A 43065-nucleotide genomic window follows, 5' to 3' on the forward strand; every position below is an offset into this window, starting at 1 on the left:
AGGGAGCGTGAGTCCCTCGCGGGTGTGCGCCCCAGGAGCGAACCCGCGCACACCTCACCCGTGATCGGCTACACCAGTCGGCGGGACGCCATCCTCTACAGGTAACGGCGGAGGCTGTGGAGCTCTACCGCCGTCTACAACAGTTTTGACGGCAGCCGGAGAGCGGGCTGGCGGCGCGGGGAGGTCGGTGGCCGCCGGGCTGATCGGGTGCTTCCTGGACGTCACTCGATCGAGGGGTGGGGCCAGTTGAGTTCGGAACTTCTGACAGGTGCTTCACCGAGTCACCCGTACAGACCAGAAGTGAGGCCAACGGAATCCGGAAGGGTGGGGCCAACAGAACCCGGTAGAAACAGCCTCGCGACACAACAGCAGGTCACGGCGAAACGAGCGGGCCGCTGGCACCGTGGCGAAGCACCCCGTCCCGTCTCAACATGACGACAGCGAGGCACAGGTTTCTGGCAGAAAAATACCGATCATGCTTCGAGTGCGATACCGTTCTCTTGTTGCAGTCCAGTTCGGGCCGCGGCCACCCAACCTGCCCACCCAAGGAGCATCCGATGATCCCCGCCGGCCGCACCGCCGCCGACACTGCCAAGGCCGCATCCCTGCTCGGCATCAGCCCGCGCACCTTCACCAACACCCGTCGCTGGGAGAAGCTGGCCGCCAAGCCGATCAGCCGGCCCGGCGCCAAGTTCCGCTACTGGGACGAGGAGCAGCTGCTCGCCGCCGTCGAGGAGCGAGAGATCCCGCTGCTCACCCCGGCCGACCCCGACGCGCTGTACACGGTGCCGGTCGAGGACAAGGCGCTGCAGAAGCTTGTGCTCGACTACCTCACGGCCTACCTCACCGGTGCCGACACCAAGGTCGCCGTCGCCGACGACGCGAAGATCCCCGCGGTCAACGAGAAGTACCAGAAGGTGGAGCTGGTCGACCTGTATGCCGAGGACGCGCCGGTGGCCGCCGAGGACCAGGTGGTCGACGTCAACGCCAAGCTGATCGCGACCAACGCGAAGGGCGCCTGGCCGCTCGACATCCAGCTGCGCCTGGAGTTCAGCGTCAGCCGGTGGGTCGTCTGCGCGCTCGCCCGTGAGAACGACGACGACCTGCTCGACGTCGAGGAGGCCTACCTGGTGATCCCCGAGGAGCGCCGGCCCACCCCGTCGAGCTGGCGTACCTACACGGCCGACAAGTCCGACTCGAAGTACACCTCCGGTCCGCAGCCCGATGCGCTCGTCTTCGGCGTCAAGCACTACCGCCGGGGGACCATCAAGGTCTGGGACAGCCAGGAGCGGTTCCTGCAGGGCGAGAAGAAGACCGGCGGCCGGCCGGTGGGCGTGGTGGAATCGAAGCCGCGGCCGCGCCAGGCCGGGCGCAACGTCGTCGCGGAGCAGCGGCGCGAGCGGGTGCGGGAGATGCTGCGCGCGAACCCCTCCTTGACGGCGGACCAGGTTGGCGAGGACCTCGGGGTGTCCCGCGAGTGGGGCCGCAAGCTGCTCAACGAGATCAAGGGCGCGGAGAGCGCCTGATTCCTTGATGGTCGGATCGCGCAGGCCATCAAGGAATCGACCGCCCGTGAGCCGGGCCACGCCGATCGCGCAGGCCATCAAGGAATCGACCGCCCGTGAGCCGGGCCACGCCGATCGCGCAGGCCATCAAGGAATCCCCATCTCCTGCTTGACGTGCGGCGTTACGGAATCGTGTCCACTCCAGGGGTCGATCATCAACGGGTGCGTCAAGGTATCCGGGGTTGTCTCTACGCCAGTAGCAATCCGCACCGACCGCCCACGACCAGGTGTGCGGACGAGGAGGGAGACCCGGACGTGACCACCAGCGTGGCCAGCAGGACCGTGCGACAGCGCAACAGCGGGGAGAGCTTCGACCGGCAGGTCCTGGCGTTGCTCTTCCAGCACCGGCTCGTGACGGCGGACCAGCTGCGGGAAGTGCTCGGCCCCTTCGCCAATAAGAGCTGGCCGAACCGGCGCCTGCAGATCCTGCACGCCAAGGGCTTGATCGACTCCGTGACCCGCTCCTACTTCCCCGGGCGGTTGCGGACCTTCTTCCTCACCGACGCCGGACGGGAGATCGCGGGCGAGTTCCGCGAGCTGGCCGGCCTGAACAGCCCGCCGGTCAAGCTCGACCCTGACCGGGCATTGCTGAACGCCGCCCACGCCGAGGACGTCTTCCTCACGCACGTGCTGTTCCTGCGCGACGCCCGCCGGCGCGGCGACGAGTACGGCCCGCTCGACTGGGTGCCGGAGGTCTACCACAAGCTCTCCGAGCGCCGGCGCGACGCGCTGCGCGCCGATGCCCTCATGCGGTACACGGCCAGCACCCCGGAGGGCCGGACCCACCTGCGGGCGTTCATCGAGCTGGACCGGTGCACCGAGAGCAGCGAGACCCTCACCTCGAAGCTGACCGCCTACGCCCGCTTCTACGAGCTGACACCGATCCCGCTGCGGCTGCGCGGCACCACGGAGGCGCAAGGCGCTGCGCCGGCCTGGCAGGACTACTACCCGCTGTTCCCGCGGATCCTGTTCGTCCTGACCAACGGGTCCCAGACCACGATGCGCAATCGGATCGAGGACCTGCAGCTGGCCGCCACGGATAGCGCGCGGGTCGTCAACCTGCTGCGCAAGGTCCCGGCCGGCGCCGCGACGCTCGACGACATCGAGGAGCACGGGCCGTCCGCGCCGGTGTGGCACTCGCTCACCCGGCCTGACCGCGCGGCCTGCAGCTGGACCGATCTGTAGACCACCACCGTCCCCGAGAGGACCGACATGTCCCATCCCGCTCTCGCCATCGCTGACGACATCCTCGCGCGGATCGGCCCGACCAAGGCCGCCGAGCTGCGCCAGCGGACCCGGACCTTCACCTGCGTGGAGTGCGGCGGCCGCGGCCGCGCCGACCAGGAGCCGGTCAGCGCCGTGCTCACCACCAGCCCCCTGCTGTCCCGGCTGGGGTTCGCCCACCACCGCTGCTCCGACTCGCGGGTCGTCGAAGCCGGCCACGACGAGCTCGCCGTCACCGGCCCGACCGATCTCATCCCCCGCGCCATCGGACTCCCGACAAGCTCCGGGGACCGGGCCGCCCTGCTCCTCGCCTACGAGGAGGACGTCATGGTCTTCGACGGCACCGGTTCGGCATTCGACCCGGTGATCTCGCACTTCCTGGACAGCGGGTTGCAGCGACTGGTCTCGCTCGGCCGTCTGCCGGCGCCGAGTCCACGGTGGAGCGTGCGCACCGGCCCCGGGGATCGTCTGGCCGTTCGCTACGACGAGACGGAGTTGCTGTCGGGCGCCACCATGTACGCGCCGTCGGTGTGGCTCGCCATGGCCGCCGAACGGGGATCGATCGCGCTGCTCATCGGCCGGCTCGACTGGGACGACATCTACGCGGACCAGCCGCCATGGGCTTCCTACGCGAGCGCGATCAAGACCGGGAAGTTGATCGGCGGGACCGTCCCGGTGGCCATCAGCTGACGCGTGAAGTCGTCGCGCTGGGCGTCGCGGGGGGTCGGCGACGCACGGCGTGCGACGGTTAGGCCCGTGCTGCCCGGTGGAGCTGGTTGACGTGGTGGCTGAACTCACGGGCGGCCGGTTCATTCTTCCAGGGGGCAAGGGCCTCGGTGATCTTGGTCAGATACGCGGTGGCGCGGCTGGAGCTGACCCGGGCCAGGATGTCCGTGGCTTCGCGGCCCGCCGCCAGGCCGCTGTCGAGGTCGCGGGCTTGGAGGTGACTGGTGGCAACGACCGCGCGGCGGATGCCGGTGGCCCGGGCGAAGCGGTCGACCGGCATGGTCTCGGCCCGCTGGTTCCAGACCAGGGAAGTCGCGGGCTTGCCCAGGTCGCGGAACACCTCGGTGGCATCGGCGGCGAGTCGCGCTTCGTTGAAGTAGTCGAGCCATGTCGGGTCGTTGGTGCCGGGGCGGACCTGGTCGAGCAGGTCCTCGGAGCTGCCCAGCGCGGCGGTGGCAGCCGCTGTGTCGCCGAGGCGGCCGTGGGCCCGGGCTTCGGCGAGTTTGGCGAAGGCCAGGACGCGGGGCGCCGCATGGCCCTTGGCTCGCTCGAAGGCGCCCTGGGCCATGTCGACCGCCTCGTCGGGGTAGCCCTGGAGCATGCTCTGCAGTGACATCGTGGTGAGGACGTAGGCGCCCATTTCGATGTCGCCGCCGGCCCGCGCCAGCCGCAGTGCCTGGATGAAGTGCTGCTGGGCGACGGCGTGCTGGCCGCTGTCGAAGGCGGACCAGGCCACGACGCGGGCGAGTTCGGCGGTGGCGGAGAACAGCTCGCGGCCGACGTCGTCGCTGTAGGTGCCGTCCAGGAGCGGGATGGCCTGGTGGGTGAGGCACTGGGAGACCGAGCTGGAGCGCCAGTCGCCGCCGCCGAACTTGGAGTCCCACTGGCGGGCTTGGCCTGCGGCGTCCCAGAGGTCGGCCAGGTCTGTGCGGCCGATGCGCCGCCCGGCGCTCTGTCCGGTGGTGGTGTCCGAGGGTAGGGCGAGCCAGCGGGTGACGGGTGTGGCGTAGGCGGCGGTGGCGAAGGTGCCGCCGCTGAGGAAGTCGCGTCGCTTCACGGTGCCAGTGCTCCAGTAGTGCTGGACGCCGCGGATGGCGTCGGTGCGGTCTCTGGGGAAATCCCATCCCAGCCGGACGTCCGCCTCGCGCGCCACGCCCATGCCGATCTCCTCCGGGTCGACGGGCCGACCGATTCGGCCGCTCAGCGCGGCGGCGATGAGTCGCGGGGCCGGATCCTTGGGGCGCATGCCGGCCAGCCAGTTGCCCACGCTGGTATGCGAGTAGGAGGTCGGTGGCCGTCGCGGGCACCGAGCTGGTTGACGAGGTGCGCCAGTGCCTTACGGCTGACACCGTAGGTCACCAGGAAGTCGTTCAGCTTGGTGTTCGGCTGCTTCGGGGTCCGGTGCGGTTGCGCCACGGCGGTGCCTCCCTCGGTCCGGTCTCGGCTCCGGCCGGTTAACGGCCAGCGCTTTCATGGGACCGCCCGCGACCCCGGGGTGGCCAGGGCTGCGGTTTGGGCTGTTTCCGGGACGCCGGGTGGGATGGATCTGGGACGGATCTGGGATGTCAGGACGGGTGCAGCAGGTCGAGGACGGTCTGGTGGTAGACGGCGTAGACGTGTGGGAGTTCGGTCAGGTGGGCGCGTTCGTCGATTCCGTGGAGTCCTTCGTAGGGGACACCGAAGCCGGCGGTGGCGGCGATGCCGTGGCGGGCGAGCAGGTTGCCGATGTTGGAGGGGCCGGCGGTCTTGGGCCGGGGTTCGAGGCCGGTCTCCTTGGCAGCGCGCAGCAGAGCGGCGGCGGGTTCCTGGCCGGGGCCCAGCTGGAACGGGGGCCAGATGGCGACGGTGTCGACCTCGGTGGGGTGCCGGGTGGGGTGGTCTCGGTCGAGGGCTGCGGTGGCGGCGTGGACCAGGTCGTGGGCGTCGTTCTCGTTGAAGGCGGGGGTGAGGCGGATGTCGATGTAGAGCGTGCATAGGTCGGGGACGACGGAGAAGCCTTCGCCGCCGTGGCAGGCGGTGACGGAGACCTTGGGTGGCAGCGGGAAGGGGTCGTTGTCGGCGGGAGCTGGGAGGTCGGCGTTGTCGAGGGCGTGGATGAGGTGGGCGGCGCGGGAGATCGCGCCGACGGTCGGCCTGCTGGAGCCGGAGTGGCCGGAGGCTCCGTGGACTTTCACCTGGGCGCGCCACAGGCCGCGGCCGCCGACGACGACTTCGTCCAGTCCGGGGTAGCCGATCATCACGCCCTCGGGGCGGATGGTGTGCGGGTCGGCGAGGTAGGCGAGGGCCCCGCCGAAGTGGCCGGTGTGTTCGTCGACGTCCAGGAGCACCGCGAGGCCGCCAGCCAGTTCGTGGGCGCGGGCGTGGACGTCGGCGGCGATGTGGCAGAAGGTGGCGGCGGCGAGCTTGGAGTCGGCGCTGCCCCGGCCAAGCAGCCAGTTCTGCTTGACGTCGCCGGAGGTCGGGGGGAAGGACCAGGCGTTCTCGTCGCCGAAGGGGGCGGTGTCGAGGCAGGCGTCCAGTGTCCACCAGGTTCCCGGTGCCGTGCCGGCGACCTCGACGACGAGGGCGACCGGGGCGCCTGCCGGGTTATTCAGGCGCCGGTGCGGGAGATGATGGCGGGTCAGCCAGTCCTCGACGATCGCGAGGACCGGCTCGTAGGGGTCGATGCCGCCACGGCTGGGAGCGCGAACCAGCCGTTGTGCCAGGTCGACGACTGATGTCGCCCGGCTTCGGGCCGCGTCCAGCAGATTCTCGCTCACTTCGCTCCTCGCCCTTCGTCTACTTCCCGCGCGGGGTGAGCGCGAGAACCGCTTCCGGGGTGTGCAACGGCCGGGCCGATGCCCAGGCCTCCCGGGCGTGCTGGACCAGGCCCACAGCGGCTTCGGGTCCGAGCAGGACGCCGGAGTCGAAGCTGTCGGCTCCATGCAGGGACGGGAGCGGGACCACCGCCCGGGTCTCGGAGGCGACGAAGAAGCGCTCCAGCGCGGCGGGCTGCTCCACCACGCCGATCCGCAGGGTCGGGTGGCCGTTGCGCCTCTCACGCGGGTCTCGCAACTCCAGCAGGCGCAGCAGATGGGTGGTCAGTTCCGGGTGGTGGGGCGGTCCGTACAGGACGCGGTAGTGCACCAGGTCGGGAACTTGGGCGACGGCAGTCTCGATGGCCGCCAGGTAGGACTTCTCGCGGGAGCGGCTGCCGGTGACGACCAGCCATTCCTGCGCGGTGGACACGACCTCGACCATGGCTTCGATCAGGTCGGTCAAGCGGCTCGCTCGCATCACCTCGCGCACCGAGCCCACCGCCGCCACGGACGACGCCCGGTGACCCCCCGCAACGCCGACGGGGCACGCCCGGAAACCGGGAGCCCGTACTGCGGATCACGCTGCCGATAGATGATCTTTAACGGCCTTAACGGGGTCGACTCACATCTGGGATATCCGCGGGCACGGTCGGCGTGGAAGGGTCGAGTCCGTGGTCACCGGGGCCCGCTCCGACGACCACCGTTCCGCCCGTCGGCTCACTGGCGGACGGGTGCCCCACTCGCTCACCCCTAACCGGTCGAACCCAGCCGGCTGTCCGGCGAGCAGGAGAACACCCATGGAACGAGAGTCCGAACCGCCCCGGTGCCACCGGATCCTCCCGAGGCTCCGGAACTCCTGGCGGTGGCTGCGGCGCAACGCCGCCCCGGTCAGCGCGCTGACCGGAGTGGTCGCAGTGGTCGTCGCGGTGTTCAAGTAGGACCCGTGCGGCACAAAACGGGCGCCCCGGCCAACTGTCATTTGGCCGGGGCGCCCGCTGCTCGCTACAGCGCACTACGCCCGCCATAGGCGGGCACCGTACCGCAGGAGTGCACGATGTCGCGCATGTTCGAAATGCCGCACTCCCCACGGCCAGGCAGCCCGACCCGCCGCGCTCTCGGGGCCCGGTTCTACTTCCCGGGGCGTCCGAGCTGGTAGACACTCCAGCCCGCCGCGCGCCAGGGCTCGGGGTCGAGGGTGGTACGGCAGTCGATGAGCAGCGAGTTGGCGGGGCGGCTCACGAGGGCTTGGGGGTTGGCCTGCTGGTACTCGGGCCATTCGGTGGCCAGGACAACTAGATCGGCGCCGTTGACGGAGGCAGGCAGATCGTCAGTGTAGTCCAGTTCGGGGTTGCGGATCACAGCTGTGGTCACGGCCTGGGGGTCGTGAACCGTGACGGTGGCGCCGGTCTGCTGGAGGGCTTGGGCGAGAGCCAGGGCCGGGGACTCGCGGACGTCGTTGGTGCCGGGCTTGAACGCGGCGCCCCACACCGTGACCCGGGCGCCCTTGACGGGTCGGTCGCCAAGGGCGCGGGTGATGAGATCCATGGCGACGTCCGTGCGGCTCTCGTTGATCTTCTCGGCGGCGAGCAGGAGGGAGGCGGCCCGTTCGGCGCCGAGCTGCCGCGCGCTGGCGGTGAAGGCGCGGACGTCCTTGGGCAGGCAGCCGCCGCCGTAGCCGATGCCGGGCCTCATGCCGCCGCTGCCGATGCGGGGGTCGATGCCGAGGATCTCCACGATCTGGGAGATGTCGCCGCCAGCGGCCTCGCACATGTCGGCGACTGCGTTGATGTACGAGATCTTCAGGCCGAGGAAGGTGTTCGCCGCGCCCTTGGCGAGTTCGGCGGTCTGCGGGTCGCAGACGAACAAGGGGACTCCGGCGTCCAGGATGCCGGCGTAGACCGCGCGGATCGCCTTCTCTCCCTCCAGGCTGGTGACCCCGGCGATGATGCGGTCCGGGCGCAGGGTGTCCTCGACGGCGTGGCCCTCGCGCAGGAACTCGGGGTTCCAGACGACCTCGACGCTCGCACCCGCGGGGGCCAGGCGCTGGGCGAGGGCGGTGACCTGGACGGTCGTGCCGACGGTGACCGTGCTCTTCCCGACGATGGTGCAGGCCTTGGTGAGGTGTGGGGCGAGCTGGCGGATGGCGCCGTAGACCTGTGCGGTGTCGTAGGAGCGGCCGTCGGCGTCGATGGGGGTTCCGACGCCGATGAAGTGCAGCTCGGCGAACTCGGCGGCCTCGCGGATGTCGGTGGTGAACTGCAGGCGCCCGCTTTCGGTGTGGCGGGCGATCAGCTCGGGAAGGCCGGTCTCGTAGATGGGGCATACGCCGGCGTTGAGCAGGTTGACCTTGGCTTGGTCGACGTCCACGCCGATGACCTCGTGGCCGAGTTCGGCCATCGCCGCCGCGTGCGGGATGCCGAGGTGACCACAGCCGATTACTGAAATACGCATTCCTTGACTCTCACTCTTGGAGGGGTCCCGTCTGCGGGGCCGGGGAACAGTACTGAGGCTAGCGCCGTTCCCCGGCCCCACCGATCACGCCTTGTCCATGCCGGAGTTCAGCAGCTGCTCCAGTTCGCCGATCGCGTCGGCCGCAGTCTGCCGGACGACCACGTCACCGGTCTGCGGCCCCTCCAGCGGGTAGGCGAACCAGGAACCGTCCGGACGGGGGAATCCCTCCGGGTCGACGATGAACACCTTGAGCCCGGCCTCGCGAGCCCGCTTGGCCACCCACCGCCGGTCGGCGTGCAGCCCGACCACGAGCAGCGCCTTCGCCTCCGGGTGGAAGGTGACCGGCGGGATTCGCTGGTCGTAGCGGCGCATGAACTCCTCTTCGAACCCGGCGCGGGCACCGAGCGCGTCGAAGTTGTTCGTGATGAACGGGCCGACCATGTGCCCGGCCTCCTCAATCCGCTTGAGGGTGTGCAGGGCTGGCGTGACCTCGGCGTTGAAGCAGGCCCGGTACATCTCAGACAGCTCGAAGACTTTGTCCTCGGTGTTGAGCAGCATCTCCGCGAGCAGCGGGTCCCGGCCCGGCGCGAGGACGAAGGTGAAGCCCTTGCGGAGCTGCTCGTCCTCGATCTCGTTGACGTGGTACATCTCGTGGAGCCGATGCAGTGGCGGAATCCCCGCCTCGTAGGAGACGCCGCAGCCGACCTCGACCTGGAACGGCAGGTAGTTCACGAGCTGCGCCAGGTTGTCGGCGTAGGCCGGCGTGCCGGGGGTGTCCTTGACCCGGACCCCGTGGGTCAGAACCTCCCACGGTCGACGCCGGATCGCCCTCGGCGGGAACGTGTTGACGGAGGTGAACGTGGTGTCGATGGTCTCGTAGCCCGCCGGGAGCTTGCGGCCCGCGCGCTGATCCTCCTGGTGCTCCTCGACGCGGATCATGTGGAGGCGCAGGTCACCCAGCTCGAACCGGCCCGGTCCGACGTGCTTCCAGCCGCCCTCGGAGAGCATGGCGTGGTTCTGCTCCCACGCTTCCTCGATCTCCGTCTGCGGCGCGGTCACCGAGTGGTACAGGTACAACTGCTGCATGGCCAGCGACTGCGCAGCCGTGGTGTCCACGAGCCCGTACTGGAGCCAGTAGTGGACGATGCGTCGGCGCGCGTCGCCCTCGCCCGTCCAGCCGGAGTTGGCTGCGGTCTCGGCCTGCTGGGTGCGCCGCCAGATGCCCTCCTCCTCGTAGCGGGGCCGGTCGGCGTTCACCCCGTAGAAGTCGTGCCACTTGCGGAGCTGGTCGCCATCGAGCTGGTCGATGACCGTGACGGGGAACTGCATGTCGGTGTCCTCTCTGAGGTGGAATGGTCCGCCCGCATGGAGGGGGCGGGGGTGGCTGGGTTAGCTGTGGGCTCTCACCGCGTCGGTGAGAGCGGCGGTCAGGAAGTCGAGCTCTTCGTCCGTCGAGGTCAGCGGCGGGGCGACGACCAGGCCCTCGGACTTCGGGTGGCCGGCTCCGGTGAAGGGGTAGAAGAACACCCCGCGCCGCTCGGTCTCCTGCAGCAGGGGCCACAGGAGGCCGGGCGCGAGCTCTACCCCGTACAGGTGGCCCAGGCCCCTTACCTCCCGTACCTCGGGCAGGTCGGTCAGGGATCGAAGGGACGCGCCGAGCCGCTGGCCGCGCGCCCGGAAGGCCGCGTGGTCCATGGCCTCCAGCTCGTCCAGGACGCCGAGGCAGGCCGCGGCCATGAGCGGGTGCGCGGCCATGGTGCCCATCGCGGGCAGCGGGTCCGCGTCGTCGTGCCGGATCAACGGCGCGATGTCCGGCGACACCAGCACTGCGGCCACCGGGGTGTAGCCGGCGCCCAGGCCCTTGGACAGGATCACGATGTCCGGCTCGACGCCGTCCCAGTGCTGGCCGGCCAGCGGCGTGCCGGTGCGCCACAGCCCGGTCAGGACCTCGTCGTGGATCACCAGGACGTCGCGCTCCCGGCAGATCTCCGCGACGCGCCGCAGGTATCCGTTGGGCGGCACGTAGGCGCCGCCGGTGGTGCCGTTGACCGGTTCCAGCAGGACGGCGGCGACGTTCTCCGCTCCCCGGGCGTCGATCGCCTTCGCGATCTCCTCGGCGCAGGAGGCGTCGCACGTCTGGTGGCCGTGGTTGTGGGTGGGCGGGTAGGGCGCCGGGAACGCCGGGCCGATGCCGAGCGAGTCCTCCGGGCGGGGGCGGCGGGCGTGGTTACCGGCGAGTGCGAGGGTGAGCGTGCTCATCCCGTGGTAGCTCAGGTCGGACGTCAGGATGTCCCCGCGTCGCTTCCCGTCGCGTACGCGGGTGATGTTCCTGGCCAGGCCGATAGCGACCTCTACGCCGAGCGTCCCACAGGTGACCAGCGCGACGGAGTCCTCCGGCCGCCCCACGGCGCGGCACAGGCGGTCCGCCAACTCCATCTGGATGTGGGGCTGGACGACGGCAGCACCCCCGTACGAGTACTGGGAGAACTGCTGCTCGATACGGGCGAGGACCTTGGGGCTGTTCTGCCCCACGTTCACGCACAGCAGCCCGCTGGATCCGTCGAGGATCCGGCTGCCGTCGGCGCGGTGGAGCCAGGGCCCGCTGGCGGCCACGACTTCGAAGTCCGGCAAGGGTCGAGACGACGTCAGCAGCCGTTGGCGACGGTTCGCGTACTGATCCACGGGGAGGTCCCTTCTTAGGTGTACTCACTGGGTGGGGGGGTGCGCGGCGGTCGTGGGCGCCGGTCCGGCGCACCGCGGTGCGCCGGACCCGCAGGGCAGAGGCCGAGGGCAAGCCAGTCAGGTTGATGGTGTGGCCGCGCCGTCCGGGACGGGGCAGGTCAGCAGGCCAGATCGGCGTATATGGTCTTGCCATTGGCATCGGGCCAGGCACCCCACTGGCCACGGGTCAGATCGTGGACCAGGGCCAGGCCGCGGTGGTGCTCGTCGTCGCGGCCGGCCTGGATCAGGACCGGCATGCTCCGCGAGCCGTCCCGTACGCCCAGGCGCACGAGCGAATCGGTCGGCCGTCGGACGGACACCCGCATGAGGGTGCGGCATCCGGTGCCCAGCGCGTTGGTCACCAGCTCGCTGACGACCAGTTCGGCATCCGCGACGATGGCGTCCAGTCCCCACTCGCTCAGCTTCTCCCGCACCAGACGGCGAGCGATCCCGGGCGCCTGCGGCCGGTACCCCAGCATCGCTGTCGCTGGGCGCGGCAACATCGGCCGCAGCGCCGACGCCGTGTCCTCCACGGACACCTCGCCGCCGTGGCCAGGGAGCCAGATCCCGGAGGTCTGCTGTCCTGAGACCACCACGGCCGGCTCAGGACGGGCTGAACTGCTCGGCCGGGTCATACCGTGCCCCCGTACCGAATCCTCAGGGTGGTCTCGCAAGGCCATTGGCTGTCGCAGCGCGCACACCGGCCCTGCTCGCTGCGGTGCTCGTCCAGCACCATCCGGTCGGTGGTGGCCGTCGTGCCTTCCACACTGCTCAGGTGCCGCTTCGGCCGCCGGGGCAGCAACGTGGGGTTCGGGTCCGGCAGTGCGACCGCTCCAGTCCAGGGATGAGGCCTGTCCGTGCCGGTGTCAGCGCGTGTCATCAGCGCTCCAGGATTTCGAGGTGGAGCGGCGGCCCCTCGGTGTCGGGGGACGCATCGACGGGGCCCCCGCTACTGATGCCCCGTCAAATCGGGGCACGCTCATACCGTCGCGCGTCTACGCTGAATCTGCAACTGAATCTGCAATGCATCACTCGCCGCAGGAACATTGGCACATGCCAGCGCAAACGCATCGGCTGGTGCGGCGATCACATGACGTGGAATGCTGCGCGCATCGGCTGGCGCGGTGGGCATATGACCTCTGGAGGTGGGCACATGGCAGCACGACCCAGGCCAACGGCCAGGCGTATCGAGCTGGGGCACGAGCTCCGGCACCTGCGCCAGCGAGCGGGCATCACACTCGAAGACGCGGCGAAGGAGCTGAGCTTCTCCGAGACCAAACTCCAGAGGGTCGAAACGGGCCTTCAGGACCTCCGCAACGCCGCCGACCTGCGCACCCTTCTCGCCCGGTATGGCGCCGAGGAGGAGGACGTCGAGCGCCTGGTGAGGCTCCAGCGCACCGCGAAGGATCAAGATTGGTGGACTCCCTACACCGCCGGTATGGCCACGGCCATGCCCCGGTTCCTCGGCGTGGAGTCCGCGGCGGTCTCGATCCGGGCCTACCACCCCACCGCCGTTCTCGGCCTGTTGCAGTCCGAGGCCTACGCGCGGGCCCTGCACGAGATCGCCAAGCCGGTCGAGGAGTACACCACAGAGTTCGTCACGAAGAGCGTCTCGCTTCGGATGAAGCGCAAGGAGCGTCTGATGACGCCGGACGATCCCGTGAAGCTGTGGGCCATCCTCTACGAGCCGGCGCTGCGGTACGTGGTCGGCGACCTCGACCTGATGCGGGCCCAGTACGAGGAGATCACCCGGATCGCGGCTCTCGACACCGTGACCGTGCAGATCCTGCCGCAGTCCGTCCGCGGCTACCTCGCGTTCAACGATTTCACGATCTTGGACCTCGGCTCCACGCTCCCGACAACGGTCCAGGTGGACTCCGCGGGGGCCGGGATGTCCATGACGGACAAGCCGCGCGACGTCGGCCGCCACCAGCGGATGTTCGAGGCACTGTCCCGCTCGGCTCTGCCGGCCGAGTCGACACCAGATTTCCTACACCAACTCACCCGAGAGGTATGCAAATGATCACCCGGCCCATCACCGCGCCCGAACTCGCGGACCTGGCCCACTGGCGAAAGTCGTCCTATAGCGGCGCTGGGAACAACTGCATCGAGGTCGCCGACCTCATCGACACCGAGCACCAGGCCGTCGCCGTCCGCGACTCGAAGACCCCCGAGGGAGCAGCCCTGCTCTTCAGCCCCGCCGCGTTCAGCGCCTTCGTGGCCTTCGCCCAGCGCCTCGGCGTCTGACCACATACCAGGGCCGCCTCCCCCCGTCCGAAGCAGGGGGAGGCGGCCCTGCGCTGTGTACCGAAGTTCCATGCCCAGCAGGCGAACAGATCACGCCATCCTGCGACGGGCGAGCGCCCGCTCCAGATCGCCCCGGCAGTCCAGGCACATCCGCAGCGGCGGCGGGGTGCCGCGACCGGGCCGACCGCAGGTGCCGGAGCCGAACCCATCGGCCCCGGGCGCTTCGCAGCGCCACGTCACCGCTCCCGCGTGCGGCAGGGCGGGCGCGTCGTCCACGACCGGCTCCTGCTCGGCCGCCTTCTTGGCCGCTGCCTGGTCGAGTTCCTCGGTGTCGGCCTCCAGATGGTGGCGGGCCCGCTCGGCTTGCCGCTCGATCGCACGCAAGTCGCAGGTGCGACACTCCTCGCCGCTGCCAAGGATGACGCCCCGTTCGCAGTCTGGCCGCTCGCAGTCCCGCGCGTTGAGGATGCTCGCCAGGTAGCCCACCGGGCCGCGGATCTCCCCCGCGGCGATCCGCTCCGGGACGCCGGCCTTCCACCAACCCGCGTTGATCCGGGCGAGCGCGTGCTCGGGCGTACGGCCGGCCGACAGCAGCTCGCGTACCGCGCGGCGCAGCGGCGGAACCCGCAGGGCGGGGTGCTTGCTGACGCCCAGGGCGTCGACGGCCGCGAAGACGGCGTCCTCGCCCGGGACGGGGCGGGAGGTCGAGGTACGGATCGTTTTGATGCGGGGCTTCTTGGTGGTCGTCGCGGCGGAGCCGCCGTTTCGGCCTGGCTTCGATGCCGTGTGCGAGTTGCGCGGCTCGTGCGCGAAACCACCTGTACTGGCCCTACGGGCGTCCGGGAGGGATTCGTCGCTCGTTCTCGTACTACTTCTCTTAATGTCGTCCGCCTGGTGCACAGACCCTGGTCCGTCTGGTGCACAGACACCCGTCCGCGTGGTGCACACACCCCCGTCCGCCTGGTGCACAGACCCCCGTCCGCCTGGTGCACAGACCCCCCATGGAAGGCGCCCAGTTCGGCGTCCTCGCGCGCAGCTGCGCGTCGGCGCCACAGCCGGCCGTCGAGGAGGAAGTACGAGGATGCGGTCTTGCCGCCCCCCTCGCCGGCGGGCAGGTAGTTCTCGCGCGTCTCCAGTACGCCGTCGGCGCGCAGCTGGCCGAGTGCTCCGGTGACGGCGGTGCGGCCCAGCCCGGTGCAGGCCTGCAGTTCCTTCAGGGTCGGCGGCCGGTCGGTGATCGCCCGGCTGTGGATGTTCGTGAAGCTGGCGACGGCGGCGTAGACCGCCTTGTAGACCGGGGGGCGCTGACCGCACTGGGCGATGCGGGCGTCCAGTCGGATGTGGTCGATGCCCGGGGCGCGCAGCACCCTGGGCAGGGGACGGCCATCCGGGCCGAGAGCCGGCGCAGGGGCCCGTTGCTCGGCGGCCCGTTGCTCGGCGCGCTCCAGGAGCTGGCGAGCCCAGCGCTCGCGGTCGAGAAGCCGGTAGAGGTTGGCCTCCGAGACACCGGGATTGTCGGGGTCGCACTGCGCGATGACGGTGAGGAAGTGACGGTTGACCAAATCGTCGACGGCGCGATCGAACGTCCAGACGGATCGGCCCATGCATGCGGCGATGGTCTTGCGGTACGGAAGCAGCCGGTGCCGCACCTCCTCCGACCAGCCCGCCACGGACTCGGCGGTCAACGTGAAGCGGTCCTCGATGTTCGCGAAGGCGCCCAGCGCCATGTAGGCGCTCTTCGTGGCTGGCGGGCAGGATCCGTCGCGGGCGAGGCGGGTGTCGAACTCCACATAGTCCAGCCCGGTGCACAGCAGCTGACCGTCCGGTCCGGTGGAGAGCTGGGTCAGAAAGTCGGTCACCAGGTCACCTCTGGCTGCGAGCAACTGGCGGAGCAGTAGACGCTGTGGCCGTCCTCACCGGTTGGGGCGGTGGCGGGGTGGCCGTGCGGGAACAGGAAGGCCTCGAATGGTTCGTAAGCGTCTGGGGTGGTGGCTGGCTCGGGCCAGCGCTCGACCAGGGCGACACGAACGACGTGCGCGAGCATCTCCCAGGCGTCGCGGGTGTAGGGGTGGCCGGGGCCGAACACCATCGTGGCGTCGTCAACCAGACCGCAGGCCCAGCACCGGGCGATGACGGTGCGGCCCTCTGCGAGGCTGGTCCGGACTGCTTCGTAGTCCCGGCGGTACCAGAGCGGGGGAACTGGGGGGTGCTGAGGTACGGCTGGGGTGGGGGCTGACCCGGTGGGCGCTGCCAGGGCTGCTGCGGGTGCAGACTCCGGGATTCGCCGGGTTCCTGGGAGCGTTGCGACGCTGAGGCGGGAGGTGATCGAGCGGACGGTCCGCAAGGCAAGGGGCACCGGCCAGAGCGAAACCACCAGTGTGCTGATGGCCGCCGCGGTCAAGGTGCTGGCCAGGGTGGGACGGATCTCTCGGTCCAGGCAGTGTCCCCACCAGTCGTCGGCACCGGTCACGGTGAGGTACACGAAGCCAGCGGTGAGGTGGCAGAGGAGGGCGAGCAGGGCCAGGCGCTCGTGGCCGCTCAAGCCGAGGTCGAGTGGGAGCTTCGGGAAGGGCGGCATCGGGTGCTCCTGGGGGTGTTCGGCGGATCGTCGAACGAGGTAACCCCGCACCCGTTGACGGACCCGTTGACGTGGAGGCCCCGGCGGATCACAACTGGGCAACGGCCGTGATCAAGGCATCCGGCAATCGGTGGCGGGTCCCTTGACGGCCTGGAGGGGGACGCCCTGCGCCCGCCTTGCGCAGCCGTTTGAGCTGCGACGGTGCCGGTGGCCCTTGCGCATGCGCATGCGCAAGGGGTACTGCGCGCGCAAGCGCAAAGCTCTGCGCAAGGCCGCCGCATGGTGTCCGCGCATGGATCTCTTTGCGCGGGCTGGTGGCCCTCCGCCGGCGCGCACACGGGTCGGCCGAAGAGCTGGACCTCCCCGCTCCGCCCGAGGCGGCCGTCAACCAGCCCGGAGCGGTGCGCAAGGCAGCGTCAATGAATCCCGGCAGCGGGGACGATGGCCATCGATGAATCCGATGCCCGCTGGCCGGGCCCTGCCGTCGGGGAGCCGGTACCAGGCTCGGGCGGCGCCAGGCTCTGATGCGGCCCCGCTCGCGGATCGCGGCGTGGCCGTCACGGCAGGCGGCCGCCTGCCACGCGCGGGGCAGGCCATCAATGAATCCCCGGGATGCGAGAGCCGGCCATCAATGAATCCCCGGCCCCCTTGGCGGCCGTCAACCTATCTCGCGCTGGCGGGCGATGCGCCGTCAATGAATCCCCGGGACCCGCATGACGGGCCATCAACCAATCCGTGATGCTCTGGCGAACCCGCAGGTCACACGATTGATGGCATGCGTTGTGAAGGCGTTACCTCCGCAGCTTCGATCATCAACGGATCCGTCAAGGTCTGGAGGGTTTCCTCACTCGACAGCTTCCACTGAGCGAGCGAGGAGCCCTTCTCGTGAGTACGTTCTTCTCCCGGCGCGATCGGGCGCCGGACGCCGCGGCCGCCACCGACGGCGACCTGCGGCAGGCCCAGCGACGGGCCATGGCCGGCCGCGTGGGTGTGTGGGCCGCGCTGGCGTGCGGTCCGCTGGCCCTGGTCGCCGCCCTCACCGTCGTCCCGCAGGCACTGGCGAAGACCGCCCCGATCCTCCAGGCCGCCGCGCCGACCGTGATCGCGCCGCCGACCGGGTACGCCGAACTCTTCATCCAGCTCTGGCTGCGCAGCTCGCAGGACAGCCCCGCGGGCGACGCGGTGCGCGCCATGGCGCCGGGCGTCGAACTCCCGCAGCCAGCGAGCGGCGCGCAAGCGGCCGTCCAGCGAGTGGTCGCCGTGCGCAGCACGCCGATGGGTGGGCGGACCTGGCTGGTGACGGTGGCGGCGACGATGACGCTGCCGGCACCGGCCGCGCAGAGCGGCACCGACCCTTCTGCGCAGAGCTCTGGCGCTGCGCAAGGCCCCGCGCAAGGCCGTGCGCAAGCCGGTGCGCAGGGCGGGGTGCTGGGGGTCCGGTACTTCGCGGTGCCGGTCGCGATGGTTCGCGCGAATGGGTCGGGCGGGGCGCCGGATGCGTTGGCGATCTCGGCGGCTCCGGCTGAGGTGGCCGGTCCGGCGACCCTGCCCGGGCCGGATCCGGTGGCGGAGGTGTACAGCACGCAGATCGTCGGCGGGCCGCTGCAGGATTCGGTGCTCGGCTATCTGACGGCGTACCTAACCGGGCTCGGGGATAGCACCCGCTATCTGTCGCCCGGCGCTCAGATCCCGCCCCCGGGCGCCGCCTACACGAAGGTCGACCTGGTGGCGTTGTCGGCCGCCCAGTCGGTGCCGACCGCCCCGGCCGATGGGACGGTGCTCGACGTGCAGGCCCAGGTGCACGCCACCGATGCGGCCGGGGTGTGGCCACTGACCTACCCGCTCCGCCTGCGGGCCCGCGCCGGCCGATGGGAGATCGCTTCTGTGGCCCCGGCTTCCTCGCCGGCTGCTTCGACCTCGGCGGGGGTGCGCTGATGATGCCTACTTCGACCACGGTGGTTCTCGCGGGGGCGCTGCAGAACTTCGGCTTCGCCTGGGAGGCCACGCTGCTCGTCTGGATCACCAACGGGTTCCAGATCGCGCTCGGCTTGATCCTGATCCTCCAGGCCGTGCGGAAGCAATCGATCAAGGCGGCGGTCGGCGGTGCGATCGGGGTGGTCATCTGCCTGTCCATCTTCAGCGGCCGCTACTCGCTCGCCAACATGGTCCAGAGCGAGTACAAGGACCCCGGCACGAGCCCTGCTATCCCGGGCCCGATTCAAGGACTGCGTGAACTCCCGACGGTCTTCCAGGGCCGGTTGTGAGCGCCGCGCGGCCCAGGGTCGGGCGCTCGTACACCCGTGCCCGCCGGCATCCGTGGGTGGTCGGGCGCGTCGGTGACTGGCGGATCCCGATGGGCCCCTACACCCCGCCGCAGCTGGCGGTCGCTGCGGTCGGCTCCTTTGTCCTGATCAAGACCGCCAGCCTGTGGTGGTCGACGTTGGGGCCGGTGCCAGTCGTCGTGTGGGCGGTGGGGATCTGGGCCGCGCGGCACACGCGGATCGGCGGGCGCAGCCCGCTTCCGTTCCTGCTGGACGCGCTCTCCTTGGCGGCCTCGCCCCGACGGGGTGTCATCGGCGGCCGCCCGGTGCGGGAGATGCGTCCCATCCGGCTGGTCGGCAGCTTCGGGATCGAGGACCCGGCGTGGGAGGAGCAGAGCACGGCCGCGCCCACCCTCTCGCCCGACTCCGGGCCGGCTGGGCCGGTCACGACGCCGGTGGCTCGCCCCATGTCCCGTCCGGCTTCGACCTCGGGACCGGTTGATCGGCCCCGCAGCAGGCGGCCTGGAGGCGGTACCGGCCCCGACTCGCGGCGCCCCGGGCCGGTCGGGCCCGCGCGCGCACCGGCCCTGACTCCCCTGCAGAAGATGCTCGCCGCGGCCGCCGCGGCGCCACCCAATTCGACAGCACACCAGATGGAGGAGGACCACCAATGAGGGTGGCGATCAGGCACATCCACGGCCACCTGCTGTGGTCCACGTCGGGCACGGTCTGGGCGATCTGGCGGATCACGCCGGTCGGCAGCCGCTACGCCTCCGCCCTGGAGCGCCAGGACATGCACGCCCGGGTCACGTCCCTGATCCGCTCCCTCAGCGGCTCGGCCCGCCTCTACTCGCTATGCGCGCAGATCGAGGCCGGCGAGATCGCCCAGCGGACCATCGAGGGCATCGACCTGGAGCGCAACCGCGGCACCGCCGAGATGGCGCGCGCTACCTGGGACAGGCTGGACCAGGCTGAGATGCACCGCCGGACCCTGTGGCTGGCGATCCCGCTCAAGGCCCCGGGCCGCTCCGCCCAGCTCGCCGCTACCCGTGGCAGCGTCTCCGCGCTGTTCGGGGAGCAGGCCGGCCTGCCGGTCCCACCGGTACCAGCGCACGAGGTGCAGGCCTACCGCGGTGTGGCGGAGCAGCTGGCGGCCGGCTTCGGCGGCGGTCTGAAGATGCGCCCGGCGAGGCCGAGCGAGATCGTGTGGATGCACCAGCACGCCGTACACCGGGGCGTGATCGAGCCGCTGCTCGCGGACGCGGAATCCGGTCGGTCTCGTGGCGGCCGGCTGGTGGGGGCGTGGCTGCGCAGTCCCAGTTACGCGAGCCTGGGTCAGGTCCGGCTGCTGGAGGGCGGCATCGCCGCTGGCCCGGATGCCGACCAGCGGCCGCGCGGGTTCTTCCGACGGTGGCTCTCGGGCCGCCTGGATGGGACGGCGCTGTCGCGGCTGTGGCTGCAGGTGGAGACCGAGGACGCCACCGGCTACCAGGCGCACCTGGCGTTGGAGGAGATTCCGGAGGCGGTGCTCGAGTCCAGCGCGGACATCCTGGCGAGGTTGGAGCAGTTCCCGTACCCGGTGGACGCGGTGGTGGACCTGACGATCGTGGAGTCGGAGGAGGCCAGGCGCAAGATCGCTAAGGCGAAAGCCGAACTGGCAGACCAGGTCGACCAGTGGTCCGCGCACCCGACCGGCGCGCCGGACTCCATCTACCGCTCCGCCCAGACTCTCGGCGAGCAGGAGGCCAAGCTCAGCAGTACCAGCGTGGAGCGGGAGGTGCAGTCCCGCACCGTGCTCACCGTGTGGGGACCGACCGCCGCGACGTGCGATGCGCGCGCGAGGGACTTTCGGGCGAAGCTCACCGGCGCCAGCTACGGGGTGATCCGGCCGCGCGGCGGCCAGCACCGGCTCTTCGCGCTCGGTCTGCCCGGCGCTGCCCCTGCCTGGCGTGCTCGCGAGTGCACCCAGTACCAGCTGTCCGAGGACTGGGCTCTGAGCGGGCCGCTGACGAGCGGTGAGATCGGAGACGAGACCGGCCCGGTGATCGGCCGCAGCCTGGACGTCGGCACGATGCGCCCGGTCCTTCTCGACCTCGCCGCCTGCACCCAGCGTGACTTGGCCGCCTCGCTCGCGGTGCTCGGCGATCTCGGATCTGGTAAGTCCGTCCTCCTCAAGCTGTTGAGCAGCTTTCTGCTCGATCGCGGCCATCGGGCGCTGGTGATCGACCGCACCCCGCGCCGGGAGTACGCCTCCTTCGCGCGCAGTGCCGCACCCGGTCGCCACCAGATCATCGACGCGGCCCGCGCGGAGGTGAGCATCGATCCGCTGCGGGTTCTGCCGCGTGCCGAGGGCGAGGGCGCGGCCCTGTCCTACCTCACCCTGCAGCTGTGCCTGGAGCCGATGTCGGCTCAGGGGGCGGCTCTGTCGGCGGCAGTGAAGGCCGCCGCCAGTGCCCGCTCGCCGCACATGGGTCTGGTCCTGGAGGAACTGGTCGCCATCGCGGAGGAGGGCGGCAACCGTGGTGAGGCCGCCGCAGACGTGCTGAGCCTGCTTCGCTCGGTGGCCGACCGGCCGCTGGCGGCGATGGTGTTCGACCCTGCCCTGCCTGCCCTGTCTCTGGAGGACCTCAGCGCGGGCCTCGTCGTTTTCACGACCAACGGATTGAAGTTGCCTCCGAAGGAGGCGCTCGCCCGGCCCGAGGTTCTGCGCTCCCAGCCTCTGGAGGCGCTGATCGGACGCGCGGTCTTGTATCTGGTCGCCGCGATCTGCCGGCACGTCGCGTTCACCGACGACACACGCTTCGTGTCGGTCGTCATGGACGAGTGCTACTGGCTCACCTCCTCAACCGAGGGCCACGCCCTGGTCAAGGAGATCGCGCACGACGGGCGAAAGCACGACGCGGGGATGATGCTGGGCGGTCACGATGCGCCCGACCTGGGTGATGAGACGATCCAGGGTCTGATCACCGTCCGGCTGTTGGCCCGCTCGGGCGATGAGGCGATGGCCAAGCGGGGTTTGTCCTTTCTGGGCCTGCCCGCTGACGACGAAACGCTCGTCCAGCTGGTCACCACCGGCCTGTCCCCGGCCGGAGACAGCCGACGGGCCGGCGAGATGCTGCTGCGCGACGCGGCCGGGCGCATCGGTCGGATCCGCGTCATCGTCCCGGATGTCCCCCGGCTGACCGACAACATCTTCACCACCCCGGGCGAGCACGAGACGACGCCCACCTCCGCCACTGCCGTCGAGGCCACGGCGGCGCCCGCCGCCGGCACGCGTAGCCGGAGCCCTCTCATGGAGAAGGCGGGCCGGCGGTGAACACGGTGATCACGCGCGCTCGCCACCTCGCCGCCGTGGCCGGTGACCGCCTGGGGACGGCGTGGCGGTGGGTCCAGGTCTACTGGCCGGGACGGCGGACCGTCCTGCTCACGATCGGCATGGTCTACCTGTTTGTGCTGGCCGGTGCCTCGGTGGCCTCAGCTGACGACGGCGGTGGCGGTGAGCAGGGTGGCATCCTCGCCCCGTTGAACATGACCTCCAGCGAGGGCGTGCCGCTGGACACCTACGACTTGCAGTCGGACCCCGGTGGGACCACCGACATCCGCAGCCACGTGTGCAGCCTGCTGATCGGCGGAGGCTTCGCTCTGATTCGGCTGCTGGTCGGCTTGATGTGCTGGACCCTCAACTGGATCTTTAAGTTTCCGATCGTGTCGCTGCTCGTCGACACCGCACAGAAGATCTGTTACCAGTACTTCAACGTCGCGGCCAACGAACTCGGCCTCTATCCGATCTTCCTCGCGAGCGCCTTCGCCTTCGGGCTGATCCTCGTCATGCGCGGCAAGATGGCGCGCGGTGCCGGCGAGATCCTCCTGACGCTGCTGCTGGCCACGACGGTCGCCGCGCCTTGGCTCTCCCCCAAGGCGATCCTCGGCCCGAACGGCCCCATCGAGCAGACGCAGTCCGCGGCCCATGAAGTCGCCCAGATGACGAGCACCGTCAACGGCCAGGACCCCAACTGCACCGACCCCAAGGACAAAGACGACGTCAGCTGTCCCATGCGCATGATCCTCACCAAGACGTTGGTGGTGGAGCCCTTCGAGCTGTTGCAGTACGGGCAGATCCCCGCCCAGGGCAGCTGGCTCGCCGACGTCAACTACCGCTACGTCCACGGCCAGATCCAGGGCAAGACCGCCGCCCAGCAGGGATGCCCCACCTGGCTGCCGGGCGGCGGGGACGACGACGCCCTCTGCCACAAGACATCGTCCTGGGACGCGCTGAAGTCGGAACTCCAGAATCACGGCAAAGAGGGGCAGGCCGTCTACGACTACGCCGTCAACTCCGACTGGGACAAGGTGGCCGGCATCGTCCTCGTGCTCATCGCGGTGCTGATGATCGCCGCGGTCGTCATGTCGATGGCACTCGTCCAGGTGGGCTCGGAGTTCGCCGACGTCACGGCCAGCGCCTTCTCAGCGGCCGCCATGGTCTGGGCCATGCTGCCCGGCGCCAACCGCGGCGCACTGTGGAAATGGCTTGGTGTCTACCTGACCAGCATCTGCACCGAGTTCGCGATCTGCGCCCTCATCCCGATGTTCGGCTTGGCCGCCGACGGCGTCCTGGACAGCCCGCAGAGCACCGTGATGATCGAGCGCCTCATGCTGCTCGACGGGCTCTCCCTGCTCACTCTCGTCTTCCACAAGCGGATCTTCTCGGCCGCCGGCCGCGTCGGGGACCGCTTCGCCAACCGCATGCGCTTCGCGCGCATCGGCGGATCCGGCGGTATGGGGGACGACTCCCGCCTCGGCCTGGCCATGTCCAACGCCCTGGGCAGCAGCCAGGCGGCCGGATACGCCGGCGGCACCGGACTCGGCGGGGGCTTGGCCGGCGGCTTCGGGATCGGCCTGTTCGGCGCCGACTCCCCCGCCCACGCCGCGCTGCTGCGCCACGCCCGGATCCGCGAGGGCATCGCAGCGCTCGCCGATCCGGCATTGGGGCCGATGAACGCCGGCGCGATGGCCGCCGGGGCGTTCGGTGAGGTCCGGCGCGGCTGGGCGGCCCTCAGCCTGCCCGTGCACGCCGCGCACCAGCTGGTCGTCGGCAACCCGCTCTCACCCGAGGAGTTGGCCAAGCGCCGCAAGCCCGTCGGGGGTGGCGGCCCGCTCGTCGTGGACGGTGCGACCGGCGAGATCCTGCACGACCCGATGTCCGAGGTCACCCCGATCGGCCACCGCGTCCACAACCAGCTCCTCAACACCCGCCTCGGCCGCCTCGCGATCCGCGGGGGCCAGGTTGCCCGGCTCACCTGGGACGTCTCCCCCGCGGGACTGCCCGCCACCTGGACCCGCGCCCGGCGCGGCACCAGCCACGCCTGGGATTCCACCCGCGCGCAGGTGGACCACTACTGGAACGGCGAGCGCAAGGCCTACGGCGCCGACTGGGTCGCCGGGGCGCGGGATCTGAGCACGCCACTGCGGGTTCCGTACACCGCGGTGCGCGAGCACGGGCCCGAGGTGGTCGACGCGGTGCGTGAGAAGGGCGAGGCGCTGGTGCGGGAGGCGCGTTTTGCCTACGCCGAGACCGCGGGCGGGTTCGCCGACACCGCCGATCTGGGCCCGGCTTCCCCCCGGGTGGAGAGTGCCGCGCACAGCTCGGTGTGGGATCACGCGGCCGATCGCGGCCCGGAGTACCCGTTCTTCCCGGTCGGAGAAGGTCCGGCGGTCGACCCGGTCGATGCGCCGTTCTCCTCCGCGCCTGTGGATGTGTCCCCCACCGACCTGGCATCGACCCTCGGCCCCGGCGCCCTCGCCCCTGCTGCGGGCACGCCCGGCGGGGAGCCGACTGCGGCTGTCGAGCGGTTCGAGGTGCCGGGCGAGCCGGGCCTGGTCATCAACCCGATCACCGGTGAAGTCCTGGCCGAGCTCGGCGACGATACGCCGGACGATCTGCGGCGGCGCGTCAGCGACGCCGCCCTGCGCGGCCCCGGCGGCAACTCCCTCGAAGCACAGCGCTTCCGCCACACGGTCGGCCACAGCACGCCCGACACGGAGGAGACCGCCGCCCCCGCCCCGCGCCCCGCCATGGCCCTGGACTGGTCCAAGTTCGCGGAGGGCGACGGTGAGGAGGAATGAAGCCGTTCAAGAAGCTCCGGCGGCTGGGCTGCCTCGGCCTGCTCCTCTTCGCCCTGCTGCTCGGACTGCCGACTTTGGTCGCGATCGACATGTTCGGCACACCGGATCAGAGCGCTGCCGCGCCGACCGCGGTCGCCACGGGGATCCCCCCGCGGATGATGGCCGCCTACGTACGCGCCACCGCCGCGATCCCCCAGATGGTGCCCACCTGCAAGGGCCTGACCTGGGCGGTACTCGCGGGGATAGCGCAGGTGGAGTCCAACCAGGCCGCCGGCCACATCATCAGTGACGAGGGCCTGATCACCCCGCCGATCCTCGGCCCGGCCCTGGACGGATCCGGCGTGGGCGGCAACACCACGGCCGTCTACACCGCAACCGGCGGCTACGACCGGGCGGTGGGCCCCTTCCAGTTCCTCCTGAGCACATTCGCCCAGTACGCGGCCCGGGTCCGACCCGGCGGTGGAGCCGACCCCAACAACGTCGACGACGCCGCCCTAGCCGCCGCACTGTTCCTGTGCGGAAACGGTCGCGACCTCACCGACCACACCCAACTGTCCGCCGCGATCTACCAGTACAACGCCAGCCAGGCCTATGTGGAGGAGGTCGAGTCGTGGATCACCCAGTTCACCCAGCTCGCCACCACCGCACCCGCCGGACCCACCGGTGACGTCTCCGCGCAGGTCCAGACCGTCATCCAGGCCGCCCGCAGCCAACTCGGCGTCCCCTACTCCTGGGGCGGCGGCTCACCCAGCGGCCCGACGACCGGTCAGTGCTGCTCAGAGGGCGGGCAGGACGGCCGCAAAGTCGTCGGATTCGACTGCTCCGGACTCATGTTGTATGCGTTCGCGCAGGTCGGCATCCACTTGCCGCGCCTGGCCTCCGAGCAGGCCGAAGTCGGCCAGCGGATCCCCGCCTCCGCCGGCATCAACGCCCTGCAGCCCGGCGACATGGTCTTCTTCGGCCCCTCCCCCACCGACGACGCCGCGATCTACCACGTCGGCCTCTACCTGGGATCAGGGCAGATGATCGCCGCCCCGCAGCCCGGCGAGAACGTCAAGGTCGAGGCGGTCTGGTCCTACGACTACGCGGGCGGCGCCCGCGTCCTCCACTGAAAGAGAATCGCCACAAACTATGACAAATAACTCTGCCTCGTGGCCTGCTCTTGGCGCGGCCGCCCTACTCGTCACCGGACTCGCCCTGCTCCTGCCCGCCCCTGGAACACAGACCTCGCACACCGCAGCCGCGGGCCCGGCCACGGCCGGCACACTGTCGACGGCCCAGCCACGGCCCACCGTCACCACCCCTTCCTCCCTGGCATCCACACCGAAGAAGCTCCCGACCCGCGCCACCGTCTCGGCGTCGCCTCCGAGCACAGCAAGCCCCCCGGCATCCCCCATCCCCATGCCATCCGGCGTCCCAGCCGCCGGAGACGGCCCGGCCGGCGACAAGGCCCTCCAGACCCTCTTCACCCAGGAACACCCCAGCGACCTGCCCCCGCCCGAGGCCGCACAACTGACCACCCTTGCCAGCCAGGTATGGCTGGCCGAGACCACCGGCGCCGGACGAGACCGATGGCCCGGCTACTTCCCCACCACCACCGGCGCGGCCCCACTACGCCCCTACACCCAGGTCCGCATCCAGGCCACCACCGCCCACACCGCCAACGGCGACCCCAACCAGGTGGACGTCGACCTGCTGTGGGCCGGCACCGACCCGAGCGGCGATCCAGGAGACCACCGGCCCGCCACCATCCACCTCACCCGCACCACCACCGGCTGGGAGCCCACACGATGACCACCCCCCACCACAACGACAGCCCGGCGCTGGCAGCCTTCCACACCGCGCTCGCCACCCTGGCCTGGTTCCGCGACGCGGCCGCCTGGTGCGGCGACCACGCCACCCTGCTGTTCGCCTGCGCGCTGCCACCGGCCATCGCCGCCCACATCCTCCACCAGATCCTGACCCGCAGGGCACTCGCCCTGCGCACGCGGTACGTCCTCACCCCCAGCCGGCGCTTCGACCCCTCGGAGGAGGACATCCTGCGCCAGACCGCGCTGCTGATGCGCGCCGCCGGAAAAGGCCCGTGGTGGGCGCCCCGGGCGACCAAGCGCGTGCGGGTGAGGCTGCGGGCGGACGGCAGCTGCCCGCTGGAGTACTCGATCGAAGCCCCCAAAGCAGCCTCCACCCTGCTGACGGACAGTCGCTTCCAGGACGTCGCCGTCACCGAAGCGCTCCCCGCCGACGACCCGGTGGCCGCCCAGGCCGACCAGGACCGGCGCGACAAGAAGGACAAGGAGCTGCAGAAGAGACTCAAAGCCGAGGCCAAGCAGCGCAAGGCCGAGGCCAAGGCCGCCAAGGCGAAGGGCCAGGGCGACGACGCGAAGAAGCCGGAGCCCGACGGCCGGCTGCACGCCGTACGGGCGGAGTTCGTCCTGCGCGGACTCCCCTCCGCCCAACTGCGCGAGGTACCACTGACCCCCGACCCACTCCAACCGCTGATCGACGCCGTCGCCGACCTGCAGGCCGACCTCGGCGAACTCGCCGAGGTGGTCCTCGACATCCAGTCCATTCCCACCTGGCAGCTCAAGCTGCGCCGCTGGCACCTCATGCACGAGGCCCGCGAGCAGAACCGCACCGCGGCCCGCACCTCCGCCCGGCACGCGGCCGCCGACGCAGCCGATGTACAGGACTCCCTGCGCTACCAGATCACGAGCCTGCTCGACCCGTCCGCCACGGCACCAACCCAGCTCCTGCCCACCCCGCGGCCGCGCGCCGTCGACCCCGCCGAGGCCCTGGGCCGCCTACACGCCAACACCGGCCTAGTCCGCATCCAACTGCTCGTCCGCTGCGCCTCCCAGTTGGAGGGGCGGGCCCGCCAACTGCTGGAGAGGGTCAGCGCCGCGCTGGACGTGTTCGGCGAGGACAGCCGACTCGGAGCCGATGCCGGCCGGTTCCTGAAGTGGACTTGGGGCGCCGACAGCTTCCACCGCCGCGCCTCGTTCGACCGCCGATGGGGCACCGGCCAGGTCGCGCCCCGCGCCCAGAACTGGCTGCACGTCCGTGAGTTGGCGGGGCTGCTCAAGCCACCGACCGTGCACGCCGTCCTGCCGGTACTCGCCTCCGAGCTGCCGACATACGTCCCGGGCGAGGCGCTGGTCCCGCACGGCTACCTGGTCAGCGCCGACGGGCGCAGCCGCCTGATCGCCACCGCAGAGGCGGAGTTCCTCTTCAGCGTGGCGGTCGGCAAGGCCAACTACGGCAAAACGGAGAAGGCACTGGTTCGGGCCCTGGCTCTGGCGCTGGCGGGGTTCGGGGTGCTGTTCATCGACCCGCACGGCGACAGCTGGCGCAAGGCAGCCCCTTACCTCGCTCACCCGGACCTGGCCCACCGTGTCCAGCGGATCGACCTGGCCGGCGCGGAAGCCCCCGAGGCGGTGCTGCCCTGCTGGAACATGCTGTCGATGGAGGGCGGCAAGAGCGCGAACCGGGTGGTATCCGCCGCCGTGGACGCCCTCGCCACCGCGCTGAGCTGGACCGACGCCGGGGCACCCCGGGCGATCACCATCTTGACAAAAGCGATTGAGGCGCTGGTCGCCCACAACGAACGCGCCGTCGCCGCCGAGCGACCGCAGGCCCAAGCGACGCTCCACCAGATCCGCACCCTGCTCACGGACAAGGTGTGGCGGGACTCGCTCCTCAAGCACCTGACCGAGGAGCAGCGCAAGTGGTGGTCCACCACGTTCGCGGGCTACCAGGTCGCCGAGGTGCTGGGGCCGGTGCTCAACCCGCTCGACCGGCTGGCGGCCAACGACACCACCAGGGCGTTCCTCGGCAGCCCGCAGGGCATGTACGACATCCGAGACGCCATGGACAACGGACGGATCGTCTGGTTGTGCCTGGAAGGCACCGGGCCCTCCGACCGCCTCCTCGTCTCAATGATCACGCAAGACCTCCTGCGCGCCGGCCTGTCGCGCCGCGAGCTCGACGAGGACGCCCGCCGCTCGTTCCACGTCTTCGGGGACGAGCTGATCAGCCTGGATCCGGCGGCCGGCCCCACGATGGCCGCCATCACCGAGCAGTTGAGGAAATTCGGGGGAAGGCTGCACGTCATGGCGCAGTTGCTCAACCGCGTGAGCACGACCACGAGGGAGTCGCTCCTGCAGAACAGCAGCGTGGTGAGCACCACCGCGGGGTCGATGGCAGCGGTGCGGGCCGTGGCGGATGAGTGGCACGGGGCCGTCGCACCAGCGCGGATCGCCGAGCTACCGCGCTTCCACCACTACGTTCAGGTCACCGCGGACGGCAACCGAATCGGCCCGCTGCTGGTGAAGGGCCCCCAGGTCACCGAGGTCTTCGAGAAGTACCGCAGCGAGAACAGGGTGCCGGGCATGGTCAAGGCCGCAGACACACGGATGGGTTCGCGGGACCTGGCGACGCTGCTGGTAGAGGCGAGCGGGCAGGACCAAGTAGTCCTGGAATTCACCTCGCCCGAGCCGTCTGACTCGGGCGAAGGCCAGGAACAGGCCGACGACTCGCAGGGCTCGGTCCAGGATACCCAGGACAGCGCCACACCGGTGATCCTCACCAAGGACGCCAAGGGTCAGGACGGCTCGCCAGCCGCTGGCGACGCCGTGCCCATGGACTCGGTGGCGAACGGTGGAGAGCTGACCAAGAGCCGAGTGGGGCGGCCGCGGCGGAGGTGAGTGCGCCTCGCAACACTCCGAACAGTCGGGACTGCGCCCTGTCCGATAGTCGTCACGACGGCCCGAGTGGTGGGTCCGGCTCGAGTCGCGGACCTGCGCCGGTTCGAGCCACGTCGAGGTCACGGTGGACGTTGCAAGCTGGGCCCGCTGAAGGTGAAGGGCAGCAGGCCGCACCCTCTTCGTGGAGTACTGGAGCCGCAACCAGGTTGGGAGGATGGCGGATCGGGCGATGCAGGCCCGGTTGCTGGAACAACTGCTGGCCACGGCCGTCGGCCAGGGCGCCGTGGTTCGTGACTTCCTGAGGACCACCGGGGCCACCCAACCCTGTTGTTGATTGCGGTCGTTACCCCAAGGAGTAGTCGAGGCACCTGAACATCATGTGACCTAACCCATAGTCACATCAGGTGAATCTGACGATCCGTTATATACAAGCACGTCCGTTATATCCGTACTTTCCTCGCATTGCGTAGCGCCCTAGATACTAAGCGGTAGGCAAATGGCTGAATACGTCGTAGTGTGACCACCTGCTACCTCTGTGACACAGACTCACTGGCGGGTTTTGGCTGCATGCCCGATTGATCTGCCCACCGGTCCCCTACCGGGCACCAGGACTTTGTGACGGACCGTGAGCCCGCCCAGTTAGACAACCGAAAACGGCGGCGTGCCGAGAGTGGCTCACACAACGGCACTTCCAGCCAGCCTCGAACCACAGCAGGGTCAGCCGGACCCGACACCACATGGGGGGATCAATCCGTGGCACACAGCGAAACACGCACCTCGGCCAGCATGCGGGCCCTCACGCTGGCATCCGCAGCCCTGATCGCCACCGGCGCACTGGCAGGCTGCGGCTCGAACTCGAAGAAGCCCGCTGCCCTCCCCGCCTCGCCCGCCTCGACTTCTCCCTCCGCCTCACCGTCCCCGTCGGACAATCCGACCACAGCCGCGACTACGCAGATCCTGGCGGCCTACCAGGGGATGTGGGCGGATGAGGTCAAAGCGTTCAACGCAGGGCAACTCACTGCGGACGTGAGCAAGGACCTGGAGAGCTACGCAGGAGACAAGGCCTTGGCGAACATCCGGGTAACGGCCATGTACTACCAGAACAGCAGCGTCGTACTACGCGGACAGCCGACACTCTCACCGCAGGTGACCGCGATCGACCTCACCAGCATCCCCCCTCAGGCCACCATTAGGGACTGCGTCGACAGCTCCAACTTCCTGCCTGTCGACAAGAACACCGGGCAGCCAGCACCGGTAACCGACACCAACCATCGGCACGTCGAGAACTCCACAGCGCGCGTATTCAACGGCCACTGGTTGATCATGGACGCCACGATCAATCAGGGACAGACATGCTGACCCCACAGCCAGCCGGGAGAGCTCTCGTCGGAGGCCTCCTCACCATGGCCACTCTGTGGCTGCTGCCCTCGGGGATCGCGCTCGCGGACGGCGGCGTGAACTGCCCGCCTCTCTCGACGGACTGCCTAGTCCACGCAGGAGGCGGCGGACAGACTGGTGGCAGCTCCACCACCACGTCGAGCAGCGGCAACGGGAGCAGTGACTCCGGCGCAGGCAGCGCCACGTGTTCCCATGGCGGTCAACAGATCCCCTGCTTCCGGGGGGATGCTGGCTGGTTCAACCCCTCCGACCAGTGCTACTGGGAGTTGATCACCCCGCAACCTGCCGACACGGATCCGGCATGGACGTACGCCACGGGAGCGCCGGCTGTTCACAAGCCCGGCGACGGTCAGCTCTACAACGTGAGTTGCCCTTTCCCCGGTCAGGAATTGGTCGGCGGGGTGACCTTCAGTGCCACTCCCCCTCCGGGGTTCGGCGGCGCGGTCGACCCTGCCACGCTCGCGCAGCAGATGGTCACGCAGATGGGACTACAAGGCGCAGCCATCGGGACCGCTCCCAAGGCGGGCGGCACCAGTCTGGTTGGCCTGCCGGTGTGGCTGTGGGACAACGTCTCGCCGACCACCTGGGGGCCGACTTCGGCCAGCGCGTCCGCACCGGGCGTGGCAGTGACCGCGACCGCTCACGTGGACCGGATCATCTGGTCGACGGGCGATGGCGCGTCGGTGACGTGCACCGGTCCGGGTGTGCCCTATGACCCGTCCTATGGCACCCAGGCCCCGGCGTGCGGCCACACCTACTCCCAGCCGGGCCAGTACGGGATCACCGCGACGAGCAAGTGGGTCGTGACCTGGACGGCGACCACGGGCCAGGGCGGTCAGATCCTCGTAGACCGCACGGCGAATGCCACGGTGGCGATCGCCGAGGCCCAGGCCCTCAACACCACGCAGTGACGCGGCCGTTAACGCCCGCTAACTGCCCATTCACGCTCACCTGTACCTGAAGGAAGCACGCCTGATGGCACTCATCACCAAGCCGCGCCCGGCTCCGGCCGGGGACAGCGGTCCCCTTCCGATCACCGAGGCATCCGGCCCACGGCGCAGTCGCCGCCCGGCTTTGGTGGCGATCGGTGTAGCACTGGCCTGCGTCGGCGGGCTAGGCGCGGCCTATGCCGTGCAGGCGGCCGGTGACCGAACGGAGGTGATCGCGGTCGCGCATGACATCCAGCCCGGGCAGGTCATCACGTCGGCGGATCTGCGGCCGGCGTACATGGTGGCGGATCCGGCGCTTCAGCCGGTCCCGGTCAGCCGCGCGCACGACGTGCTGGGCAAGACGGCATCCGGATTCCTGCCGGCTGGCAGCCTGGTGACGGAGGCCTCAGTGCGGGCGGGCCAGTCGCTGACGTCGGGCACGGACACGGTGGGCGTGCTGGCCAAGCCCGGGCAGCTGCCGGCGGAAACGCCGCAGCCTGGCAACGCGGTGACGGTGGTGGAGACCCCGGGTCAGGGGGACCAGTCCGCCGCCTCGCAGCCGTCGACGATCTCGGCGGTGGTGATCGACGTCTCGGCGCCGGATGCCAACGGGGCACGGGTGGTCGACCTGGCCGTCTCACCGGTGGACAGCCCGGCCCTGGAGTCGTGGACCGCGATGGGCCGCGCCGGCATCGTGCTGAAGGCGGGCAGCTGATGCTCATCGCTCTGACGTCGGCCAAGTCGGCCGGGGTGACCTGCTCGGCCATCGCGCTGGCACTGGCGGCGCCCAAGCGCACGCTGCTGGCGGAGTGCGATCCGGCCGGCGGCACGATCCGCAACGGCTGGCTGCAGGGGCGTGCCACCGCGGCGATCGGTCTGCACCGCCTGGCCACCGCCAGCCGCAGCGGGACCCTGCACACCGACTTCGAGCAGCACCTGGTGCGCCTCGATGAGGCCGGGGACCGGCTGCTGCTGCCCGGGCTGACCGATCCGGCCCAGGCGTCCACGCTCTCCGGCACCTGGGAGCCCCTGCACGTGCTGCTGCGGGTGATGGAGCAGGAGGGTTACGACGTCATCGTGGACGCGGGTCGGCTGCAGGTCGAGTCCTCCCGGCGACTGTCCGACCACTCCTCTCCCGCCGTGCTGGTGCGCCGCGCCGACCTGGTGCTGGTGGTGGTGCGGGCGAGCGCGGATTCGGTCGGGGCGACGGCCCCGGTACTCAAGACGCTGCGCGAGGATCTGGACCACAACGGGACCGGGTCCGGTGCGGTTGGGCTGCTGGTGGTCGAGGACGGACCGTACAGGGCGGGTGAGGTCAGCACGGCCCTGGGCACGCCGCTGGTGGGGGCGCTGCCCGATGACGTCGATACGGCCCGGGTGTTGCGCTCGGGTGGATCGGTGCGCGGTCGGCTTGCGCTGACGGCGTTGATGCGCGCCGCCCGATCCGCACACGAGGAGATCACGGTCGCTGCGACCCGGCGCCGCATCCAGCTGACGCCGCGGCCCGGCGGCTCGCCCGCCTCGGAGGTGACGCATGTCTGACACTCTCTTCACCCCGCTTGAGGCTGCGGAAGGCCGTGCCGGCTCACTCGCGCAGCGCTTCCAGGACGCCCTGCGAGCCGACAACGTCAGGGCCGGGACGGTTGGTGCGATCCCTGCGGCGCGGGTGGCGGCTTCCGCCGGGTCGGCGACGGCTGCCTCCGTCCCGCTCACGTTCGGCGATTTCGCGGGTGTGGTGCCCGTTCCGTACCAGGAGATCCTCGACCTGCGCCAGCGGGTAGCCGAGCAGCTGGCCGCGGCCTCGGCGGAGACGCCGGGGATGACCCAGGACGATCGGATGCAGCGGGGCCGGAGTCTGACGAATGCGGTGGTGGCCGACTGGGCGACGGCGTATGCGGCCGCGACGACCCGCCGGCTGAGCCAGGCGGACGAGCAAGCCGTCAAGGTGGCGGTGTTTCAGGAGATTTTCCAGGCAGGCCGGCTCCAGCCGCATCTGAACGATCCCAATGCCGAGAACATCCTGATCTCCGGCAGCACGGTGCGGGTCGACTACCGGGACCGGCCCTCGCGGCAGGTTCCGCCGGTCGCCGAGTCGGACAGCGACCTGATCGAGCTGATCAACCAGCTGGTCCGCACCCAGGGTCAGGGCGAGCGTGCGCTGACCCCGGCGACGCCCATGCTGAACACACGCCTGGCGGACGGCTCGCGTCTGGCCGCCACCGCCTTCGTGACGCCACAGCCGGAGGTGGTGATCCGCCGTCACCGGACCCGCCTGCAGGGCCTGGCGGACCTGAAGCGGTGGGGGACGATCGACTCCACGCTGGCCCAGTTCTTGCGCGCGGCGGTGCTGGCGCGCAAAAACATCGTGATCGCCGGCTCGCAGGGTGTGGGCAAGACCTCGTTGATGCGGGCGATGGCCCGGGAGATTCCCAGCTCGGAGCGGGTGGGGACGCTGGAGGGCGAGTACGAGCTGTGGCTGCACGAGGACCCCGAGGGGCCCACGGTGGTGGCCATGGAGGGCCGGGAGGGCAATGGCGAACGGGGCCCGGACGGCCGGGCGGCCGGCGAGATCACCCTCACCGACCTGTTCACCCAGGCCCTTCGCATGTCGCTGCGCCGGGTGATCGTCGGTGAGGTCCGCGGCCGCGAGGTGCTGCCGATGCTGCACGCCATGAATGAAGGCGAAGGCGGCAGCATGTGCACGCTGCACGCCCGCTCGGCGGAGATGGCGATCGAGCGTCTGGTCATGCTGGCCATGCAGGATCCGGGAACTCAGATGACCGACTCGCTGGCGTACCGGCTGATCGCGAACGCGATCGACGTCATCGTGTACGTACGCCTCGTGGACGAGACCGCCATCGGCGGGGCGCGGCATCGATTCGTCTCCCAGGTCGTGGAGATCACCGGAGTTGGTGAAGGCGGGCGGCCGAGCCGTCAGACGATCTTCGGGCCGCGTGAGGACGAGTCGGGTCGGCGTGAGCCGCGCGCGGTGCCGCTGATGTCCCCGGCCTTCCTGCCCGATCTGGAGCGGGTCGGCTTCGACCGGCGCCTGCTGCAGCAGCCGTGGGGCGCGTGGGAGCAGCCGCTGGAGGCGGTGACCCGACTGTGAACCTCTCTCCTCAGGCGCTGGTCGCCGCGATCGCCGGCGCGGCCGCGGTGGTGGGCGTGCTGCTGGTCGTGGCCGGCCTGATGCCGACCCCCGTCGCGCCCGCGCGTCCGCAAAGCGGTCTGGAGCGTCGGCTTCGGGCGGCGGCCGGCCGGGACGGCACCGGGCCGCTGAGTGTGTGGGCCGATCAGCGCCTGCTGGTCGGTGCCGCAGGCGTCGCCATCCTGGCGGTGTGGTTGTTCACGGGCTGGCTCCTGGGCGGCTTGTTGACCGGGCTCGCGGTGCTGGGCATGCCGTGGATACTGCAGCCCGGCCGCGGCGCCAAGAGCCAGATCCAGCGCCTGCAAGCCCTGGAGGAGTGGGTGCGGCGCCTGTCCGACATCCACACCGCCGGGATCTCTCTGGAGCAGGCCGTGGCGAGCAGCGTGCGCAGCGCGCCGGCTTTGATCGCCCCGTATGTGGGCCGTCTCGCGTCGCGTTTGGCCTCCGGCTGGCGTGCTCCTGAGGCGTACCGGGCGTTCGCCGACGAGCTCAATGACGCCTCCGCGGACAGTGTCGCCACCTTGCTGATCATGCACGTGCAGGACCGGGGCTCCGGCCTGAGTTCGGCGCTCGGGAAGCTGGCCGACCATCTGGCAGAAGAGGTGCGGATGCGCGGGAGCGTCGAAGCCGACCGGGAGAAGCCTCGTACCAACATGCGCTGGGTCTCGCTGTTTTGCCTGGTCGTGTTCGGGTTGTCGATGGTGTCCGGCTCGTACGTGCAGCCATACAGCACGTTCACCGGGCAGGTGATCCTGTGCCTGCTCGCTACCGGTTTCGTCCTGGTGATGGTGTGGATGCGGCGCATGGCGCTGGCCAAGCCGGCCCCGCGGTTCCTCGCCCCGGCTGGTAGCTCCACCCAGGCGTCAAAGGAGATGTCGTCGTGATTCTTTCCGCACCCGCCATCGCCTGCGGTGCGCTGCTGGGAGTCGGGGTGGCCGTGGCCGCCGCCGGGCTGGTGCGCTCGCGCCCGGACCTGGGTGACCTGCTGCGGCGCACGGATGCGAGCCGGTTGGAGAACCTGCAGCCTCGTGCGATCCGCGGGAGCGAATCGTTCCTGGACCGGGCCGGGGCGCGGCTTCTGGAGACCCTGGGCGAGGGAGTGCTGCGGGTTCCGCGCCAGGAGCTGGAGTTGCTGGGCCGCACGCCCGCGCAGCATGTCGGCCGGAAGATCGGGTTCGCGCTGATCGGGCTGCTGATGCCCGCAGTGACGGTGACGATGGTGGCGGCTGCCGGAGCGTCGATGCCGTTCTCAGTCCCGGCGCTGATCGGCGTCACGCTCGCCGTGGTGGCCTCGTTCCTTCCCGATATCCAGGTCCGCGACGACGCGGCCGCGGCCCGGCGGGAGTTCAGGTACGCGATCGCCTCCTACCTCGAACTGGTCTGCCTGGAGCGGGCGGCGGACGCCGGCCCGTCCGAAGCGCTGCGCAAGCCCACCGAGATCGGCGACGGCTGGGTCCTCTCCCGACTGCGGGACGCGCTCACCCGGGCCGAACTGGCCGGCATCCCGCCCTGGGAGGGCCTGCGGCAGCTCTCCGCCGAGCTCGGCGTTCCCGAACTCGGCGCGCCCGCCGACATCATGGCGACCGCCGGCGAGGAAGGCGCGGCCGTCTACAACACCCTGCAGGCGCAGGCGCGCAGCCTGCGCGGGGTGCTGCTGACGGACTCCCAGACCGAGGCGAATGCCGCCTCCGAAAAGATGATCGTCCCGGTGACGGTGTTGGTGATCATCATGTCGCTGTACATCGGCTACCCCGCCATCGCGCGGATCATCGCCTCCTGAATTCCCCTCTACCGAAAGGGCATAGTGATGCTCAACGACCCCCTGTTGCAGTACCTCCAGCTGCGTATTCGGCTCGGCCTGGCCCGTGTCAGCGACCCGGAGACCCGGGACCGCGGTGGCCTGTCGATCGAGATGGCCCTGATCGTCGGCCTGCTCGTGGCGCTGGCCGCCGGCCTGGTGATCGTCCTGAAGGCCAAGCTGAGCGAGAAGGAGGGCCAGATCGGCTGACGCCGATCCCACCCTCTTTTACGTCCATGACGCCTTTCCATCGCATCCAGGAGGAAGCAGCCATGCACTCGTGCCGCCGTCGGCTCTTCCCCGGCCTGCGCGAGGCCGCCTCCAGGGACAGCGGCGCGCTGTCCCTGGAGCTGGCGGTCCTCTTCCCGATCGTCATGCTGGTGATCTTCACAACCATCCAGGTCGGCCTCTGGTACCACGCGAGGGACGTCGCCCTGTCCGCCGCCCAGCGCGGAGTGGAAACCGCACGCGTCCAGGGCGCCACCCTGGGCCAGGGCACCGCCGTGGCCCATGACTTCATCGCCCGGGCCGGCTCCAGCATCACCCGCAGCAGCATCAGCGGCAGCGACGGCAACACCGTGCGGATCGAGGTCTCCGGCCAGGTCTCCACCTGGATCCCGGGGCTGAGCCTGCCGATCGACCAGCACGCCAGTGCCGCCCGCGAGCGCCTGACAGGAGCCCCCTGATGCCCCAACGCCCGGCCCTCCGCTCGACCCTGGCCCGGCTCCGCACCGACCGGGGCAGCCTGAGCCTGGAGACCGCGATCCTCTTCCCCGTGCTCCTGCTCTTCCTGCTCCTGGTCATCGCGGCCGGCCGGCTCCACCTCGCCGAGAACACCACCGACGACGCCGCCCGCAACGCCGCGCGCGCCGCGTCCTTGGAGCGCGACGGCATCGCCGCTCAGAACCAGGGCAACCAGACCGCCCAGCAGACCCTGACGGACCAGGGCCTCAAGTGCGCCTCGCTGTCGGTCACCGTCCCCACCGGCGGGTTCGCCGCCGCGATCGGCACCCCCTCCAGCGTGACCGTCACCGTCAGCTGCACGGTCTCCCTATCTGACCTGACCATCCCCGGCATGCCCGGCAGCAAGACCGTCACCAGCCACTTCACCAGCCCGATCGACCCCTACCGAGGAAGGGCCTCCGCGTGACCGGCCGCCTGTCCCGCCTACGCGCCCGCCTCCACCGCGACGACCGGGGCAGCATCTCCCTGTTCGTCGCCGTCGCCATCATCGCGATCATCCTCGTCCTGGGCCTGGTCGTGGACGGCGCCGGCAAACTCCGCGCCCTCAACAACGCCCAGTCCACCGCCCAGGAAGCAGCCCGCTCCGGCGCCGACGCCGTCAACGCGGGACAGGCCATCGCCGGCAACGGAGTCGTGATCGACCGCAACGCCGCCCAACGCGCCGCCACCGCCTACCTCACCCAGGCCGGCGTGAGCGGCACAGTCAGCTGGGACAGCACCGGCGACATCGTCGTCGACACCACCGAGACCTACCGTCCGCTGATCCTCGCCGGCAGCGGCACCGTCACCGGGCACGCCAGCGCCAAGCTCTACGTCCAGGGAGGCTGACCCCTCACATGCCCCGCCGAACCGCCTCCCGCCTGGCCGCCGTGCTGCGCGGCCTCGTGTCCCTCACCCTGCTGATCGCGCTACTGGCCGGCATCCCATTCCTGCTCTGGCGCACCGGCGTTCTCCCCCACCAGGTCCCCACCTGGCACGACGTCATCGCCGCACTCACCGCCCCGGACAACGGATCCATGTTCCTGGGCGCCATCACCCTCCTCGGCTGGGGCGCCTGGCTGTCCTTCCTGGCCTCCGTCCTCGTGGAAGCCGCAGCGATGCTGCGCCACCGCCAGGCCCCCAAGCTCCGGGCCCTCGGTACCACACAACGCCTGGCCGCCACCCTGCTCACCGGCGCCGTCCTCCTTCTCCCCACCAGCGGCGCGTTCGCGGACGCCCCCACCGCAAGCGCAGTGACCGCGACCGCCCCTGCCACCGTCCATCAGGGCACGACCACAACCAGCAGCAGCCCGACGGCGGCCGCGTCGCCCGCCGGGCAGCAGGCCTGGACCGGACCGGTTCACCAGGTCGTCCACGGCGACACCCTGTGGGACCTCGCCCAGCGCTACCTCGGCGACGGCACCCGCTGGCGCGACATCGCCCACCTCAACGACGGCGTCCGCCAAGCCGACGGCACCGTCCTGAGCGGCAACCTCCTCGATCTGCAGCCCGGCTGGACCCTGCGCCTGCCCGCTGACGCCACCAAGGCCGCCGCTGCCCAGGCCTCCAGCGCCGGTAGTGCGGCCGGCGGGGCGCGCGTCGTCACCGTGCAGCCCGGTGACACCCTCTCCAAGATCGCGCAGAAGCAACTCGGGAATGCCGACGACTACCCGGCACTCCTTCAGGCCACCAAGGATGTCGTGCAGCCCGACGGCAACCACATCACCGACCCGGACGCCATCCTCCCCGGCCAGAAGATCGTGATCCCGGGCACGGCTACAACCGGCGCGCCGGTAGCCACTCCCCCAACCAGCAGCCAGGCGACGCCGACCGCCCCCGCTGCGGTCGCTCCCGCTCCGGTGCCGTCAACCGCAGCCTCGGCGGCACCCTCCACCACGGTGAGCACACCAACGCAGACGGCCACCGCTGCACCAGCGGCGCCAACCAGCAGCGCATCAGCCACTCCCCAGCAGCCTCGCGAGAGCGCTGCACCCGCCGTTCCCCAGCAGAGCGCAGCGGCCAGCCAGACGCCCGACGGTCCGCAGGTACCGGCCTCGGCCGACCTGTCCGCCCAGGCCCCAGCAGTCCATTCAAGCGACTCCCAGAGCCCGGTCTCCACACAGACCGTCGCCGGGATCGGCGCGATCCTCGGCGCAGCGCTGCTGGCCGTCATCGCCTGGCGCCGCCGCGAGCAGCAGAACACCCGCCAGGTGGGCGAGACGATCGCCATGCCCGAGGAGACGACTCAGGCCGAGCAGGTCCTGGACCGCACCGCCTCCCCCGCCTCCGTCGAGCTGCTGGACCGGGCGCTGCGGACCCTGGCTCACCAGCACCCGGATGCCCTGCCGACCGTGCGCGGGGCGAAGGTGACCGCTGACCGCGTCGAGATCCTGGTCGACGACCCAGGTGCCGAGGCGCTGTCGCCCTTCACCGCCCAGCCAGGCGGCTGGTGGGGCGTGCGAGCCGACCGCGCCACGCTGCTGACCGCTGACCAGGCTCGTGAGGTTCATGCCCCTTACCCAGGGCTGGCGACGATCGGTGCGGCCGAAGACGGCACCCTCATGCTGGCCAACCTCCCGTACACGGGCGTGCTGCTCCTGGAGGGCGACGAGCAGCAGGTGCGCGAGGTCGCCCGCGGCATCGCGATGGAGGCGGGCACCTCCGCCTGGGCGGACCATGTCGAGGTGTTGACGGCCGGTTTCGGACTGGAGCTTCAGCAGCTGCTTCCCGACTGCCGCGTGATGTTCACTGCGGGCTTGGAGAGCGCGACCGCTGACCTGGCCAGGGTCCTGATCGAGGCCCACCAGGCCGAGAAGGAGGGCGGCGAGGAACCGCTGCCCTGGCTGGTGGTCTGCGCGACGATTCCCTCCGCCGAGGAGCTCTATGCCTTCGCTGACCTGATGGGCAAGGCGCGTGGATGCCAGATCGCCGCCGTGCTGCCGGCCGCCGGCGCCCGCGACATCTTCCCCGACGCCGAGGTGCTGGACGCCGCATCCACCGAGCCGCAGCGCTTGGAGCTGCTGGACGCGGAAGTCACCCTGCAGCGGGTGACCGACGAGGCCTACCGGCAGCTGACCGCCACGATGACGATCGCCGTCCAGCCCGCGAATCCGGCCGAGGGCGCCTGGAAGCACGCGCCGGACCCAGAAGCGCGCCGCTTCGGGCCCGGAGTCGTCACCACGGCCACAGCAGGCCGGGCCCACCTGTCGCTGGCGGCCGCACCCGAGGAGACCGAGAGCGACAGCAGCGTCTCGCCGGAGGGGGAAGCCCTCTCGGACGAGACCACCCTCAGCATCGGCACCGGGCCCACCCCCGAGGAGACAGTGCCTACCGTGCCCGGCGAGCCGGGCACCGGCACCACAGCCGCTGCCAACCCCGCAGCGGGCCTCGCGAAGCGCGCGCGTGTGAGCATCGTGCGCGAGGACCAGCCGCAGCCGGCACCGGGCAAGACCGCGCCCCAAGTCCAGGTCCTCGGCCCGGTGCGAATCACCGGGATCGGCCCGGCACCGCTCGCTCCGAATCTCGCCAACCTGGCTGCGGTGCTGGTTTTCACCAACTACCGGGACTACGGCACGCTCGCCAACCGCATCGACTCCGCGCAGCCGTGGAGCGAGAAGTCGATGGCCCAGCAGATGTCCCGGCTCCGTGCCCGCCTGGGCCTGGACAGCAACGGCAAGCCGTACCTGCCCGTCAAGCCGAAGGGTGTCGAGCAGTACAGCCTCTCGACGGAGGTCACCTGCGACTGGCGCGACTTTGAGTATCTGACCGAGCGAGGTCTGCCCCACGGGCCTGGCGGGATCCTGGACCTGGAGGCCGCTCTCGCTCTGGTCCGAGGTCGTCCCTTCGGCGGGGCCGGCGCGCACGGCTGGGCGGCTGGCCAGGTACAGACCATGGTGAGCCGGATCGTCGACACCGCCCACACCGTGGCGGTGCTGCGCAGCAGGGACGAGATCCTGGACATCGACGCGGCTCGTGAGGCGATCCGGCTCGGTCTCGACGTCGAGCCAACCGCGCAGACTCTCTACCGAGCCTGGATGCGCATCGAGGACCGCGCCAAGAACACCTCCGGCGTGCGCACCGTCATCGATCAGGTCAACCAGATGTCCCTGGACTGGAAGCACCCGCTGCTCGACTCCACCGAGGAGCTCATCCGCACAATGACTACCGGCCGAGGCGCCATCAAGGGACTCTGACTCAGCCTGGGCAAGGCCCGGCCGCAACGCACCATCCGCGGCCGGCCCTTGCGCATCCTCGCCCACCAGTCCCGCCCGGAGAGCATCCTGTTCCCCGCCACCATCCCCATCTCCGCTTCCTCCGGTGCCACCATCGTCCGGCCGCTCGCCGTCGCACAGAACCCCTCCCCACAGCCAGCCCGGGCCACCTGTTCCTCGTCGGCCGGCTTCCTGCACCAGGCTCGTCTGGCGTCGCCGCTGCTCTGCATACCGCCCGACAGCCGGGCCCCATCCCCCTTCCTCCTCCTTGCTCCACGACTGTACGGAGATCCCCGTGCTCCACTCCCCCGTCGCCGACGTCGCCGGTGCCGCAGCCGGACTCATCGCCGGCACGCTCGTGGTCCGTCCGGCGGTCTTCGCCTTCACCGTCCCTAAGGGTGCCCGGGCCTCGTGCCCGCACTGCGGAAGCCGCATCCTGGGGGCCGGGCTTCGGCCCTATCTCGACCTGGTGCTGCACCGACGCTGCCGGGCCTGCGCCCACCGGGCGGCCATCGCCACGCAACCGCCCGGAGCCGATCAGTCCCCCACCGACCGTCCAGACCGCATCGGCCTCACCGTCCACCTGCAGGGCCTGGCCGACGAGCACTACCAAGATGCCCTCGACATCCTCACCCTCGCCGCCAGCGAAGCCGACGCCCCCCGCCCCGGCCTGGATCACGCAGGCCGCGCAGGACAGCACGGACGACGCACCGGTGCCGACCACGCCCGCCCGGGACGAGGAGGGACCGAAACCGAGGAGGGGGCGAGGAGGAGGACGGCCTGCCCGCCGAGTACGCCGAGCTCGAACACGAGGCCCTCGCCGACGACGGGGCAGCGCCCACCGACTCGGAGCAGGCCGGGCAGGAACCGCTCGACGAAGGGACTGCCGGCGGGGCCGGCACCCCGGCGTCCGCCGCGGGCCCTTCCCTCGCGGACGTCCTCGCCGAGACGGACACCCCCACCGGCGCACCGCAGCCCGCCGTCGTATCCGCCGCCAGGCCCGCGATCCCGGCCCCGACGGCCACGCGGCCCCCCCAGCCCCCTAGTACTACAGGGATAGATCTCGATTGGCGGGTGCGGCAGGATGTTCTGCTGTGAGTGCGCGAGGGCAGGTCGACGATGAGGTGACGGCGGAGGATCTTGAGATCCTGGACGCCGAGTTCGAGGCAGTGTGCGCCCGGATCGAGCCGTTGTTCTACCGGCCGGAGTCGCGGGCGCACGCGCGGGCGTACCTGCGTGGGCTGCTGGCACCGCTGGAGAAGAAGAACGGCTGGACCATCGCGGAGTACACGGGGGCGCCAGAACCCAAGCGGATGCAGCGGTTCTTGAACCTGACCCCGTGGGACGCGGACCGGCTGCGCGATGCGCTGCTGGTGTTCGCGATGGAGCGTTTCGCTGACGAGCGGGCGGTGCTGATCGCGGACCCGACCGGGTTCGCGAAGAAGGGCCGCAAGTCTGCCG

At 70.5% G+C, this 43065-nt stretch carries 37 protein-coding genes; 28 read left to right on the plus strand and 9 right to left on the minus strand.

What is annotated here, in order from left to right:
• Nucleotides 1–557: 557 nt before the first annotated feature.
• From ACZ38L_RS28950 to ACZ38L_RS28960, 3 genes are all read left to right on the plus strand, one after another.
• Complete coding sequence (locus ACZ38L_RS28950) at nt 558–1526, plus strand: hypothetical protein (RefSeq protein ID WP_465698698.1); 969 nt, start codon at nt 558–560, stop codon at nt 1524–1526.
• A 294-nt stretch (nt 1527–1820) separates the two neighbouring features.
• On the plus strand, nt 1821–2750 hold the full coding sequence (locus tag ACZ38L_RS28955; RefSeq protein WP_465698700.1) for a replication-relaxation family protein: 930 nt from the start codon (nt 1821–1823) through the stop codon (nt 2748–2750).
• A gap of 27 nt (nt 2751–2777) precedes the next feature.
• Complete coding sequence (locus ACZ38L_RS28960; protein ID WP_465698702.1) at nt 2778–3479, plus strand: hypothetical protein; 702 nt, start codon at nt 2778–2780, stop codon at nt 3477–3479.
• A 58-nt stretch (nt 3480–3537) separates the two neighbouring features.
• Here the strand turns inward: ACZ38L_RS28960 and ACZ38L_RS28965 are convergent, their stop codons facing one another.
• The 3 genes from ACZ38L_RS28965 to ACZ38L_RS28975 form a co-directional block, all read right to left on the minus strand.
• The gene (locus ACZ38L_RS28965) at nt 3538–4782 is read right to left on the minus strand and encodes a sporulation protein (RefSeq protein WP_465698704.1); all 1245 of its coding nucleotides are present in this window, start codon (nt 4780–4782) and stop codon (nt 3538–3540) included.
• A gap of 298 nt (nt 4783–5080) precedes the next feature.
• Nucleotides 5081–6274, minus strand: coding sequence for a M20 family metallopeptidase (locus ACZ38L_RS28970; RefSeq protein WP_465698706.1), 1194 nt, complete (start codon nt 6272–6274; stop codon nt 5081–5083).
• 19 nt (nt 6275–6293) lie between these two features.
• Complete coding sequence (locus tag ACZ38L_RS28975; protein ID WP_465698708.1) at nt 6294–6791, minus strand: hypothetical protein; 498 nt, start codon at nt 6789–6791, stop codon at nt 6294–6296.
• Between the two features lie 319 nt (nt 6792–7110).
• Here ACZ38L_RS28975 and ACZ38L_RS28980 point away from each other — a divergent pair, with 319 nt between their 5' ends.
• Nucleotides 7111–7251 (plus strand): hypothetical protein, encoded by a 141-nt coding sequence (locus ACZ38L_RS28980; RefSeq protein ID WP_465698710.1) that lies wholly within the window; start codon nt 7111–7113, stop codon nt 7249–7251.
• A gap of 190 nt (nt 7252–7441) precedes the next feature.
• Here ACZ38L_RS28980 and ACZ38L_RS28985 read toward each other — a convergent pair whose 3' ends face one another.
• From ACZ38L_RS28985 to ACZ38L_RS29000, 4 genes are all read right to left on the minus strand, one after another.
• The gene (locus ACZ38L_RS28985) at nt 7442–8764 is read right to left on the minus strand and encodes a UDP-glucose dehydrogenase family protein (protein WP_465698712.1); all 1323 of its coding nucleotides are present in this window, start codon (nt 8762–8764) and stop codon (nt 7442–7444) included.
• An 84-nt stretch (nt 8765–8848) separates the two neighbouring features.
• On the minus strand, nt 8849–10093 hold the full coding sequence (locus ACZ38L_RS28990) for a hypothetical protein (RefSeq protein WP_465698715.1): 1245 nt from the start codon (nt 10091–10093) through the stop codon (nt 8849–8851).
• A gap of 60 nt (nt 10094–10153) precedes the next feature.
• On the minus strand, nt 10154–11395 hold the full coding sequence (locus ACZ38L_RS28995; RefSeq protein WP_465698717.1) for a class-III pyridoxal-phosphate-dependent aminotransferase: 1242 nt from the start codon (nt 11393–11395) through the stop codon (nt 10154–10156).
• A gap of 209 nt (nt 11396–11604) precedes the next feature.
• Nucleotides 11605–12018 (minus strand): ATP-binding protein, encoded by a 414-nt coding sequence (locus tag ACZ38L_RS29000; RefSeq protein ID WP_465698719.1) that lies wholly within the window; start codon nt 12016–12018, stop codon nt 11605–11607.
• 620 nt (nt 12019–12638) lie between these two features.
• Between ACZ38L_RS29000 and ACZ38L_RS29005 the strand changes: the two genes are divergently transcribed.
• Together ACZ38L_RS29005 and ACZ38L_RS29010 are read left to right on the plus strand one after the other, a co-directional pair.
• Nucleotides 12639–13508 (plus strand): helix-turn-helix domain-containing protein, encoded by an 870-nt coding sequence (locus tag ACZ38L_RS29005; protein WP_465698721.1) that lies wholly within the window; start codon nt 12639–12641, stop codon nt 13506–13508.
• Nucleotides 13505–13732 carry a DUF397 domain-containing protein gene (locus tag ACZ38L_RS29010; protein ID WP_465698723.1) on the plus strand — a complete coding sequence of 76 codons (228 nt, stop codon included), beginning with the start codon at nt 13505–13507 and terminating at the stop codon, nt 13730–13732. Before ACZ38L_RS29005 ends, ACZ38L_RS29010 begins: the two co-directional genes overlap by 4 nt.
• Before the next feature lie 90 nt (nt 13733–13822).
• Here ACZ38L_RS29010 and ACZ38L_RS29015 read toward each other — a convergent pair whose 3' ends face one another.
• The gene (locus ACZ38L_RS29015) at nt 13823–14632 is read right to left on the minus strand and encodes a hypothetical protein (protein ID WP_465698725.1); all 810 of its coding nucleotides are present in this window, start codon (nt 14630–14632) and stop codon (nt 13823–13825) included.
• 101 nt (nt 14633–14733) lie between these two features.
• On the opposite strand from ACZ38L_RS29015, the gene ACZ38L_RS29020 reads away from it, so the two are divergent.
• Nucleotides 14734–15630: a hypothetical protein gene (locus tag ACZ38L_RS29020; protein ID WP_465698727.1), complete on the plus strand. Its 897-nt coding sequence runs from the start codon at nt 14734–14736 to the stop codon at nt 15628–15630.
• Here ACZ38L_RS29020 and ACZ38L_RS29025 read toward each other — a convergent pair.
• Nucleotides 15588–16310, minus strand: coding sequence for a hypothetical protein (locus tag ACZ38L_RS29025; protein WP_465698729.1), 723 nt, complete (start codon nt 16308–16310; stop codon nt 15588–15590). The two genes, ACZ38L_RS29020 and ACZ38L_RS29025, sit on opposite strands and share 43 nt — an antisense overlap.
• Nucleotides 16311–17195: 885 nt before the next feature.
• Between ACZ38L_RS29025 and ACZ38L_RS29030 the strand changes: the two genes are divergently transcribed.
• The 21 genes from ACZ38L_RS29030 to ACZ38L_RS29130 form a co-directional block, all read left to right on the plus strand.
• Complete coding sequence (locus ACZ38L_RS29030; RefSeq protein WP_465698731.1) at nt 17196–18245, plus strand: hypothetical protein; 1050 nt, start codon at nt 17196–17198, stop codon at nt 18243–18245.
• The gene (locus ACZ38L_RS29035) at nt 18245–18574 is read left to right on the plus strand and encodes a hypothetical protein (protein ID WP_465698733.1); all 330 of its coding nucleotides are present in this window, start codon (nt 18245–18247) and stop codon (nt 18572–18574) included. Before ACZ38L_RS29030 ends, ACZ38L_RS29035 begins: the two co-directional genes overlap by 1 nt.
• 56 nt (nt 18575–18630) lie before the next feature.
• Nucleotides 18631–19245, plus strand: a complete 615-nt coding sequence (locus ACZ38L_RS29040) for a hypothetical protein (RefSeq protein ID WP_465698735.1) — start codon at nt 18631–18633, stop codon at nt 19243–19245.
• Nucleotides 19242–21887 (plus strand): ATP-binding protein, encoded by a 2646-nt coding sequence (locus ACZ38L_RS29045; RefSeq protein ID WP_465698737.1) that lies wholly within the window; start codon nt 19242–19244, stop codon nt 21885–21887. Before ACZ38L_RS29040 ends, ACZ38L_RS29045 begins: the two co-directional genes overlap by 4 nt.
• Entirely contained in the window at nt 21884–24694 is a 2811-nt protein-coding gene (locus tag ACZ38L_RS29050) for a hypothetical protein (RefSeq protein ID WP_465698739.1), read from the plus strand. The genes ACZ38L_RS29045 and ACZ38L_RS29050 overlap by 4 nt, the downstream gene beginning before the upstream one ends.
• On the plus strand, nt 24691–25806 hold the full coding sequence (locus ACZ38L_RS29055) for a C40 family peptidase (RefSeq protein ID WP_465698741.1): 1116 nt from the start codon (nt 24691–24693) through the stop codon (nt 25804–25806). Before ACZ38L_RS29050 ends, ACZ38L_RS29055 begins: the two co-directional genes overlap by 4 nt.
• Before the next feature lie 289 nt (nt 25807–26095).
• The gene (locus ACZ38L_RS29060; protein ID WP_465698744.1) at nt 26096–26488 is read left to right on the plus strand and encodes a hypothetical protein; all 393 of its coding nucleotides are present in this window, start codon (nt 26096–26098) and stop codon (nt 26486–26488) included.
• The gene (locus ACZ38L_RS29065; protein ID WP_465698746.1) at nt 26485–29397 is read left to right on the plus strand and encodes an ATP/GTP-binding protein; all 2913 of its coding nucleotides are present in this window, start codon (nt 26485–26487) and stop codon (nt 29395–29397) included. Before ACZ38L_RS29060 ends, ACZ38L_RS29065 begins: the two co-directional genes overlap by 4 nt.
• A gap of 753 nt (nt 29398–30150) precedes the next feature.
• Nucleotides 30151–30756 (plus strand): hypothetical protein, encoded by a 606-nt coding sequence (locus tag ACZ38L_RS29070; RefSeq protein ID WP_465698748.1) that lies wholly within the window; start codon nt 30151–30153, stop codon nt 30754–30756.
• Nucleotides 30757–30800: 44 nt separating this feature from the next.
• Nucleotides 30801–31706, plus strand: a complete 906-nt coding sequence (locus ACZ38L_RS29075) for an ATP/GTP-binding protein (protein WP_465698750.1) — start codon at nt 30801–30803, stop codon at nt 31704–31706.
• 247 nt (nt 31707–31953) lie between these two features.
• The gene (locus ACZ38L_RS29080) at nt 31954–32439 is read left to right on the plus strand and encodes an SAF domain-containing protein (protein WP_465698752.1); all 486 of its coding nucleotides are present in this window, start codon (nt 31954–31956) and stop codon (nt 32437–32439) included.
• Nucleotides 32439–33266 (plus strand): hypothetical protein, encoded by an 828-nt coding sequence (locus ACZ38L_RS29085; RefSeq protein WP_465698754.1) that lies wholly within the window; start codon nt 32439–32441, stop codon nt 33264–33266. Before ACZ38L_RS29080 ends, ACZ38L_RS29085 begins: the two co-directional genes overlap by 1 nt.
• Nucleotides 33267–33594: 328 nt before the next feature.
• Nucleotides 33595–34833, plus strand: coding sequence for a CpaF family protein (locus ACZ38L_RS29090; RefSeq protein WP_465698756.1), 1239 nt, complete (start codon nt 33595–33597; stop codon nt 34831–34833).
• Nucleotides 34830–35756 (plus strand): type II secretion system F family protein, encoded by a 927-nt coding sequence (locus ACZ38L_RS29095; protein ID WP_465698758.1) that lies wholly within the window; start codon nt 34830–34832, stop codon nt 35754–35756. Before ACZ38L_RS29090 ends, ACZ38L_RS29095 begins: the two co-directional genes overlap by 4 nt.
• Nucleotides 35753–36652 carry a type II secretion system F family protein gene (locus ACZ38L_RS29100; protein ID WP_465698760.1) on the plus strand — a complete coding sequence of 300 codons (900 nt, stop codon included), beginning with the start codon at nt 35753–35755 and terminating at the stop codon, nt 36650–36652. Before ACZ38L_RS29095 ends, ACZ38L_RS29100 begins: the two co-directional genes overlap by 4 nt.
• 27 nt (nt 36653–36679) lie before the next feature.
• Entirely contained in the window at nt 36680–36880 is a 201-nt protein-coding gene (locus ACZ38L_RS29105; RefSeq protein ID WP_465698762.1) for a hypothetical protein, read from the plus strand.
• A 62-nt stretch (nt 36881–36942) separates the two neighbouring features.
• The gene (locus ACZ38L_RS29110; protein WP_465698764.1) at nt 36943–37356 is read left to right on the plus strand and encodes a TadE/TadG family type IV pilus assembly protein; all 414 of its coding nucleotides are present in this window, start codon (nt 36943–36945) and stop codon (nt 37354–37356) included.
• Nucleotides 37356–37820 carry a TadE/TadG family type IV pilus assembly protein gene (locus ACZ38L_RS29115; RefSeq protein WP_465698766.1) on the plus strand — a complete coding sequence of 155 codons (465 nt, stop codon included), beginning with the start codon at nt 37356–37358 and terminating at the stop codon, nt 37818–37820. Before ACZ38L_RS29110 ends, ACZ38L_RS29115 begins: the two co-directional genes overlap by 1 nt.
• Complete coding sequence (locus ACZ38L_RS29120; RefSeq protein ID WP_465698768.1) at nt 37817–38242, plus strand: TadE/TadG family type IV pilus assembly protein; 426 nt, start codon at nt 37817–37819, stop codon at nt 38240–38242. The genes ACZ38L_RS29115 and ACZ38L_RS29120 overlap by 4 nt, the downstream gene beginning before the upstream one ends.
• 8 nt (nt 38243–38250) lie before the next feature.
• Entirely contained in the window at nt 38251–41586 is a 3336-nt protein-coding gene (locus ACZ38L_RS29125) for a LysM peptidoglycan-binding domain-containing protein (RefSeq protein WP_465698770.1), read from the plus strand.
• Nucleotides 41587–42728: 1142 nt separating this feature from the next.
• A partial coding sequence (locus tag ACZ38L_RS29130) for a transposase (protein WP_465698772.1) occupies nt 42729–43065 on the plus strand: 337 nt, incomplete at its 3' end.

The organism is Kitasatospora sp. NPDC024654 (assembly GCF_055559155.1).

Excerpts from the sequence above, each read along its gene's own strand:
- ACZ38L_RS29035 (WP_465698733.1), top strand. The coding sequence starts at position 18,245 with ATGATGCCTACTTCGACCACGGTGGTTCTCGCGGGGGCGCTGCAGAAC.
- ACZ38L_RS29005 (WP_465698721.1), top strand. The coding sequence starts at position 12,639 with ATGGCAGCACGACCCAGGCCAACGGCCAGGCGTATCGAGCTGGGGCAC.
- ACZ38L_RS29020 (WP_465698727.1), top strand. The coding sequence starts at position 14,734 with ATGGAAGGCGCCCAGTTCGGCGTCCTCGCGCGCAGCTGCGCGTCGGCG.
- ACZ38L_RS28975 (WP_465698708.1), bottom strand. The coding sequence starts at position 6,791 with ATGCGAGCGAGCCGCTTGACCGACCTGATCGAAGCCATGGTCGAGGTC.
- ACZ38L_RS29025 (WP_465698729.1), bottom strand. The coding sequence starts at position 16,310 with ATGCCGCCCTTCCCGAAGCTCCCACTCGACCTCGGCTTGAGCGGCCAC.
- ACZ38L_RS29105 (WP_465698762.1), top strand. The coding sequence starts at position 36,680 with ATGCTCAACGACCCCCTGTTGCAGTACCTCCAGCTGCGTATTCGGCTC.
- ACZ38L_RS29055 (WP_465698741.1), top strand. The coding sequence starts at position 24,691 with ATGAAGCCGTTCAAGAAGCTCCGGCGGCTGGGCTGCCTCGGCCTGCTC.
- ACZ38L_RS28985 (WP_465698712.1), bottom strand. The coding sequence starts at position 8,764 with ATGCGTATTTCAGTAATCGGCTGTGGTCACCTCGGCATCCCGCACGCG.
- ACZ38L_RS28960 (WP_465698702.1), top strand. The coding sequence starts at position 2,778 with ATGTCCCATCCCGCTCTCGCCATCGCTGACGACATCCTCGCGCGGATC.
- ACZ38L_RS29045 (WP_465698737.1), top strand. The coding sequence starts at position 19,242 with ATGAGGGTGGCGATCAGGCACATCCACGGCCACCTGCTGTGGTCCACG.
- ACZ38L_RS28980 (WP_465698710.1), top strand. The coding sequence starts at position 7,111 with ATGGAACGAGAGTCCGAACCGCCCCGGTGCCACCGGATCCTCCCGAGG.
- ACZ38L_RS29075 (WP_465698750.1), top strand. The coding sequence starts at position 30,801 with ATGGCCACTCTGTGGCTGCTGCCCTCGGGGATCGCGCTCGCGGACGGC.
- ACZ38L_RS28990 (WP_465698715.1), bottom strand. The coding sequence starts at position 10,093 with ATGCAGTTCCCCGTCACGGTCATCGACCAGCTCGATGGCGACCAGCTC.
- ACZ38L_RS28950 (WP_465698698.1), top strand. The coding sequence starts at position 558 with ATGATCCCCGCCGGCCGCACCGCCGCCGACACTGCCAAGGCCGCATCC.
- ACZ38L_RS29010 (WP_465698723.1), top strand. The coding sequence starts at position 13,505 with ATGATCACCCGGCCCATCACCGCGCCCGAACTCGCGGACCTGGCCCAC.
- ACZ38L_RS29110 (WP_465698764.1), top strand. The coding sequence starts at position 36,943 with ATGCACTCGTGCCGCCGTCGGCTCTTCCCCGGCCTGCGCGAGGCCGCC.
- ACZ38L_RS29115 (WP_465698766.1), top strand. The coding sequence starts at position 37,356 with ATGCCCCAACGCCCGGCCCTCCGCTCGACCCTGGCCCGGCTCCGCACC.
- ACZ38L_RS29065 (WP_465698746.1), top strand. The coding sequence starts at position 26,485 with ATGACCACCCCCCACCACAACGACAGCCCGGCGCTGGCAGCCTTCCAC.
- ACZ38L_RS29125 (WP_465698770.1), top strand. The coding sequence starts at position 38,251 with ATGCCCCGCCGAACCGCCTCCCGCCTGGCCGCCGTGCTGCGCGGCCTC.
- ACZ38L_RS29060 (WP_465698744.1), top strand. The coding sequence starts at position 26,096 with ATGCCATCCGGCGTCCCAGCCGCCGGAGACGGCCCGGCCGGCGACAAG.
- ACZ38L_RS29085 (WP_465698754.1), top strand. The coding sequence starts at position 32,439 with ATGCTCATCGCTCTGACGTCGGCCAAGTCGGCCGGGGTGACCTGCTCG.